This is a genomic window from Mycobacterium sp. ENV421 (assembly GCF_002887815.1).
In the GTDB taxonomy this organism is placed as follows: domain Bacteria; phylum Actinomycetota; class Actinomycetes; order Mycobacteriales; family Mycobacteriaceae; genus Mycobacterium.
This window is the reverse complement of the sequence record NZ_PDHO01000001.1, coordinates 57,672-115,342: the sequence shown is the minus strand read 5'-3', so window position 1 is coordinate 115,342 and position 57,671 is coordinate 57,672. Positions and strand designations below refer to the sequence as shown.

48 protein-coding genes and 1 pseudogene (2 of these 49 cut by a window edge) are annotated in these 57,671 nt (G+C 67.2%); 18 read left to right on the top strand and 31 right to left on the bottom strand.

The window, feature by feature from the left end:
* Positions 1-1,680 carry the 3' portion of a ubiquinone-dependent pyruvate dehydrogenase gene (gene poxB, locus CRM90_RS00460; protein ID WP_102805063.1) on the top strand. Its footprint begins 57 nt before the window's first position, so only the last 1,680 of its 1,737 coding nucleotides appear in the window; its start codon lies beyond the left edge, outside the window; it ends in the stop codon at positions 1,678-1,680.
* A gap of 119 nt (positions 1,681-1,799) precedes the next feature.
* The gene (locus CRM90_RS00455; protein ID WP_102805062.1) at positions 1,800-2,813 is read left to right on the top strand and encodes an alcohol dehydrogenase catalytic domain-containing protein; all 1,014 of its coding nucleotides are present in this window, start codon (positions 1,800-1,802) and stop codon (positions 2,811-2,813) included.
* On the opposite strand, the gene CRM90_RS00450 is transcribed toward CRM90_RS00455, so the two are convergent.
* The 4 genes from CRM90_RS00450 to CRM90_RS00440 form a co-directional block, all read right to left on the bottom strand.
* Positions 2,814-3,215, bottom strand: coding sequence for an Rv0313 family protein (locus tag CRM90_RS00450; protein ID WP_102805061.1), 402 nt, complete (start codon positions 3,213-3,215; stop codon positions 2,814-2,816).
* Positions 3,216-3,282: 67 nt separating this feature from the next.
* Positions 3,283-4,119 carry a dihydrodipicolinate reductase gene (locus CRM90_RS00445; RefSeq protein WP_353616966.1) on the bottom strand — a complete coding sequence of 279 codons (837 nt, stop codon included), beginning with the start codon at positions 4,117-4,119 and terminating at the stop codon, positions 3,283-3,285.
* Positions 4,053-4,325 carry a hypothetical protein gene (locus tag CRM90_RS31405; RefSeq protein WP_353616965.1) on the bottom strand — a complete coding sequence of 91 codons (273 nt, stop codon included), beginning with the start codon at positions 4,323-4,325 and terminating at the stop codon, positions 4,053-4,055. The genes CRM90_RS00445 and CRM90_RS31405 overlap by 67 nt, the downstream gene beginning before the upstream one ends.
* Before the next feature lie 3 nt (positions 4,326-4,328).
* Complete coding sequence (locus CRM90_RS00440) at positions 4,329-5,564, bottom strand: hypothetical protein (RefSeq protein WP_102805060.1); 1,236 nt, start codon at positions 5,562-5,564, stop codon at positions 4,329-4,331.
* A gap of 41 nt (positions 5,565-5,605) precedes the next feature.
* On the opposite strand from CRM90_RS00440, the gene CRM90_RS00435 reads away from it, so the two are divergent.
* Both CRM90_RS00435 and CRM90_RS30640 read left to right on the top strand, forming a co-directional pair.
* The gene (locus tag CRM90_RS00435) at positions 5,606-6,199 is read left to right on the top strand and encodes a TetR/AcrR family transcriptional regulator (protein WP_102805059.1); all 594 of its coding nucleotides are present in this window, start codon (positions 5,606-5,608) and stop codon (positions 6,197-6,199) included.
* 244 nt (positions 6,200-6,443) lie between these two features.
* Positions 6,444-6,590 (top strand): hypothetical protein, encoded by a 147-nt coding sequence (locus CRM90_RS30640; RefSeq protein WP_192827518.1) that lies wholly within the window; start codon positions 6,444-6,446, stop codon positions 6,588-6,590.
* Positions 6,591-6,803: 213 nt separating this feature from the next.
* Here CRM90_RS30640 and wrbA read toward each other — a convergent pair whose 3' ends face one another.
* Both wrbA and CRM90_RS00425 read right to left on the bottom strand, forming a co-directional pair.
* A complete protein-coding gene (gene wrbA / locus CRM90_RS00430) occupies positions 6,804-7,415 on the bottom strand; it encodes an NAD(P)H:quinone oxidoreductase (protein ID WP_102805058.1) in 612 nt (203 codons plus the stop codon).
* Entirely contained in the window at positions 7,412-8,245 is an 834-nt protein-coding gene (locus CRM90_RS00425) for a hypothetical protein (protein WP_102805057.1), read from the bottom strand. Before CRM90_RS00425 ends, wrbA begins: the two co-directional genes overlap by 4 nt.
* Before the next feature lie 54 nt (positions 8,246-8,299).
* Between CRM90_RS00425 and CRM90_RS00420 the strand changes: the two genes are divergently transcribed.
* Positions 8,300-8,782: a nuclear transport factor 2 family protein gene (locus CRM90_RS00420; RefSeq protein ID WP_102805056.1), complete on the top strand. Its 483-nt coding sequence runs from the start codon at positions 8,300-8,302 to the stop codon at positions 8,780-8,782.
* 77 nt (positions 8,783-8,859) lie between these two features.
* Here CRM90_RS00420 and CRM90_RS00415 read toward each other — a convergent pair whose 3' ends face one another.
* Positions 8,860-9,522 carry a L,D-transpeptidase family protein gene (locus tag CRM90_RS00415; protein ID WP_102805055.1) on the bottom strand — a complete coding sequence of 221 codons (663 nt, stop codon included), beginning with the start codon at positions 9,520-9,522 and terminating at the stop codon, positions 8,860-8,862.
* A 287-nt stretch (positions 9,523-9,809) separates the two neighbouring features.
* On the opposite strand from CRM90_RS00415, the gene CRM90_RS00410 reads away from it, so the two are divergent.
* From CRM90_RS00410 to CRM90_RS00395, 4 genes are all read left to right on the top strand, one after another.
* Positions 9,810-10,268, top strand: coding sequence for a hypothetical protein (locus CRM90_RS00410; protein WP_102805054.1), 459 nt, complete (start codon positions 9,810-9,812; stop codon positions 10,266-10,268).
* A 1,058-nt stretch (positions 10,269-11,326) separates the two neighbouring features.
* On the top strand, positions 11,327-12,607 hold the full coding sequence (locus CRM90_RS00405; protein ID WP_142391298.1) for a DUF5631 domain-containing protein: 1,281 nt from the start codon (positions 11,327-11,329) through the stop codon (positions 12,605-12,607).
* Positions 12,604-13,563 carry a hypothetical protein gene (locus tag CRM90_RS00400; RefSeq protein ID WP_102805052.1) on the top strand — a complete coding sequence of 320 codons (960 nt, stop codon included), beginning with the start codon at positions 12,604-12,606 and terminating at the stop codon, positions 13,561-13,563. The genes CRM90_RS00405 and CRM90_RS00400 overlap by 4 nt, the downstream gene beginning before the upstream one ends.
* Before the next feature lie 18 nt (positions 13,564-13,581).
* The gene (locus CRM90_RS00395; protein WP_102805051.1) at positions 13,582-15,072 is read left to right on the top strand and encodes a bifunctional phosphatase PAP2/diacylglycerol kinase family protein; all 1,491 of its coding nucleotides are present in this window, start codon (positions 13,582-13,584) and stop codon (positions 15,070-15,072) included.
* Here CRM90_RS00395 and CRM90_RS00390 read toward each other — a convergent pair.
* Together CRM90_RS00390 and CRM90_RS00385 are read right to left on the bottom strand one after the other, a co-directional pair.
* Entirely contained in the window at positions 15,026-15,694 is a 669-nt protein-coding gene (locus CRM90_RS00390) for a phosphatase PAP2 family protein (RefSeq protein WP_102805050.1), read from the bottom strand. The two genes, CRM90_RS00395 and CRM90_RS00390, sit on opposite strands and share 47 nt — an antisense overlap.
* A 169-nt stretch (positions 15,695-15,863) precedes the next feature.
* Positions 15,864-16,640, bottom strand: a pseudogene (locus tag CRM90_RS00385) (trans-aconitate 2-methyltransferase).
* 99 nt (positions 16,641-16,739) lie between these two features.
* Between CRM90_RS00385 and CRM90_RS00380 the strand changes: the two are divergent.
* Both CRM90_RS00380 and CRM90_RS00375 read left to right on the top strand, forming a co-directional pair.
* Positions 16,740-18,572 carry an ArnT family glycosyltransferase gene (locus CRM90_RS00380; RefSeq protein WP_233209095.1) on the top strand — a complete coding sequence of 611 codons (1,833 nt, stop codon included), beginning with the start codon at positions 16,740-16,742 and terminating at the stop codon, positions 18,570-18,572.
* A gap of 55 nt (positions 18,573-18,627) precedes the next feature.
* The gene (locus tag CRM90_RS00375; RefSeq protein ID WP_102805049.1) at positions 18,628-19,821 is read left to right on the top strand and encodes an alpha/beta hydrolase family protein; all 1,194 of its coding nucleotides are present in this window, start codon (positions 18,628-18,630) and stop codon (positions 19,819-19,821) included.
* Positions 19,822-19,824: 3 nt separating this feature from the next.
* Here the strand turns inward: CRM90_RS00375 and CRM90_RS00370 are convergent, their stop codons facing one another.
* The 3 genes from CRM90_RS00370 to CRM90_RS00360 all read right to left on the bottom strand — a co-directional run bounded on the left by CRM90_RS00370 (position 19,825) and on the right by CRM90_RS00360 (position 22,082).
* The gene (locus tag CRM90_RS00370) at positions 19,825-20,724 is read right to left on the bottom strand and encodes a class I SAM-dependent methyltransferase (protein WP_102805048.1); all 900 of its coding nucleotides are present in this window, start codon (positions 20,722-20,724) and stop codon (positions 19,825-19,827) included.
* A 47-nt stretch (positions 20,725-20,771) separates the two neighbouring features.
* Entirely contained in the window at positions 20,772-21,092 is a 321-nt protein-coding gene (locus CRM90_RS00365) for an EthD family reductase (RefSeq protein ID WP_102805047.1), read from the bottom strand.
* A gap of 90 nt (positions 21,093-21,182) precedes the next feature.
* Positions 21,183-22,082, bottom strand: coding sequence for an oxygenase MpaB family protein (locus tag CRM90_RS00360; RefSeq protein WP_199189721.1), 900 nt, complete (start codon positions 22,080-22,082; stop codon positions 21,183-21,185).
* 84 nt (positions 22,083-22,166) lie between these two features.
* On the opposite strand from CRM90_RS00360, the gene CRM90_RS00355 reads away from it, so the two are divergent.
* Positions 22,167-22,787 (top strand): TetR/AcrR family transcriptional regulator, encoded by a 621-nt coding sequence (locus CRM90_RS00355; protein ID WP_083117347.1) that lies wholly within the window; start codon positions 22,167-22,169, stop codon positions 22,785-22,787.
* Here CRM90_RS00355 and CRM90_RS00350 read toward each other — a convergent pair.
* Complete coding sequence (locus CRM90_RS00350; protein WP_036342863.1) at positions 22,784-23,362, bottom strand: VOC family protein; 579 nt, start codon at positions 23,360-23,362, stop codon at positions 22,784-22,786. The two genes, CRM90_RS00355 and CRM90_RS00350, sit on opposite strands and share 4 nt — an antisense overlap.
* A 122-nt stretch (positions 23,363-23,484) precedes the next feature.
* Between CRM90_RS00350 and CRM90_RS00345 the strand changes: the two genes are divergently transcribed.
* From CRM90_RS00345 to CRM90_RS00330, 4 genes are all read left to right on the top strand, one after another.
* On the top strand, positions 23,485-24,606 hold the full coding sequence (locus CRM90_RS00345; protein ID WP_102805356.1) for an alpha/beta hydrolase: 1,122 nt from the start codon (positions 23,485-23,487) through the stop codon (positions 24,604-24,606).
* Entirely contained in the window at positions 24,582-25,568 is a 987-nt protein-coding gene (locus CRM90_RS00340) for a 2-hydroxyacid dehydrogenase (protein WP_233209094.1), read from the top strand. The genes CRM90_RS00345 and CRM90_RS00340 overlap by 25 nt, the downstream gene beginning before the upstream one ends.
* Entirely contained in the window at positions 25,546-26,871 is a 1,326-nt protein-coding gene (locus CRM90_RS00335; RefSeq protein ID WP_102805045.1) for an MFS transporter, read from the top strand. Before CRM90_RS00340 ends, CRM90_RS00335 begins: the two co-directional genes overlap by 23 nt.
* A gap of 63 nt (positions 26,872-26,934) precedes the next feature.
* Positions 26,935-29,133, top strand: a complete 2,199-nt coding sequence (locus CRM90_RS00330; RefSeq protein WP_102805044.1) for an acyl-CoA dehydrogenase family protein — start codon at positions 26,935-26,937, stop codon at positions 29,131-29,133.
* Positions 29,134-29,143: 10 nt separating this feature from the next.
* Here the strand turns inward: CRM90_RS00330 and CRM90_RS00325 are convergent, their stop codons facing one another.
* The gene (locus CRM90_RS00325; RefSeq protein ID WP_353616964.1) at positions 29,144-30,985 is read right to left on the bottom strand and encodes a DUF1214 domain-containing protein; all 1,842 of its coding nucleotides are present in this window, start codon (positions 30,983-30,985) and stop codon (positions 29,144-29,146) included.
* Between the two features lie 124 nt (positions 30,986-31,109).
* Positions 31,110-32,789: a long-chain-fatty-acid--CoA ligase FadD2 gene (fadD2, locus tag CRM90_RS00320; protein ID WP_102805043.1), complete on the bottom strand. Its 1,680-nt coding sequence runs from the start codon at positions 32,787-32,789 to the stop codon at positions 31,110-31,112.
* Positions 32,790-32,855: 66 nt separating this feature from the next.
* Between fadD2 and CRM90_RS00315 the strand changes: the two genes are divergently transcribed.
* Both CRM90_RS00315 and CRM90_RS00310 read left to right on the top strand, forming a co-directional pair.
* On the top strand, positions 32,856-34,064 hold the full coding sequence (locus CRM90_RS00315; protein WP_102805042.1) for a DNA polymerase domain-containing protein: 1,209 nt from the start codon (positions 32,856-32,858) through the stop codon (positions 34,062-34,064).
* A gap of 95 nt (positions 34,065-34,159) precedes the next feature.
* The gene (locus CRM90_RS00310) at positions 34,160-35,179 is read left to right on the top strand and encodes a CopD family protein (protein WP_158248966.1); all 1,020 of its coding nucleotides are present in this window, start codon (positions 34,160-34,162) and stop codon (positions 35,177-35,179) included.
* Here the strand turns inward: CRM90_RS00310 and CRM90_RS00305 are convergent.
* From CRM90_RS00305 to CRM90_RS00230, 16 genes are all read right to left on the bottom strand, one after another.
* Positions 35,145-35,867: a siderophore-interacting protein gene (locus CRM90_RS00305; protein WP_102805040.1), complete on the bottom strand. Its 723-nt coding sequence runs from the start codon at positions 35,865-35,867 to the stop codon at positions 35,145-35,147. The two genes, CRM90_RS00310 and CRM90_RS00305, sit on opposite strands and share 35 nt — an antisense overlap.
* Before the next feature lie 14 nt (positions 35,868-35,881).
* Positions 35,882-36,760, bottom strand: coding sequence for a type VII secretion protein EccE (gene eccE, locus CRM90_RS00300; protein WP_102805039.1), 879 nt, complete (start codon positions 36,758-36,760; stop codon positions 35,882-35,884).
* Complete coding sequence (gene mycP, locus CRM90_RS00295; RefSeq protein WP_102805038.1) at positions 36,757-38,124, bottom strand: type VII secretion-associated serine protease mycosin; 1,368 nt, start codon at positions 38,122-38,124, stop codon at positions 36,757-36,759. Before mycP ends, eccE begins: the two co-directional genes overlap by 4 nt.
* Entirely contained in the window at positions 38,121-39,512 is a 1,392-nt protein-coding gene (gene eccD / locus CRM90_RS00290) for a type VII secretion integral membrane protein EccD (RefSeq protein WP_102805037.1), read from the bottom strand. Before eccD ends, mycP begins: the two co-directional genes overlap by 4 nt.
* A gap of 17 nt (positions 39,513-39,529) precedes the next feature.
* Positions 39,530-40,369, bottom strand: coding sequence for an ESX secretion-associated protein EspG (locus CRM90_RS00285; protein ID WP_102805036.1), 840 nt, complete (start codon positions 40,367-40,369; stop codon positions 39,530-39,532).
* 3 nt (positions 40,370-40,372) lie between these two features.
* Positions 40,373-40,660: a WXG100 family type VII secretion target gene (locus CRM90_RS00280; RefSeq protein WP_036342845.1), complete on the bottom strand. Its 288-nt coding sequence runs from the start codon at positions 40,658-40,660 to the stop codon at positions 40,373-40,375.
* On the bottom strand, positions 40,660-40,953 hold the full coding sequence (locus tag CRM90_RS00275; RefSeq protein WP_102805035.1) for a type VII secretion protein EsxS: 294 nt from the start codon (positions 40,951-40,953) through the stop codon (positions 40,660-40,662). The genes CRM90_RS00280 and CRM90_RS00275 overlap by 1 nt, the downstream gene beginning before the upstream one ends.
* Before the next feature lie 13 nt (positions 40,954-40,966).
* Complete coding sequence (locus CRM90_RS00270) at positions 40,967-42,502, bottom strand: PPE family protein (RefSeq protein WP_102805034.1); 1,536 nt, start codon at positions 42,500-42,502, stop codon at positions 40,967-40,969.
* The gene (locus CRM90_RS00265; protein WP_102805033.1) at positions 42,502-42,813 is read right to left on the bottom strand and encodes a PE family protein; all 312 of its coding nucleotides are present in this window, start codon (positions 42,811-42,813) and stop codon (positions 42,502-42,504) included. The genes CRM90_RS00270 and CRM90_RS00265 overlap by 1 nt, the downstream gene beginning before the upstream one ends.
* On the bottom strand, positions 42,810-46,805 hold the full coding sequence (eccCa, locus tag CRM90_RS00260) for a type VII secretion protein EccCa (RefSeq protein ID WP_102805032.1): 3,996 nt from the start codon (positions 46,803-46,805) through the stop codon (positions 42,810-42,812). The genes CRM90_RS00265 and eccCa overlap by 4 nt, the downstream gene beginning before the upstream one ends.
* Positions 46,802-48,328, bottom strand: a complete 1,527-nt coding sequence (gene eccB / locus CRM90_RS00255; RefSeq protein ID WP_102805031.1) for a type VII secretion protein EccB — start codon at positions 48,326-48,328, stop codon at positions 46,802-46,804. Before eccB ends, eccCa begins: the two co-directional genes overlap by 4 nt.
* Positions 48,325-50,154, bottom strand: a complete 1,830-nt coding sequence (gene eccA, locus CRM90_RS00250) for a type VII secretion AAA-ATPase EccA (protein ID WP_286145605.1) — start codon at positions 50,152-50,154, stop codon at positions 48,325-48,327. Before eccA ends, eccB begins: the two co-directional genes overlap by 4 nt.
* Before the next feature lie 88 nt (positions 50,155-50,242).
* Complete coding sequence (locus CRM90_RS00245; RefSeq protein ID WP_102805029.1) at positions 50,243-50,455, bottom strand: MbtH family protein; 213 nt, start codon at positions 50,453-50,455, stop codon at positions 50,243-50,245.
* Positions 50,436-51,725, bottom strand: coding sequence for an NADPH-dependent L-lysine N(6)-monooxygenase MbtG (gene mbtG, locus CRM90_RS00240; RefSeq protein WP_199189720.1), 1,290 nt, complete (start codon positions 51,723-51,725; stop codon positions 50,436-50,438). Before mbtG ends, CRM90_RS00245 begins: the two co-directional genes overlap by 20 nt.
* Positions 51,722-55,984 (bottom strand): non-ribosomal peptide synthetase, encoded by a 4,263-nt coding sequence (locus CRM90_RS00235; RefSeq protein WP_102805354.1) that lies wholly within the window; start codon positions 55,982-55,984, stop codon positions 51,722-51,724. The genes mbtG and CRM90_RS00235 overlap by 4 nt, the downstream gene beginning before the upstream one ends.
* A gap of 14 nt (positions 55,985-55,998) precedes the next feature.
* A protein-coding gene (locus tag CRM90_RS00230; protein ID WP_102805027.1) for a non-ribosomal peptide synthetase crosses the window boundary here: on the bottom strand, positions 55,999-57,671 show its 3' end. It continues 4,768 nt past the right edge of the window; only the last 1,673 of its 6,441 coding nucleotides appear in the window; its start codon lies beyond the right edge, outside the window; the stop codon is at positions 55,999-56,001.

The following is a 57,671-nucleotide window of genomic DNA, read 5'->3' as shown; positions in this document are numbered from 1 at the left end:
GTCTACGGACTGCCGGGTGACAGTCTCAACGGATTCACCGATGCGATCCGACGTTCCGAGGACATGGCGTGGGAGCACGTACGCCACGAGGAGACGGCCGCGTTCGCCGCGACTGCCGATGCAGCGCTGACCGGTCAACTGGCGGTATGTGCCGGTAGCTGCGGTCCCGGCAACACCCACCTCATCAACGGCCTCTATGACGCCCAGCGCACTCGGGTGCCGGTGCTGGCGATCGCTGCGCACATTCCGCTCAGCGAGGTCGGCACCGGCTACTTCCAGGAAACGCATCCCCAAGAATTGTTCCGGGAGTGCAGCGTCTACTGCGAGCTGGTCAGCACTCCGGAGATGGCCCCACGCCTGGTCGAGATCGCGATGCGCACCGCGATCGAGGAAAACGGTGTTGCAGTCCTGGTGATCCCGGGTGAGGTGTTCCTGGCCAAGCTCCCCGACCGTGACTGGAACACCAAACCGGTGCTGCCGACCCGATCGGTGTTGCGCCCCGACGACGAGTCGCTGCGGCGCGCGGCGGACATCCTCAACGCGGGGTCGCGCGTGACGATCCTCGGTGGCGCCGGTACCGCGGGTGCGCACAGCGAGCTGCTCCGGCTTGCCGAAACCCTGAATTCGCCTATCGTGCATGCCTTCCGCGGCAAAGAGCACATCGAGTACGACAACCCGTTCGACGTCGGGATGACCGGCCTGCTCGGTTTCGCATCTGGCTACAAGGCCATCAAGGAAGCCGACGTGCTGCTGATGCTGGGCACCGACTTCCCGTACTCGCAGTTCTATCCGGACAACGCTCAGGTCATCCAGGTCGACATCCGCGGCAGCCACCTCGGCCGGCGTACGCCGGTGGATCTCGGTTTGGTCGGTTCGGTTAAGGACACCATCGACGCGCTGCTGCCGCTGCTGACCCGCAAGGCCGACCGGACGCACCTGCACCGGTCGCTGAACCACTATCAGCGCACCCGCAAGTCGCTGGACTCGCTGGCCGTCAACGACCGCGAACGCACCCCGATCCGTCCGGAATACGTTGCGGGCGTGGTCAATCAGCTATCCCACAACGACACCGTGTTCACCTTCGACGTCGGCTCACCCACCATCTGGGCGGCGCGGTACCTGACCATGAATGGCAGGCGACGGCTCACCGGATCGTTCACCCACGGCACCATGGCGTGCGCGCTGCCGCATGCGATCGGCGCGCAGACCGCGTACCCGGGACGTCAGGTGGTCGCCCTTGCCGGTGACGGCGGGCTGGCCATGGGGTTCGGCGAGCTACTCACCTTGGTGCAGAACAACCTGCCGGTGAAGGTGATCGTCTTCAACAACTCCTCGCTGAATTTCGTCGAGCTGGAGATGAAGGCCGCCGGGGTGGTGAACTTCGGCACCGAGCTGAAGAACCCCGATTTCGGTGCCGTCGCCCAGGCGATCGGTATGTTCGGCCGCCGAGTCGAGCAGCCCGCCGATCTGGAACAGGCCATCGCCGATGCGCTGGCGCACGACGGGCCGGCCTTGGTCGATGTGGTGGTGTCCCGGCAGGAATTGTCCATTCCCCCAGCGATTTCCGCGGAGCAAGCCAAGGGTTTCACCCTCTACGCGATCCGTACGATCCTGGCCGGCCGGGCAGATGAGTTGCTCGACCTGGTGAGCACCAACGTCGCGCGGCGCATCCTCGACTAGCTCGTCTGTCGGTCCGCAACCGTTCTCAAACAGGACCCGGCGAGGCAGAATCAGGATTACCACCGCTATGCTGAGTAAAGTTCAGTGAACTCAGCAATGCCACGACTCGAGGGAGTGCCATGGCGACGCACCGCGCCGTACACGTGAAATCAGCCAATGCTCCGCTGGAGCTGACGGAGGTCGAAACCACGTCACCTCCGCCAGACCATGTGCGCATCGCCGTCAACGCCTGCGGGGTCTGCGGCACCGACCATGCGTTCGTCACCGGGTCGTTCCCGAATCTCACCTGGCCGATCACCCCGGGCCACGAGATCGCCGGCACCATCGCCGAATTGGGCTCTGGCGTCGACGGTTTCGCGGTCGGTGACCGGGTGGCGGTGGGCTGGTTCGGCGGCAACTGCAACACCTGCCTGCCCTGTCGCAAAGGCCAGTTCATGCAGTGCGTGAACCTAGAAATTCCGAGCTGGAACTATCCGGGCGGCTATGCCGAATCCGTCATCGTGGCCCGCACCGCGCTGGCGCGCATTCCCGACGGACTGTCGTTCGCCGAAGCCGCCCCGATGGGATGTGCCGGGGTGACGACCTACAACGCCCTGCGCACCACGCGCGCCGTGGCCGGCGACCGGGTCGCCGTCCTGGGCATCGGCGGGCTCGGGCACCTCGGTGTGCAGTGGGCCCGCGCCATGGGGTTCGAGACCATCGCGATCGCGCGCGGGGCGGGCAAGGCCGACGACGCCAAGGAGCTCGGCGCCCACCACTACGTCGACTCCACGGCCAGTGACGTCGGCGAGGCGCTGCAGAAACTCGGCGGTGTACAGGTGGTGCTGGCCACCGCGGCCAACTCGGCGGCCATGGCGGCCACGGTCCCCGGACTGGCGCCGCAAGGCGAGCTGGTGATCGTCGGGGCCACGTTCGATCCGCTGCCCATCGCTCCGGGCGATCTGATCTTCGGCAACTTCAGCGTGGTCGGGCATCCGTCGGGCACCTCCGCCGACGTCGAAGACACGCTGCACTTCGCGCTGCAATCCGGGGTGCGGGCCCGCATCGAGGAGCGACCGCTGGCCGAGGCCGCCGAAGCGTACGCAGCCATGGACGAGGGCCGTGCGCGCTACCGCATGGTCCTGACGATGTAGCTACTCGGGCTGGTCCTCGGTCGGGGCGGCGTTCTCCGACGCGTCGAGGACGCTGACGTCGATGCCATAGGGCAGGAACCGGACGTTCCGGGTGGGATCGGTGTTGTGTTTGTTCGCGCGCAGTGCGTCGAGCTCGCTTCGGTACACCTGTTCGACGTGGGCTTTACCGTCGGCGTCGGTGGTGTAGACCGTCCACACCCCGTCGCCGGCCTCCCCCGCGGTCTCTGGTTCTGAGCGTGGCCGAGTCCGGCGGTTGAACTCGTCGAACAGCACGCCGAACCCGGCTCCCTGCCCTGAGCTGGTGAGGAACTGCCCGAAGGCGTCGCGAAGGCCCTCACTGGCCTGGCGCACCACGCGATCGATGTCGTCGGGATCGAACCCGAACGGTCCGTTGTTATCCATAACTGCCAGTGTGCGCGCAGTTGGCAGCCCCGTCGACAAGTTGACCTTCGCGCACGGCGAAACCGGTTCAGCGACCGCCTCGGTACAGACTCAGCGGCAGATCCGCCATCGTGACGAAACCAGCGGCGGCGTCGCACACAGCACCGACAGCGTTCACCGCCTGCATCGCGGTGGCCACACTGGCTGACCGCACATGTTCGTCTAGTGGAACGTCGCGACGAAAACTGGCCAGCGTCATCAGGTGCGCCTGCATCGACGGGGTTCCTTCGATGGTGACGGTCCACCCGTGCCGGGGCGACGGCCAGTGCTTCGGCTGCGGTTCACCTACGGTCCAGAGCGTTTCCACCTCGACGGCCGGAACCCCTTGGCGCAGGCCGGTCCACCGCCAGTGCTGACCGGCGACTGTGCCGGCACGCAGGGTCCGCCCGCACACGTCGCGGTCGGCGCTGGCGCCAATCACCTCCAGTTCGGTGGTGACCTCGTCGACATCCAGATTCAGCGCATCACCCAGCAGCCAAACTTGTTCCTGGAAAAGCTGACTGGTGAAGCTCAACCCGTCGGTGTGGGCGTCCACCTCGTCGATCGGACTGCCGAACTTCATCTGGTCGAACGTGATCTCGGTGCTGTCGTACACCGACCAGTCGGCGCGTTCCTGCACCATGACGTGCTCGACGCTCCGCGACATACCGGTCAGCGCCAACGGCACAACCACTCCGAGGTTGCCGGGGTTCAGGCCGGTGCCGTGCAGCGAGCTGCCGCCGTCTACGCAGGCCTGCCGGAGCCGGTCGCGATCGGCCGGTTCCATCCGCGCGGGGTGGAACGCGAACGCGGTGGTGATCAGGTTGGCCCCGGACGCCAGGATCGCAACCGCGTCGTCAACCGAGGGGTGCCGAGGCGCGTACACAACCGCGTCGGCCGCTGAAGTGTCGCGTCGATCGCCGTGGTGACGCCGACCGGGTCCCGCCCGGCCAGCACGCCGGCGTCAGCGCCCGCCTTGGCCTCCGAATAGACCTTGACGCCAACCAATTCCAGATCGGGATGGTCCAGGATGCCGCGGATGGCTTCGACCCCCACCGCCCCGGTGCCCCATTGCACGACGCGGTAGGCCATCGACTACACCACCGTCAGCGGCAGGGAGAGGCGTTCTTCGAACTCGAAAGTGACGCCCTGACTGAACTTGGTGACCTCCACCTCGGGGGAATCCTTGGTTGCGGTCTCGGTCTTCTCGAACTCGGCGGTCCAGTCGTCAGCGGTGCCGGTGATGCGCACCGCGATGTACGGATCGACGGCTGTGGCGATGGCCTGCAACGGTCCCGGGGACGCCGGGGAACACAGCGGCACCCACGAGCCGTCGTCGTGCGCCGGCGAGGGGTGCACATGCAACCGGCCGCCTTCGACCTCGGCGACGACGTAACCGGCCGGGTTGAACAGCGGGTGCAGTTCGATGACCTTCGCCAGACCATCAAAGTCGTTGGGCAGCTTGAGGGCTCGCTTGATCCGCTCGGCGGCCACACCGGCGATGCCGACGAGTTGTTTGGTGCAGATGTCGGTCGCCAGCTGTTCGTTGTCACCGGCACGGGCGCGTACCGCGATACCGAACGACAGATTCAGCAGATGCATCTGCAGCACCACCTCGTCGGCGATGCGCACCAGCGCGGAGTGCGAGAACGCCCCGAAGTCGACGTCGGACACCAGCACACCCGAATAGTCTGCTTGGCCTTCGTCATTCGGATCGATCGTGCCGAGCTCCCAATTGGCAGCCTTGGTTTTGGCCACGACGTCCAGTGCGGGGATGCCGGTCACCTCGGGGTAGGACTCGTCGATGATGACGGTCCATGCGCAGTGCGGCTGACGGTCAGCGGGCGTGCGCGGTGGGCGGTGAATCGGACGCACCTGCGCCTTGGCATTGGTGGCGACGGCGGTCGCGTCGAACGTCGGATCCTCGATGTCGTGGCACATGCCCTTGACGTAGTCGGGGCCCATCGGTTCGACGTCGAGCAGGGCTCCGCAGTGGTCGAGGTGGAATTCGCCGTGCCAGCGGTCGTGGACGGTGTAGCGGAAGTCCATGAATTGCGGCGGTGCGCCGATGTCGAGTTGCAGGCCTTTGAAGATTGTGAAGATGTCGACGCCCTCATATTTGAGGGCCTTCTGCATGCGCTTGGTGTAGATCGGGCTGGCGCCCGCCCATTCCTCGATGGCGATCTGCAGCATCTCGGGCCGGCCGAACGACTGAATGCACCACGCCATACCGGAGCGGTCGATCATCTGGCCGATCAACAGCAGTTCGGGGACCAGGGTGGCGAGTTCGGCCCGGGACAACTGGGCATAACGGCTGAGGGGCTGGCTCATACCGCGAAACATAGTCGGCTCAATGTTATAAAGTCAACGATGTGAAAGCGCTGGGCACTCCCCCGACGCGGCAGACTCAGGCGCCGCGCAAGCGGGGCGACGACACCCGGGCGTTGATCATCGACGAGACCGTGCGCTGTGTGGTCGAAGAAGGTTTCCAGGCGGCCACCGCCAAGCACGTCGCCGAGCGGGCCGGGGTCACCTGGGGCGTCATCCAGTACCACTTCGGCGACCGCAACGGGTTGCTGATGGCCGTCGTCGACGAGGGCGTGGCCGGCTTGCTCAAAAGCCTCGGCGAAGCCGATGTCGCCGATCTGGAATTGCGGGAGCGCATCGAGGTCGTCGTCGACACCGCGTTCCGCTGCTACAGCAGTCCGACGTCGTTGGCGGCATTCGAGATTCTGCGAGCCACTCGCGGCACCCACGGCGACAGCGCCACACGCCACCTGTTGGAGATCAATACCGCGATCAACCAACTGGGCCGGCTGATCTCCGACGATCCCGGCGTGGCCGAAGTGATCTGGTCGTCGCTGCGCGGCATGGTGCTGGTCGAGATGATCGTGAACTCACACCTGGAATGGCAGCGCGAGCGTCAGCTGTTGGTGGACATGGTCACCCGGTATCTACAGGACTGAGCCCGTAATACAGCGAACGCCGTCACCCGTCGTCGTTCATCGTGTGCACCGTCACATGACGTAGGCCACAAACATCGACATTCGTGTGGGCATGTCGCGAATCTCACAGGGCCAAAGTTGATTTACCTGAAATTAACAAGGAGCATCGAGGAGTTCCTTCAGACAGGCGATCCCTGATTGATGGACGTCTACAGCAAAAAAACAAATCCCCTGCTGAACCGGGGGACATCAAGGAGTTGAGAAAATGTCGTCGATTGCGCAGTTCCGCAAAGACATGAAGCGGGCCATGACGCGTCGCCGTCTGTACGCACGCATCAGCGCGATGCCACCGTCAACGGTCCGCGAGGAGCTCGTGGCCATCGCGCAGCGCTACGAAAACGAGCTTGGCTGAGGCTTTCACCACCCTCAGACCTGTGACACCGGGAGCGCGATCGTAAAGCCCAGATCCTTGAGCACGCCGATCTCGTAGGCGCTGAGGATTCTGACTCCCTTACCGTCGTCAGTTGCCGAATTCATCAGCTGCAGAGCATTTTTGGCGGTTGGGTCGGTGCTCACGCTGCGCTGGCGTGGGGGCTCAGCGAAGTCCGCCGACCCATACGAAGCCTCATCCGGGATCGGCCTGACCGAGCCGCGCGGCGATGGTGACTACACGTCGCGCCAAGTGCTCGAGTGCGGCGGCCGTCTCGTCGGCAATCGGATTTTGGTTGTTCGGGCCGGTGATGTGGCTGGCCCCGTACGGGTTGCCGTCGGCGAACTTGACCGGATCGGTGTAGCCGGGCGGGACGAGGATGCCGCCGAAATGCATGAGCGTGATGTAGAGAGCAAGCAGCGTGGTTTCCTGTCCGCCGTGGGCGGTCTGGGAGGACGTGAACGCGGCATACACCTTGTCGGCGAGTTTGCCCTGGGCCCACAAGCCGCCCAGCGAGTCGATGAAGGTTCGGAATTGTGCTGCAGGAGAGCCGAATCGGGTGGGTGTGCCGAAGATGACCGCGTCGGCCCAGACGATGTCCTCACCTGTCGCGGCGGGCAGGTCTTTGGTGGCCTCGTAGTTGGCGGTCCACGCCGGGTTCTGCGCGAATGATTCGGGGTCGCGGGTCTCGGCGATGTGCCGCACGCGCACCTGGGCTCCCGCTTCTTCGGCTGCTGCGGCAACCATTTTGGCCATAGCGGTGCCGTGCCCAGTTGCCGAGTAGTAGATGACCGCAAGCTTTGTCATGTCGTTTCCTCTTTCTCGTCGTGTTCCGGGAACATCTTTCGCATGACCACCCCCGCGACGATCCCGACCACGATCAACGCGATACCCACTCCGGCGGCAAGCGCGCCGCTGACCCAGCCGGCGATGCCGATACCGATCACGAATCCGGGCAACCAGTCCAGGAGCTTCCCGAATGATGGTGGGGGTTCGGTGGATTCGCCGTTGGCAGCCAGGGATTTCGCCCGCGCGTAGTCGGGGTAGAACTCGGTGATGGCGACGGCGATCAGCGTGATGGCAAGCTGGACGATCCAGCCGGTCCAGAAGTTGTCGCCGTTGTGCAGCACCGCGTCGCCGAACGTGCCGACCGCCGTGTTGATGACGAACGCGCCGGCCCACACTGCGCTCAGTGTGTAGTTAACCCGGATGAACAGGGGGCTGTCCCAGTGTTCGGGGTCGACGGTGTCGCGGGCGTAGGCGATCGTGAATGGGCGGCGGATCGCCAGTGTCGCCAGCGCGTAGGCGGCCAGTAGGCCGTTGGTGATCTCGCCGGCCCACAACTCGAGCCAGTTGATGAGCGCCGCCGAGCCGAAGATGCCCAAAGCGACGAACGCGGCGAAGACCACGGCGCCGAACACTTCAAGGGAATGCACCTTGATGCCGCGGCGGCTGCCCGCCCACATGACGATGAGGGTGAGGGCCAGCGCGGCGGCCGCGGCCTGACCGAAGCGGCCCGGCCCCGACATGATGGCCATGACGATCCACGGTGCGATGCCGGAGAACGGCGACCGCAGGAAGCCGTCGATGAAGGTGGTGCGGGGGACCGCGGCATCAGCCTTGTCCGGGTCAGCCATGGGCACAATTGTCACCGGGACAACCGCCCCCGTCGACACATTCGGTGTGCTGCAATGACCGGCATGGCTGATGCGGAAGCAATCGAAGCGATCAAACAGGTCAAGTACCGCTACCTGCGGGCGCTGGACACCAAGCATTGGGACGATTTCGCCGACACTCTGACCGAGGACATCGTCGGTGACTATGGCTCGTCACTCGGTGAGGAGCACAGCTTCACCAACCGCAAGGATCTGGTGGAGTTCATGCGCAAGTCGATGCCCGCCGGCGTGCTGACCGAGCACCGCGTCACCCATCCGGAGATCAGCGTCGACGGCGACGAGGCCGAGGCCATCTGGTACCTGCAGGACCGGGTGATCGTGCCGGAATTCAACTTCGTGCTGGAGGGCGCGGCGTTCTACCGGGACCGCTACCGCAAGACGCCCGACGGCTGGAAGATCAGCAAGACCGGCTACGACCGGACCTACGAGTTCACGATGTCCACCGAGGCGCTGAACTTCAAAGCGACGCCGGGCGCCGCGATCAACCCGAACCCCTAACTCGAGCTCGTCGAGCGTGGGGCTTCTCGGCGACGATCGTCGCTAGTTTCAACGACAACCGGCACGCTCGATGCGCGCTATTTGGCGACGGCGATCAGCGCGCCGGGCTGAAGCCAGCGCATGATCTTGACGAGGGTGTCGTCGTCGAGGGAGACGCATCCCGCGGTGGGGCCGCCGTCGGTGGTGTGGACGAAGAAGGCGCCACCGTTCCCGGGGATACGAGCCTTGTTGACGCCCATCACGATCGCGTGGGCGTATTGCGGGATGTAGAGGTTCTCGGTGCCGCTGGCCGGGTTGGTGTCGAACGGGCAGTCGGCTTTCTTGCAGACCTGCATGGTGTTGTAGGTCGGGCTCTTCATGTCGCCGTCCCACCAGTGGTCTTTCGTGACTTGAACGTATTGCAGACCACCGCCCGGGTTGGGCTGGGTGCCGAAGGCGAAGTCGAGGGTGAAGATGCCCATCGGCGTCTTCATTTCGCCGTCGTGAGACTGCGGGACCATGCCGTTGGCGCCGACGTGGGTGGGGACCCCGACGAGGACGGGCTGCCAACCGTTGGCGCCGCGCTGCCAGACATCCATGTTCGCGGTGGCTCCGCCGGTGCTGACGACGGAAAGGACCTGGGTGGCGTTGCCGACGTTGGACTGGAACCAGGGGGTTTCGGCGTGGCTGGGCGGTGCCGAGGACAGCGCGAGCAGCGCCGCACTGAAGGCAGCACAGATCGAAACGACGGCTCGGCGCATCGGTTCATGGTCCCTGTGGGGTTCCTGGCGGGTCAAGTCAAGGTTCGGTGACGGTTCCGTCTGGGCCAGCTAACGATCAGTGGTCAGCGTGGGCGAATTGGCATTGGCTGTAGAAGCGGTTGGACTGCGTGTACACGCTGGTCGGAGCGGGTATTGCACCTTTTGGTGAATAGCGGACCGGCAAACGCAAGGGATACCATTTCGACATGTCGCAAGTGCCGTACGGACCCGGGCCTGCAGGACCAGCGCCGTGGCAGGGACCTCCCCCATCGGGAGGCCCGTCGCGGTTGCCGACGATCATCGCCATCGTCATCGCGGTGATAGCCGTTGCCGTCGCTATCGGTGCATGGTTTCGGCCGGCGCCGAAGCCGGAAACTCCCGCCGCGAAGACGTATAGCGAGCAGGAAGTTGCTGACGCGAAGAAAGCGGTCTGCGATGCCTACGACCTGGTTCACCAATCGATAGTCGTCACCAACAATAAGAGCGGCGGTTCAGATCCGACCGCCATTTTGGCAGTTGCCGCTAATGCACGTCTTTCTGCCCATGCGGGTGGCCAGTACTTGAATGATGTCCTGGGTCAATATCCCGCCACATCGAAGGACCTAGCACAAGGCATCCGCGATTTGGCGACGAATCTGGAGAAGCTCACTCTCGAATACCTCGCGGAAACGCCAAATGCCGACCAGGACCCCTTGTTGCGTAACGCCGACGACGCGACCGCAAAAATAAAGCAAACCTGCACATGAGCGACTTACCCCCAGGCGAATGGTCTGAATTGCTTGTCGGTCATCAATGGCCCAGTGTCACGTCGCTTGCGGCTCTCACATCGGCTGCAGCCAACCGCGGACTGATAAGCAAGGAATTCGACGCCTATGCTGACTTGCTGCAGTCGGTGCGAAATGGACCGCTCGGCCAGCAAGAGGGGATCACTGCAGACGACACTCGCGATGCCTTCAGCACGGGAGAGATTCAGGCCAGGGCGGTCTCCGAAAGAAACGCGGTCGATCAGCAGTCATACGACGCAGCACATCGGTCGACTCAGTATCTCCGCACTCATCTAAGTGAAATTGCTCAGCACGGGAATTCAGCAATCCAAGCGATTCAGCAATCGAAGGATCCGGTTGCGATCAAGCTGGGCAAAATCGTTGACGTAGTGATAGATGCGCAGTCACAAGCGAACAGCAGCGCCGCTAGCAGCTGCGACAATGTATCCGGCGCCACGCAGCGTGTGCTCGACAAGTCCGACGGGGGGATCTCTGCGCGGGCGTTTGCACGCGCAAACGGAGTCGACCTGGAGGGCGCATTCGCCTCTCCCAACCGAGAACAAGTCCAGAACCTAGTTAGTCAACGACTAAATTCCCCCGATGCAGCGGGCACACAGAACGTCCACCCCGGCACGCTTACAGGCGCCGGTACCGAATCAGGGCTTACCGGCGCAGGAACCACCGGCAGTTCAGGTCTCAGCTCGCCAGACGCTGCAGCGTCTCACTTCACGAGTCAGCCACCCCTCTCGAATGCCGCCGCGACGCCTACAGGAGCTACGAACGCTGCTGCGCCGGGCTCTTCTACCGGCTTGCAGAGTGGGGCGACGAGTTCTGGTTCTGGATCTGCAGCAAGTCAGCAAGTCGATGCCGCCCCCTCTGGGCCGGGTGGCGGACTAGGTTTCACGGACAGCAGCCGAACCCCGGCGATCAATCCGGCTCCTCATTACACCGGAGTGGCGGGGGGAGCGGAGATGGCTCCCACGCCTGGTGTGCAGGCACCCGCACCTGTAACGCCGACTCAAGGCTTAACGTCGCCAGCGATGTCTGGGGGCCAGACGGCAACCCCTGCGTTGAGCCATGCCCCCACAAACGCACTCTCCCCCGAAGGCTTCGCCCAGAACTTCAACCACGGCGCACAAGCCGGCGGCCCCGTGTCGTCGGGCGCTGAAGGCCTCTCGAACACCGCAGCCCACGCCATGCAGCCGCAGGCGCCCCTTCATTCCGAGAGCATGGCCGCACCGCCGATGGCGCCGACAGCGCCGACCGCAGGAGCGCAGCTCTTCGAAACAGCGCACACCGCACCGACTTACGATGCCACCCAAGCACCCGTCGCTCCCCCGGCAGACACCACCCAGACCTACGTCGCCGCCCCAGCAGCCCAAGCGCCCATCATGCCGTCGACCGCCGCCCCCGCCGCGCCCCAAGGCCCGCTACCCGCCTACGGCGCCGACCTGCGACCGCCGGCGGCCACCGCACCCGCTGCCCAGCCGGCCATGCCGGCCGCCGCCTCCCCCGGATCGGCACCGGTCCATCCGTCCGCCGGAGCCCAGCTCAATCAGCCGGCGGTCGTCCGTCAAGCTCCGACAGCCGCATCAACGGCAGCCCCCGCACCGGCCGGGCTCACCGAAAATGCCGTCGCCGCAACCACTACCGGCGCCATGGCCGGCGCCAGCGCCGTCGTGACCCAAGCCCAGCAGCGCCTCAACAGACTGCTCGACGCCGTCGCTCGCCAGGAACCCAAGTTGCGCTGGGCCATCGGCGACCGCGACGACGTCACCACCGTCCTGGCCACCGACCTGGCCAGCGGCTGGATCCCGCCGCACGTCGAAATCCCGACCGGCATAAAGCTTCTCAGGCCAGGAAGCCGCAACAGGCCACTCGACGCGCTGCTCGGCGAGACCACCCTGACCGCCGCCTACGCTCCCGGCCAGTACCTTCCGCCCGCGGAAGATGCACAACCCACGCAGATGTCCGTCCGCGCGCGCGACACCGCGGAAGTCGACGACCTCGGCTGGGAGCTCGCGCAAGCCACCAAGTGGCGTGACGGCCTGCCCCGCCTGGCCCACACCTTGGCCAAAGCCGCATCGACCGGTACCGGTTACCTGGACTCCGAAGTCGAGCTGCTCCGCGAGCATCTCGCCAACGTCGCAGCCAAGGTCCTGGGTGACTACCCCGATCATGTCGACACCGCTAGTGTCGGCAACTGGCAGCTCTTGGCGACCATCGACGCCCTGATCAAGGGCGAGAAGACCGCTGCCAACTACCACTTCGCGTGGTTTCAGGTCCTGAACCTGGCGCTGAAGGGAGAGGTGCACCGATGAGTGGCGGACAGCTCAACGTCACCGATGGCGGCTACCAGTCGGCCAACGCTGGGAACATGCCCCCACCGCCCATCACCTCCGATCCGCTCGTCGCCGGTGCAACCCCCATCGAACAACTGCTGCGTGTGCTCGGACTGGCCGCCAATCTCGGTGACCCCAAGGACAACACCGAAAGCATCGAGGAACACGCCAAGCGCGACTCCAAGACCGCGGAGGCCGCCGCGAAGTTCCCCGCCCAGGACGAGCAGGCCAGCGCCGAGATGAAAGGCGTTGCCGGCCAAGGCCAGGCCGATCAGATGGCCCAACAACTCCCGCAGATGGCCTCCCAGCTCGCCGGCGCCATGGCCGGTGCGATGGGCGGCGCACTGCAGCCGCTGGCCCAGATCCCGCAGCAGGTCGCCCAAGGCGCCCAACAGATGATGCAGGCCGGCATGGGCATGATGCAGCAGGCCGGTGGCGCCTCCGCAGAACTCGACAAAGCCAGCCTGACCGACCCGCTTGGTGAGTTCGGCGAGACACCCGGCGAAATGGGCTCTGGCGGAGGCGGATCCGGTGGTGGCGGCGGAATCGGCGGTACCTCTCCGACCGCCATGCTCGGGCCGCCGCCGGTGCCCGCCGCAGGCACCTCGCCGTCAGCGGCGAACACCCAAGTGCCGGCACCGCGAATGGCTGCGCCGACATCGGCGCCCGCCGGTGGCATGGGCGGCATGCCGATGATCCCGCCGGGGGCGATGCATGGTGCGGGCAAATCGGAGAACGACGCCAAGGCCGACACCAAGCGGGTGTCCGTGCCGACCGTGAAGAACGGCGCCCCGGTCCAGGGCCGCATCACGACCCCGCCGCCCGCCAACCCTCAGGTCATCAAGAAAGTCGACGGCAAGCCCGTCGCGACGAGGCGCATCATCCTGCCCGACACCAAGCCCGCAGACGAGGGATCCGGCGAGCCGAAGTCCTGACCCCGATACCGTGGAGCGATGACATCGCGAAGCTTGCTCGAAGGCCAAGGCATCCGTCAGATCACGGGCGGGCTCGGCACGCTGGACCGCGAGGTCTTCGAGGCCGTTGCCGAATCACCGAGCCTGCTTCTCGACAAGGCCATGCCGGTGCTCACCCGCGCCGCCGACCACTCGAAGCTGTGGTTCGCGATCGCCGCGGTCCTGGCTGCGACGGGCTCACCGTCGGCCCGTCGGGGCGCCGGTCGCGGGGTGATCACGCTGGCCGTCACCAGCCTGGCGACCAACCAGGGCGCCAAGCGGGTCTGGAAACGCGATCGCCCGAACCGCACCCTGGTTCCGCTGGTGCGACGGTCCCGCAGAGTCCCGACGTCGAACTCCCTTCCCTCCGGCCACTCGGCCAGCGCCGCCGCCTTCGCCGTCGGCGTCGGTCTGGAGAATCCGCCGCTAGGCCTGGGCCTGGCGCTGCTCGCAGGCTTGGTGGGCCTGTCCCGGGTGGCGACCGGCGCGCACTACCCCGGCGACGTCTTCGCGGGATTCGGCATCGGCGCCGCGATCGCCGTCCTGGGTGGTCGGTTGGTCCCGCCGATCGTGCCGGCCAAGCTGCCCTCGACTGAGCCACTGGTGATCGACACCCCGGAGCGTCCCGAGGGCGAGGGCGTCGTCCTGGTCATCAACCCGGCCTCGGGCAGCGGCACCGGAACTCGGGTCATCGACGAGGTCCGCGAAAAGCTGCCGAAGGCCGAGATCGTCGAACTCGGTCCGGATGACAACCCGGAGACCGTCCTGCAGGAGGCCGCCCAGCGCGCCGAGGTGCTCGGAGTGGGCGGCGGCGACGGCACCGTGTCGGCCGCGGCGTCGGTGGCGATCGCCACGGGGCTGCCGCTGGCGGTGTTTCCCGCCGGAACGTTCAACCACTTCGCCAAGGACGTCGGCTGCGACACCGTCGAGCGCACCGTCTCGGCCATCCGCCAAGGCAACGTCTCGTGCGTAGACCTGGTGTGCCTCAACGAGGACCAGATGGTGATCAACACCGCCAGCATCGGTGCGTACCCGTTGTTCGTCCGAACCCGGGAGAAGCTCGAGCACAAGGTCGGCAAGCCACTGGCGGGGATGTACGCGATGCTGCACACGCTGCGCCGCGGGACGCCGGTCCGAATCCGGTTCGACAACAAGACAATTCAGACCTCGTTGTTCTTCCTCGGTAACTCCGTCTATCTACCGTCGGGTTTCGCCCCGGCCCGGCGGACCCGCATGGATGACGGGCTCATTGACGTCCGCATTCTGGAAACCGGCAAGCGTTTCAGCCGGCTGCGCATTCTCACCGCGGTCGCGCTCGGCCGCCTCGAACGCAGTCCGCTCTACCACGAGATTCAGGCGCCGGAGTTTTCCTTCGAGGCCGTCGACGGCCCGACGCCGCTGGCCCGCGACGGCGAGGTCGGCGACAACTATGACAAAGCCAGCTTCAGCGCGAAGTACCGAGCGCTGCCGGTGTTTCGACCGCTGGTGTGAGCGGTATCGGCGGTACCAGCCGCAGGCACAGCAGGTAGTAGACATAGCCCAGTGCCCACCCCGCCAGCACGTCAGACGGGTGGTGGACATTGAGCACCACCCGCGCCACCCCGACCGTCACGATCAACAGGCCACCGATGACGGCCAAAGCTCGCCTGGGGCGGGGACCGAGGTGCGGCCACAGCACCGTGAGCAAGGCCAGCACGCCGACCATCACCCCCAGTGCGTGGCCGGACGGAAACGACGATCCCTGGCCGTAGACAAACGCCGAAGCCGGGCGGGGCCGGCCCGCGAGGAACTTCGCGCCCTCGGTCACAAGTCCCATCAGTCCGATGCTGATCACCAGGAACAACGCGGTCGGCACCCGGCGGCGCACCAACGCGATGATCAGCAGTATCAACGCCACCACCCGGAACCCGTTCGGTCCGAACACGACGCAGAACACCACCCAGAAGGAAACCCAGCCCGGGCGCGAAGCACCGATGTCGTGGAATGCCTGGAGCGAGTCGGTGTCGACCGAATCCAGCCAACCCCAGTTGAGCGCATATCCGACCCACATCGTCGCGTAGACAGCCACGGCGACGACGATCGAGGCGGTCAGCCAGGTTTTCTTCGATGCCATCTGTTCTTCAGTACCACGAAAGCCTGGCACGATCGTCGAAGTGGCGGCCCCGCGACGACGATGTTCGGAATCGGTAATTCTCCGCGCGATCAGGATCGCTGATCGGCCTGGACCGGCCCGACGTTGCCTGACAGGCGGTTTCGTTCCCGCGGCGATTCATAGCCCGGTTTCACCGCGACGGACTGCCCACCTGAGCGACGACGAAGATCCGGCGGAACGGGAAGTACGTGCGCCCGTCGGGCCGGGTGGGGTAGGCCTCGTCGAGCATCGGGATCAGTTCAGTCCGAAACTGCTCCCACTGGTCGTCGTCGAGTCGGTCACGCACCGGGGTGAGCGCGGTGCCGGTGATCCAGTTGAGCACGGCGTTCTATCCCTCGAGCTCATGGATGTAGGTGGTCTCCCAGACGTCGACGCGGCAGCCCGCCTCGGTGAGGATCTCGGCATACCGAATCGGTGTCTCGACGACCTTGGCCGTGCGGAAAGCGAAGTCACCCAGGATGTTTGACCAATGCTCCTGATCTGCCAGTCGGCGCACCGCCACATGGGACGGCGTGTCGAAGTTGCCGGGTACCTGGACTGCGAGCCAGGCACCTGGATCGAGCTGGCCGGCCCAGCGCACCATCAGCTCGGGATGCCCCGGAATCCATTGCAGCGCAGCGTTACTGAATACGACGTCGGTGTCTGGGCGCGGTGTCCACGTGGCGATGTCGGCCAACTCGGCGTCGATTCCGCGTTCCTGCGCGGCGGCGACCATCTCCGCGGAGCTGTCCACGGCCTCCAGCACGGCGTCCGGCCAGCGCTGAGCCAGCTGTTCGGTGAGATTGCCCGGGCCGCACCCCAGGTCGGCTACCCGCCGCGGGGACTCGGCGCCCACCCGCGCCAGCAGGTCGAAGAACGGCCTGCCGCGCTGGTCGGCGAACGCCAGGTAGGTCTGTGGGTTCCACACTCCGTCCACTTCACCACACGTACGCGAATCATGAAACACACAGCGACTTCCCAGCTCTGCCAACACGCACTCGCCAGCACTTTCAGGCACGGTGGTGCGGTGACCGCCACCGCCGACCACACCGAAGTACTCGGTGCGGCCATCGCTGACGGCCCGGTGCGCGCCGCGCCCCGGTGGCCGGCCTTCGCTGTGACCGCGCTGTTGGTCGCCACCGCGGCGCTGTATCTCTGGAATCTGCCGATCAACGGCTACGGCAACTCCTTCTATGCGGCCGCCGCCCAGTCCGGCTCCAAGAACTGGGGGGCGTGGTTCTTCGGTTCACTGGATCCCAACAACTTCATCACCGTCGACAAACCGCCTGCCGCGTTATGGGTGACGGGGTTGTCGGTGCGGTTGTTCGGGATGAACAGCTGGGCGGTCCTGGTGCCGCAAGCGTTGATGGGGGTCGGCGCTGTCGCGCTGCTCTACGCCGCGGTACGTCGTGTCGTGACCGACCCCGCGCGCGGTGCGGTGGCGGGCCTGATCGCGGGCGCCGTCTTGGCGGTCACCCCGGCTGCCACGTTGATGTTTCGGTACAACAACCCTGACGCACTCATGGTGCTGTTGATGGTCGCTGGCGCCTACTTCCTGATTCGCGCCATACCCGGCGCGTCCTGGCGATGGCTGATGCTCGTGGGCATCGCGCTGGGGCTGGCATTCCTCGCCAAGATGCTGGCCGGGCTGATGGTGCTGCCCGCCTTCGGTCTCGCCTACCTACTGTTCGCACCCACGAAATGGTGGCGACGACTGCTGCATCTGCTGAGCGCCACTGCCGCGCTGGTGATTTCGTGTGGTTGGTGGGTCGCGGTGGTCCAGCTGTGGCCGGCCGCGGCGCGTCCTTACATAGGCAGCTCGACAGACAACACGGTGCTCAATCTCGCACTGGGGTACAACGGCGTCGACCGCATCGTCGGAGGCGGCAACGCGGTGTCCCACGGGCACCCCAGCGGGTGGAGCACCCACGCCGGGGTGCTTCGACTTCTCTCCGCAGAGATGGGTTACGAGGCGTCCTGGCTGCTGCCCGCCGTCGTCGTCGCCGTGGTGGCAGGCGCGTATCTTGCGTTGCGCCGCAAGCTAAGTCGTATCGAGGCAGCCAGCTTCACCATGTGGACCGGGTGGCTGGCCGTGTGCACAGTCGTGTTCAGCTACATGACCGGCATGGTGCATCCGTACTACACCATCGCCTTGGCGCCGGCGGCCGGAGCGCTGATCGGCCTGGCCGCGGTGTGGAGCAGATCAGCGGCGATCGTGATGGTGGTAGCCGCCGCATGGTGGGCAGTCATTCTGCTGAACCGAGCCCAATTGGGCCCGACCTGGACCCGCACACTCATCGAGTCCGCGGCCGTTGCGGCCATAGTTCTACTGGCCGCGGCACTGACCCGATGGCCGCGGCTCACGCCCGTCGCGCTGGCGGTCTCGCTCGTCGCGGGTCTCACCGGCACCGCGATGTTCTCGGTGGCCACCGCCGCCACCCCGCACAACGGATCGATACCCAACGCCGCCCACACGGCCGACGTGTGGCCGACCGTCGGTAACCGTTTCGGCAAGACGATGATGATGGGCGCCAGTTCGGACAGAGTCGACCCGCATCTGGCTGAGATGCTGGCCGCCACCCGCACCCAGTGGTCGGCGGCCACCTCCGGCTCACAGGCGGCGGCCTCGCTGGAAATCGCCTCCGGTACTGCGGTCATGGCGATCGGCGGCTGGAGCGACGACCCGGTGCCCACGCTGGCGCAGTTCATCGACGACGTCCACGCCCAGAAGATCAGCTACTACGTCGACAGCGGCCGGATGCGCAGCCGCGACCGCGTCGGTGGGCAGATCGCCAGTTGGGTACAACAGCATTACCGACCGGTGAAGGTCGGCGGCGCGTTGGTGTATCACCTGTTGTGAGTCGCCCGCCCAGTTAGCATCCGATGACAGATGCCGACCTCGAAAGGCCGCGACAATGACGTCGAACGTCGACCTACCCATTCCGGTGCCGGTGCCCGATGTGCCGGGTGCCGACGCCGGATACGAGGGACTGCCCGACCGCGCTGATCTGACCGCACTTCAGCGGCTCACCGTCGACGCCTCGGCGGTCGCCGATATCGGCCTGCGCACCGCGATCGCGTCACTGGTCGGGGCGTCCATGCTGCCGACCGTCGCCAAGAGCATCGTGCGCCGGTCGGACCTGCACCGCGAGCGCAGCAATCTGGAGTTCTACGCCGAACTCGCCGCGCGCCGTGACCCGGCAGCATCCTTTCCCGCACCTACCGACGTGCCCGGCGTGACGACCCGCCCAGCGAACCCTGTTGCGCAGTACATCGCGCACGGCAACGTGGAGAATCTGCGGTTCCAGAGCAGCTTCGTACCCGTCAATCCTGATATGCGTAAGAAGTGGACGCGACTGGAGCGCAACAACGTTGTGTGGGCACAGCATTGGCGCCACGACGACGGGCCGCGGCCGACGTTGTGCGTCATCCACGGCTTCATGGGTTCGCCCTATCTGTTCAACGGACTGTTCTTCTCGCTGCCGTGGTTCTACAAGACCGGGTACGACGTGCTGCTCTACACGCTGCCGTTTCACGGCCGTCGCGCCGAAAAAGGCTCGCCCTTCAGCGGATACGGCTTCTTCTCCCAAGGCATGGCCGGATTCGCCGAAACCATGGGCCAGGCGGTCCACGACTTCCGGTCGGTCTTGAACTGGTTACGCGACACTGGAGTCGACCGCATCGCGCTCACCGGAATGTCGTTGGGCGGCTATACCTCAGCCCTGGTCGCCTCCGCCGATGACCGGCTGGAGGCGGTGATTCCCAACGTTCCGGTGGTCACTCCGGAGTCGACGTTCGACGAGTGGTGGCCTGCCAACAAACTGATCGAGGTGGGTCGCAAGTTCGGCACCATCGGCCGTGACGAGTCGGCGGCCGCCTCGGCCTATCACTGCGCGCTGAACTACGAGCCGTTGGTGCCGCGGGATCGGCGACTGATCATCACCGGCCTCGGCGATCGGTTGGCGCCACCCGAGCAGGCCGAGGCGCTCTGGGAGCACTGGGATCGTTGTGCGCTGCACTGGTTTCCGGGTAACCACATCCTGCACGTCAGCCAGCCCGAGTATCTACGCCGCATCAACCGGTTCCTCCGGCCGGTGATGTGGGACTAGCGCCTAGCGTTTGACCGCGCTCACCAGCGTGATGCTGGACAGCATGTTGGCCGCCTCGGCGTCCGCCGACTCGACCGAGCGCCCGACGGTCTTCAGGTAGTCGATCAACGTCGTGTCCTGTGCGGTCCATCCACGCTCGGCGAACCACTGCGCAGCCGGTGCATGCTGCTCGTTGTACACCAGCTGCCACCACTGGCCCCGTTCGTCGTCGCTTGCCTTCGCCTCGTCGACCTTCTCGCGGAACGCATCGCGATCCATCGGTCGCCCCTCCTCGACCGCGGCGTGGCTGCCCGAAGCGGCCAGCGCGTCGATCCCGGTGAACAGCTGCTCCTGGGCACTGGCGGGCAGATAGATGAGCAGTCCTTCGGCGATCCATGCCGACGGCTCGTCGGGCCGGAAACCGCTGTCGCGCAGTGCCTGCGCCCAGTCGTCCCGCAGATCGATGGCGATCTCCTTGCGCTCGGCTTTCGCGGTGGCGCCGTGCGCGGCCATGGTCTCGCGCTTGAACTCCAGCACCTGCGGCTGGTCGAGTTCGTAGACGGTCGTGCCTGCCGGCCAGTCCAGCCGATAGGCACGAGAATCGAGGCCCGCGGCGAGCAGGACGACCTGACGCACGCCCGCCTGCGCCGCCGCGCCGAAGTACGCGTCGAAGTACCGGGTCCGCGCCGCCTGAAAGGTGACGAAGTGTTGCCCGAACTCCGGGGTCTTCAGCGGATGGTCGGGCGCCTCGCCGTCGAGGACTGCAGCCCATGGCCCACCAACGGCGCGACAGAACACCTCGGCGAACGGGTCGACCGCCAGCGGGTCGGGTTTCTGCGCCTCGAGTGCGCGGGCGGCGGCGACGAACAAAGCCGTCGAACCGACGCTGGTGGTGATATCCCAGGTGTCGTTGTCACTTCGCACTGCCGCGAGGGTACTCGCGGAATCTGGCAGCGCGTGGGCGACAGGTATCAGTGCGAGGGAATCTGGATGTCCGAGAAGAGGACTCGAACACCTCCGGTCGACAGCCGCGCCATCGCCTCGAAGAACGCGCCGGCCTCCGCGGTGGCGACCGCTGCGCTGGCCGCGTCGTAGTCCGGGTAGTACAGGTCGATCATCCGGTAGGCCGGAGTCGGTGAGCCGTCCTCCTTGGGCCACACCTTCGAGGTCTCGAACCGGATGTGGCCCGGAATCTTGCGGGCGGCGTCGAGTTGTTCGGCCTCGTACGCGGCCTCGAAGGCATCCGGATCGATGGGGTTGTCGTAGATGACCGTGATCTTGGTTTCCGCCACCTGATCTCCTCTGACGTTACTGACGCTGACGACGCAAGCCAGTATTGCCGGTCAGACCCCGAAGCGATACCCGAACCGATTCCGCTCGGGTCAGACCAGCGGTCGACCGGTGCGGATCCGCCAATCCACATCGCGCAGAAGCAGATTGAACGGGAACTCCCGGATGACCCGTGGAGTCAGGTTGTTGACGAACCGAATGCGCGCCATCAACCGGTCGAATTTGCGCTGTTTGTCCGGATTCCAGTCGAGGCGCATCTCGTCGCGGAAGCGCTGCGGCAGGAATCCCGTGGTGATCAGCAGGTTGAACTGTTCGAGCGGTTCCTGCACGCGCTTGGGCAGTCGCACGCCCCGGATCCGCGACACGGCGAACGGGTACAGATATTCGCGGATGGTGTCGTCGATGTGCAGCTTGTCCAGTGATGCCCGCCAGTACTCGTCGAACGCGGCGCGATCGGCCGGCCACATCTCGGCGGGCACCTGCAACGTGGTGGCCAATGCCGCACTGTCCCGGTAGTGCCGGTCGGCGGTCTCGTCGTCCATCTCGCCGATGAACACCCGGGCCACGTCGACTCCGCCCTTGTAGAGGCACGCGGCCACCCAGAGCTGCAGGTTCTTGTCGAAGGCGTTGTACTCCACCGGGCTGTCCGGCGTCGAATACACCTGGGCGTGCGACTTGTTGACCGCACGTCGATACGCCTTCTTCTGCTCGTCGGTGCCGCGGGTGGCCACCGCCAAATACGTGAAGGTCGTCCTGGCCCGTTTGATCGGGTGCCGGTCGGCTCGTCCGCTCTCGACCCGGCTTTCCATCACGCCGTAGCCGACACCGGGCAGTGCCAGCTCCATGATCACGTTCGCCGGGCCGGCGAGCAGCGCAACACCCATCAGCCCGTCGTCGAAACCCGGTCCCCACGTGCGGCGGCGAGCCGACGGCATCGGCGGCGCACTGACCGCCCGGTCGACGTGGCTGATGACGGGTTCGCGGATCGCCACGCTGGGCCACCTATCGAATGAGAATCTGACAACGAATGTTTCCCAATATTGCCGCCCTGGCCTGAGCAATGTCAAGATGGGCTAATGACGCAGGCACGGCCCTACGGCGGCGTGGATGCCGCCGATCGGCTGGCCCGGAGACGGGCCCGTCTACTGGAGGCCGGGCTGGAACTGCTGGGCAGCAATGTCGACCCCGCTGAGCTCACGGTTCGGGGCATCTGCCGAGAGGCCGGCGTCGCCACCCGCTATTTCTACGAGAGCTTCGCCGACAAGGACGAGTTCGTCGCGGCGGTCTTCGACTGGGTGGTCGCCGACCTGGCCGCCACCACACAGGCCGCGGTGGCAACGGCCCCGGTCGATGCGCAGAACCGCGCGGCCATGGCCAACATCGTGCGGACCATCGAACTCGATCCGCGGGTCGGTCGGCTGATGTTCAGCTCGCAGCTGTCCAACACCACGGTGGTCCGCAAAAGACAGGAGTCCGGCGCGCTGTTCGCGATGCTGTCGGGCCAGCACGTCGAAGCGCTGCTGCACCGGCCCGCCAACGACCGGATCAAGGCGTTCGCACACTTCGTCGTGGGCGGCGTCGGCCAGACCATCAGCGCGTGGCTGGGCGGCGCGATCACTCTGACACCCGCCGAACTCGCCGATCAGCTCACCGCGATCATCGACGAGCTCGGCGATCCTCGGCTGTTCCGCGACTAGCCTGCAGCGATCGGCTGCTTGCGGTCGGCCGCCGTCTTCGGCGGAGTTGCGGCTTCATGATCGGTGAATTCCCGGGTCCAGCAAGCGAACTCCAGGACGATGCCGTCCGGATCGCTGAAGTAGAAGGACCGTACGTATACCCCGGGGTGCAGTTCACGAGTGGCTCCCTGGGGACTGTCGTCGTGGTTGAGCACGGGCCCGACCCGCACACCCTTGTCCTTGAGCCGCTGGCGGTACTCGTCGAACTTCTCCTCCGGCACATGAAACGCCAGGTGATTCATCGAGCCCACCGCGCTGACGATCGAACCCAGACCGGGCAGCGCTGCCGGGGTGGTGCTGCCCATCGTGCCGTCCGGCGCCTCGGCGAACCAGAAGAACGCCACGCAATCGCCGTTGCCCGCGTCGAAAAAGAAGTGCTGCCCCAGTCCGTCAGGCAGATTCAGCGACTTGACCAGCGGCATACCCAGCACATTCGAGTAGAAATCGACAGTGCGCTCCATGTCCGAGCACACCAGCGCGACGTGGTTGATTCCCCCGAGCTCGAATTCTGGGTTGGTGTTGTGCGGCTTGATCACGGCGTGCCCCCACAGATCCTGGTCGACTCTCCCAACCGAACCTAACACCGGATTCAGGCATGCACATCGACGCTGACGAATATCGTCTCCTCAGCGATCCACACCCGAAGGAGGCCACCGACATGCCCACCCCCGGAGTCGTGCGCGAATTCATCGGGATGTCCTCGCCGACCGCGCGCCGAGCCGGCGCGGGCGGCCACCCTTGCCAGGGGCTTTACCACCGGGGAGTGGGCCGCAAGCCGAAGGTCGCGGTCATCGCCAGCCACTACCAGATCGACTTCTCCGAGCACTACCTCGCCGATTATCTGGCCACCCGTGGCGTGGGCTTCCTTGGCTGGAACACCCGCTTCCGCGGATTCGAGAGCAGCTTCATGCTCGACCACGCGCTGGTCGACATCGGCGTCGGGGTGCGCTGGCTGCGTGATATCCAGGGGGTGGAAACGGTAGTACTCCTAGGTAATTCGGGCGGCGGCTCGTTGATGGCGGCCTATCAGTCCCAGGCCGTCGATCCCAACGTCACCCCAGTGGAGGGCATGCGCCCTGCCGCGGGGCTGACCGAACTACCTGCTGCCGACGGTTACATCGCCAGCGCCGCCCATCCCGGGCGTCCCGATGTCCTAACCGCCTGGATGGACGGCGCGGTCACCGACGAAAACGATGCGGTGGCAACCGATCCCGCCCTTGACCTGTTCGACGAGGGCAACGGGCCACCGTACTCCGACGATTTCCTGGCTCGCTACCGGGCGGCTCAGATAGCCCGTAACCACGCCATCACCGACTGGGCGGAGACCGAACTCAAACGCGTGCAGGCTGCCGGGTTCTCCGATCGGCCGTTCACCGTGATGCGCACCTGGGCCGATCCGCGCATGGTGGACCCGGCCATCGAACCCACCAAACGGCAGCCCAACCTCTGCTACGCCGGTATTCCGGTGAAGGCCAACCGCTCCGCACACGGCATAGCGGCAGCCTGCACGCTACGCAGCTGGCTGGGCATGTGGAGCCTCAAGACCGCTCAGACCCGCGCCGAGCCACATCTGGGCCGGGTCACCGTCCCGGCATTGGTGATCAACGCCGAGCAGGACACCGGGGTGTTCCCATCGGACGCTCAGCGCATCTTCGACGCGCTGGCCAGTACCGACAAGACTCTGTGCGCCATCGACACCGACCACTACTTCACCACGCCGGGCGCACGCGGCGAGCAAGCGGACACGATCGCGAAGTGGATCGCCAAGCGGTGGCGCTGAGAGTTCTGGCGCACTTTCTCCCCGGCGAGAAGGTGCTGGATATTGTTGCGCCAGAGGCGGATTGGCTTGATATTCACTGGTGCCACGAAGACGACGACGAAGCGCTGCACCGCGAGCTGCCCGACGCCGAGGTGATCTGGCACGTGCTGCGTCCGCTGTCGGGCGAGGATCTGCGCCGCGCACCGCTGCTGCGACTGGTGCACAAGCTCGGCGCGGGGGTGAACACCATCGACGTCGAGACAGCCGACGAGCTGGGAATCGCAGTGGCGAACATGCCCGGCGCCAACGCGCCCTCGGTCGCCGAGGGTGCGGTGCTGCTCATGCTGGCCGCGCTGCGCCGACTTCCCGCGCTGGACCGCCTCACCCGGCAAGGCCTGGGCTGGCCCACGGATCCCAGCCTGGTCGAGACGGTGCGCGACATCGGCAGTTGCACCGTCGGCCTGGTCGGCTACGGCAATATCGCCAAACGCGTCGAGCGGATCGTGCTCGCGATGGGCGGCACCGTGTTGCACACCAGCACCGCCGACGACGGCGCCACCACCTGGCGTCCGCTGCCCGATCTGCTCGCCGCCAGCGACGTGGTCAGTTTGCACCTGCCGCTGACCGCCGCGACCGACAAGCTGATCAACCGGGCCGCGCTGGATGCGATGAAACCACATGCGGTACTGGTCAACACATCTCGCGGCGGCATCGTCGACGAACCCGCGCTGATCGATGCCCTAGGCGATGGCCGGCTGGCCGCCGCCGGACTCGATGTGTTCACCGACGAACCCGTCGACCCGGGCAGCCTGCTACTCCGACTCGACAACGTCGTCGTGACACCCCACGTCACCTGGTGCACCGTCGACACCATGCGGCGCTACCTGATCCACGCCGTCGACAATTGCCGCCGTCTGTACGACGGCCGCGACCTGGTCAACGTCGTCAACGGAAGGCCGGATGTCCGTCGCATACACCAGTGATCGGTCACTGGAATCCCGCACCGTGCGCAAGGTGGCCATGCGCGCCCTGCCCTTCCTGATGGCGCTGTACTTCGTCAACTACCTCGACCGCACCAACCTCGGCATCGCGAAGGCCGACATCAGCGAGCACCTGCAGCTCACGGCGAGCATGTTCGGCCTGGCGTCGGGCATCTTCTTCATCGGATACGTCCTGGTCGAGGTGCCATCGAATTTGGCGCTCGAACGCTTCGGCGCCCGCCGTTGGCTGGCTCGCATCGCGGTGTCATGGGGAATCGTCGCCGTCGCAATCGGATTCGCGCCCAACGCGCCCACCCTGCTGGCGCTGCGATTCCTGCTCGGCGTCGCCGAGGCCGGGCTGTTCCCCGGGGTCATCTTCTATCTGACCCGTTGGTTCCCGGCCGCCTACCGGGCGCGGATCGTGGCGATGTTCATGATGGCCAGCCCGGTCGCCGCAGCCGTCGGAACTCCGTTGGCGGCGTGGATGATCCAGGCCGGTGAAGGCACGTTCGGCCTGGCCGGCTGGCAATTCATGATGATCGGCGTCGGACTGCCGGCGATCATCCTCGGCGTGATCTGCTGGTTCTATCTGACCGACCGGCCGGCCGAGGCGCACTGGTTGCAGCCCGACGAACGACAATGGCTGATCGACGTGCTGGCCGACGAGGAACGCGATGTCGCAGGCAGCTTCGACTTCCCGTTGCGCCGGGCGCTGACCAGCCCTCGGATCTGGTTGCTGGCCGTGGTGTACTTCGGCGTCGCCTATGGGCTGTACGCGCTGGCGTTCTTCCTGCCGTCGATCATCTCCGACTTCAAGAAGATGTTCGATGTGCACCTGTCGATCGTGCAGGTCGGCTTGATCACCGCGGTGCCCTACACCCTGGCCGCGATCGCGATGTACCTGTGGTCGCGCCACGCCGACCGCCAGAATGAGCACGTCTGGCACGTCGCGATCCCAATGGGGCTGGGCGGCTTGGCCATTCCGGTCGCGCTGTATCTGCACTCCCCGCTGCTGGTGATGATCCCGGTGTGCATCGCCGCGATGGGAGTGTTCAGCGCGATCCCCAGCTTTTGGGCGCTTCCGGCGCAGTTCCTCACCGGTGCCGCCGCAGCGGGCGGGATCGGCCTGATCAACTCGATCGGCAACCTCGGCGGATTCGCGGCGCCGTACGCCACCGGTGCGCTGAACCAGTTCACCGGCAACGACAAGGCCGGCATGTGGGCGGTGGGCATCTTCATGCTGATCTCCGCGGTAGTGGTGGTGGTGCTGCGCGCGACCCCGGACCGGGATACCCGCCGTCACTGAGGCGGCCTGGAGCGGCAGGTACCCTGGCTCCCAACCCACCGGTTAATAGGGAAGGCACCCGACATGCCCATCGCCATCACCCAGGAGCACAACGACCTCGCCGATTCGGTGAAGTCCCTTGTCGCACGCGTCGCGCCGTCCGAAGTCCTCCACGAGGCCCTGGAGACGCCGATCCCCAACCCGCCGCCGTACTGGAAAGCCGCGGCAGAGCAGGGCTTGCACGGCCTGCACCTGGCGGAGTCGGTCGACGGCCAGGGTTTCGGCCTGTTGGAGCTCGCGATCGTGATCGCCGAGTTCGGTTACGGCGCCGTACCCGGGCCGTTCGTCACCTCTGCGATAGCCAGTGCGCTCATCTCTGCCCATGATCCCGAGACCGAGCTGCTGAGCAAGCTGGCGTCCGGCGAGCTGATCGCCACCTGCGCGCTGGAGTCGGGTCTGACCGCGACCCGCCAGGACGGCTCGCTGGTGATCCGCGGCGAGGCCCGCTCGGTGCCCGCCGCCGCGCAAGCCGCCGTTCTGGTGCTGCCGGTCGCCATCGAAAGCGGCGTGGAATGGGTGATCCTCGACGCCGACCAACTCGAGATCGAGCCGGTCAACTCGGTGGACTTGTTGCGTCCGGTGGCGCACGTGCGGGCCAATGCCGCCGAAGTCAGTGCCGACCGGGTGCTGTCCACTCTGTCGCAGGCGGCCGGCCGCGCGATCCTCACCACACTGTTGTCGGCCGAGGCGGTCGGCATCGCCCGCTGGGCCACCGACACGGCAGCGGCGTACGCGAAGATCCGCGAGCAGTTCGGCCGCCCGATCGGCCAGTTCCAGGCCATCAAGCACAAGTGCGCCGAGATGATCGCCACCACCGAGCGCGCTACCGCGGCGGTGTGGGATGCCGCGCGTGCACTGGACGAGGCTGCCGAAAAGGACTGGGACAACGAGCAAACGGCGTACGAGTTCGCCACCGCGGTGGCAGCCAGTCTGGCGCCTGCCGCCGCTCAGCACTGCACCCAGGACTGCATCCAGGTGCACGGAGGCATCGGCTTCACCTGGGAGCACGACACCAACGTCTACTACCGTCGCACTCTGGGCTTGGTCGCCGCGTTCGGCCGCGCGAGTGAATATCAGCAGAAGGTCTTCGACACCGCGACCAGCACCGGCATGCGGGCCATCAACATCGACCTCGACCCCGAGACCGAGAAGCTGCGCGACGAGATCCGTGCGGAAGTGGCTGCCCTGAAAGCGATTCCGCGGGAGGAACGCAAGACCGCGATCGCCGAGGCCGGTTGGGTGCAGCCGCACCTACCGAAGCCGTGGGGCCGGGCCGCCAAGCCGATCGAGCAGATCATCATCGCGCAGGAATTCACCGCCGGACAGGTCAAGCGACCGCAGATGGGGATCGCGGCCTGGCTGATCCCGTCCATCGTGGCGTTCGGTAACGAGGAGCAGAAGCAGCGCTTCCTGCCGCCGACGTTCCGCGGCGAGATGATCTGGTGCCAGCTGTTTTCCGAGCCCGGCGCCGGCTCCGATCTGGCCGGCCTGACCACCAAGGCCACCAAGGTCGACGGCGGCTGGCGGATCACCGGACAGAAGATCTGGACCACCGGCGCCCAGTACGCCCAGTGGGGTGCATTGTTGGCGCGGACCAACCCGAGCGCGCCGAAACATGCCGGCATCACCTACTTCCTGCTGGACATGAAGGCCGAGGGTGTCGAGGTCAAGCCGCTGCGTGAGCTCACCGGTCACGCCATGTTCAACACGGTGTTCATCGACGATGTGTTCGTCCCCGACGAGCTGGTGCTGGGCGAGGTGGACCGCGGGTGGGAGGTCAGCCGCAATACCCTGACCGCTGAACGGGTTTCGATCGGGAGCAGTGAGCCGGGATTTCTGGCCAACCTCGACGGATTCGTGCAGTTTGTCCGCGACGGACACTTCGACCAGATCGGCCATCACCGGGCCGGCGAACTGATCGCCGAGGGGCACGCGGCCAAGCTGCTGAACCTGCGCTCGACGCTGCTGACCTTGGCCGGCGGCGATGCGATGCCGTCGGCCGCCATCTCGAAGCTGCTGTCGATGCGCACCGGGCAGGGGTACGCCGAGTTCGCGGTGTCCTCGTTCGGCGTCGACGGCGCCATCGGCGATTCTGCGGAGGTGCAAGGTAAGTGGGCGGAGTACCTGCTGGGCAGCCGGTCGACGACCATCTACGGTGGCACCTCTGAGGTGCAGCTCAACATCATCGCCGAGCGCCTGCTGGGGCTGCCCCGCGACCCGTAGAGCTCGGCGGTCAGGCCTGCGGGTAGGGCGCCCAACGCTTGTCGTAACCGGCCTTGCGCAAAACAAGCTGTTCATCACGCTCGGCCTGCGTGATCACGGCGGTGCCGTTGGTGTTGTGGGTGAGCTCGTCGAGCTTGACCACCTGCGACTGGACGCTGGGCTGGGCCGGATCCTCGGTGTCCAGATTCTGGAATCGCATCGAAATGATGCCCTGATTCAGGCCGCCGGTCGAGATCCAGTTGGCCACAAGCGGATCGGTGGGAGAGATCACCACCGTGTAGGTTCCGTCGTCGTTTTTCACCGCCTGGTCGGAGTTGAGGCTTGTCGGCTCGTTCCAGTAGTCGTCGGTGATCGTCCAGTCGTTGTAGACCGGAATGCTGACGAACTTGGCGTTGCCGGGATCGATCGTCAGGACCAGCGCCTCGTCGTCGGCAAGCTGGAAGTAGCCGTTGCTCTGCAACTGATTGGCCAGGAACTCGGCGTTACTTGCCGGCTCTGTCATGGTGTTGGGCTGGCGTGGCATCCCGGTCGCGGGATCGGTGGTGGCCAGCGCCATGTACTTGGCTTCCTGGTTCGCGCCGCGAATGACCATCAGTAACGCGGTCAGAGTTCCGTGCACGATGGGTGTGTCAGCGATCGGCAACGGCGGCACCAAGGAAACCAACTTCGCCAACGTCGGATTGTTGTTGACCACCGACCCGAAGAACAGGAATCCTCCGAGCTGAGCGAACAGGCTGTTCGGCGGCCCACTGACCTTGTGCACCGCCAGATCCATCGGCTCCTCGGTGTTCCAGTCGCCCAGCGTGTTTCGCACCGCGACCAGTGTGGAGCTTGACGTCAGTTGGAGATGATTCTTCTCCCCCGGTGCCGCCGGCTCACCGCTGACCGTGATCACGAACGAACCGTCATCGCTGACATTGATGTCTTTGAGGCTCAGGATCGTCGAGGTCTTGCCCGAGCTGCCTTCCAACACACTGAATGTGGTGTCGGCGGGAATCGCGTCGTAGAAGCGCCCGGTGATCACGTACTCCGATGTCTTGTTGACCGGGATGAACCGGTAGATCGTGTCGGGGTTGTCATAGAGCAACCGCGATCCACCGACATTCACCCCGTACCAGCTGTGCGGAGGCGCCACCTGGGTGACCACCGCAGGGTTCATCGGGTTGAGAATCTGTTCGGAGAATGCCGAGGCCAGGGCGTACTCGTCGACCGCATTGTTCAGCGCGTCCAGATTCGCTGCGTCGGGCCCGCCGACCAGAGCGAACTGCTTGTTGGCTGCGGCGAGGAAACCCTGGCGCAGAACGAATTTCATCAGCGCCACCGGCAATGTGCGGACCGCCTGCATGGCGAGCTGCTCGCGGGAGACCTGCTGCTGGGTGCCCAGCGGACTGACCTGGTTGGTCAACTCGACCGTGCTTGTTCCCGCGGCGCCCTGCTGCAGTGACGCGGAGCGGCGACGGGTGTAGGCCACCGCGGCAAGATCGGTGGGCGATGCGGCCGGAGCGGCCGGATCAGTGGCCCGGACGCGATGTGACGAGGCGACTGCACGGGGCAGGCCGGTCACCGTGGCCGGGGCAGATGTGCTCGCGACACGCGCCGACCCCGCCCGGGCACGCTGACTCGCGGCAGCGCCGCCGGATTTCTTCGCACTCGCAGCGTGCGACGACGAGCCCGCGCCCGACGAGTGCGCCGAACCGCCCGTGTCGGCCTCCGCGGTCGGCATGGCGATGGCCGCGCCGACACCGAGGAATAGGGCCAGTGCACCTACCCGGCCGACGTACTTGGCATGACTCGTTCGCAGCGGCGAGCCGCCGTCGACACCTCGGACGGGCCGGGCCGCGTGGTGCATCATGCCTCCGCTGTGTGGTGTGTCACTCAGAATCTCTGGTGTAGCACAGATCACAGCAATGCTGCAACAGCATGGTGACTCTGTCTTACAGATGAAACACCAATCGGATTTTGTCTCGGCGGAGCCGCTACTTCACCTCGATGTCGCGCAATTCCCGCTTGAGGATCTTGCCGGTGGGGTTGCGCGGCAGCTCGGAGAGGAACACCACCTCGCGCGGAACCTTGTAGCGCGCAAGGTGTTCGCGCACGTAGTTCTTGATCGCGTCCTCGGTGAGTTCGGCTTCTTCGCGCAGCACGACGAATGCGCGAAGCCGGGCTCCCCAGTCGGGATCGTCGACGCCGAGCGCAGTCGCCTCGACGATGTCGGGGTGACCACTGATGAGGTCTTCGACCTCGGCCGGGAAGACGTTCTCGCCGCCGGAGACGATCATCTCGTCGTCGCGGCCGCTGACGAATAGCAGGCCGTTGTGGTCGAAATAGCCGACGTCACCGGACGACATCAACCCGTCGATGATCTGCTTGTGACCGCCACCGGTGTAGCCCTCGAACGGGAAGCTGTTGCCGACGAAGATCCGCCCGACCTCGCCCTGCGGTAGCTCGTTGCCGTTGTCGTCGAGGATCTTGATCGTCACGCCCCGGACGACCGGGCCGACGGTGGACGGATTCATCTGCAGGTCCTTCGGACCGGCGATGGTGGCCAGCGCGACTTCCGTTGAGCCGTAAAGGTTGTAGATCACCGGGCCGAGATCCTTCAACGCCCGCGTCGCCAGCTCAGCACCAAGTTGGGAGCCCGAGACGAACACGATCCGCAGCGACGAGAGATCCGGCTTGGTGTCCATGGCTTCAAGCGCGTCGAGCATGCGCGACAGCATGACGGGCACGACGACCATCGCGGTGACCTTCTGGGCAGGGATGTCCTCCAGTACGGTGGCGGGCTTGAACTTTCGATGCAGCACCAGCGTCGAGCCAAGCGTCAGCGCGATGGTGGCGTGCAGATAGCCCAGCGCATGAAACATCGGCGACGGCAGCGAGGTGACCTCGCCGGCGCGGAACGGTACAGACGACAGCACACCACCGATCGGCGCCAGGGTCGGCGGCGTATTGCGCGTCGCACCCTTGGGCGTTCCGGTGGTTCCGCTGGTGAGGATGACGATCGATGACCGCTTGGTTACCTTCGGCGCGGGTGCGGTGCTGCTGCGCTTGATGACCTCGGCCAGGGTTTCGTCGGTGCTGCCCGACGGGCCGTCGGCATCAGGGTTGGTCCCCAGCGCCCGCAGCTTGCCCAGCGACGGCTCGGCGAGCTTGACGGCCTCGGAGTACTCATCGTCGTAGATGATCAGCTTGGCGCCCTCACGCTCGGACACGTCCCTGATCTGCGGCCCGGAGAACTCGGTGTTGAGCATGATCGTCCTGGCGCCGACCCGCGCGGCGCCGTAGTTCGCGATCACGAACCAGCGGTGGTTCCTGGCCAGGATGCCCACCCCGTCGCCACCTCTGACCCCCTTGGCCAGCAACGCGTTGGCGACAGCATTGACGGCGTCGTCGAGTTCTTTGAAGGTCATCGAACCTTCGTCGTCGACGATCGCCGCCTTGTTGGGTGTGCGGCGGGCGTTGAGCGCCGGAACCATCCCGATCTCACCCCAACGGCGGATGTCGGCCGCCATGCCGATGAGATTCTGGGGCGGCTCGAGGCGGAACGCGCCCGACTCGATCATCTTGGCAAGGTAGTGCAGCTCAGCCGAGCCGCGGTCGGCCAATCGCTGAGCCTTGGCCAGTGCCTGCGCGGGGAGATCGAAAAGACTGGGCATGTCTGCAACCCTAGGTGACGCACGTCGCAGCCAAGACCGAACGAGCGGCCTAATTACCATGGCGTCATGGCCGACTCCATGGAGATCGACGGTCGCCAGGTGACCATCAGTCATCCCGACAAAGTGGTCTTCCCCGCGGTCGGTGAACGGGCCGCGGTCACCAAGGCCGACCTCGTCAGCTACTACCTCGCCGTGGCCGACGGGGCACTGCGCGGTGTCGCCGACCGGCCGATGATCCTCAAGCGATTCGTCAAGGGCATCACCGAGGAAGCGATCTTCCAGAAGCGTGCCCCGGAGAAGCGCCCGGACTGGATCGAGGTGGCCGAGCTGCGCTACGCCCGGGGCACATCGGCGAAGGAGGCGGTGCTCCACGAACCCGCGGGACTGGCGTGGGCGATCAACCTCGGCTGCGTCGATCTCAATCCGCACCCGGTCCGCTCGGGCGACCTCGATCATCCCGACGAGCTGCGTATCGACCTCGATCCGATGCCGGGGGTCGACTGGTCACAGATCCTGGATGTGGCCCAGGTGGCGCGCGAGGTGCTCGAGGACCACGGGCTGACGGCCTGGCCCAAGACGTCGGGCTCGCGCGGATTCCACATCTACACCCGAATCGCACCGCACTGGCCGTTCAAGCAGGTGCGGCTGGCCGCGGAGAGCGTCGCCCGGGAGGTGCAGCGCCGCGCGCCGGACCTGGCCAGCAGCCTGTGGTGGAAGGAAGAACGCGGACAACGCGTTTTCGTCGATTTCAATCAGAACGCCAAGGACCGCACCGTCGCCTCGGCCTACTCGGTGCGGGCCACCCCGGACGCGCGGGTGTCGACGCCGTTGACGTGGGACGAGGTTCCCGGTTGCCGCGCCGAGGACTTCACGATCCTGACCGTCCCCGCCCGCTTCGCCGAACGCGGGGATCCCTGGGAGTCGATGGACGACGCCGTCGGCTCGCTGGACCCGCTGCTGGCGCTGGCCGAGGAACTCGGCCCCGCCGAGAAACCGCCGAAAGGCAGCAAGCCGCTGATCGAGGTGGCTCGCACCAAAACCCGCGACGAGGCGATGGCGGCGTTGGATGTCTGGCGGGCCCGCCACCCGGAGGCCGCCACGGTGCTGCAGCCCACCGACATCCTGGTGGACGGAATGCGGGGGCCGAGCTCCATCTGGTACCGCATCCGGATCAACCTCGAACATGTTCCCGAGGCTCAGCGGCCGGCGCAGGAGGAGCTGGTCGCGGATTACAGTCCCTGGGAAGGATATTCGGGACGCCAAGGCCGGCCCTGAGCGCCAGATGTGACACACAGTACGCGCACAGGATGAACAAAGCCGCGAACTCTATCGTCTATGTCGGTAGCAGCTCTGAAGATAGGACGTCTCACGTGCCTGGCCCCACCCCACCGCCTCCGGCCGCCGTCGACGTTGTCACCCAGGTGGTCTACTACCTGAGCTTGTCGATTCCGCTCGGAATCGGGCTGACCATAGGCGCTTTGGCCATACCCGAGTCGCAGGGTGGTCTCGTCGCGCGTCAGGTGCGCGGCCTGGCCGTTCCGGCCGCGATTGTCGTGCTGGTCGGTGTGGTGTTGCAATTCCGTGCCGCCGCGACCCTCAGCGTGATGACGCTCACCCAGCTGGTCGCGATGGTGCTGGCCGGATGCGGGTTGGTGGCGCTGCGCTGGAGTCGGTCGCGGACGCTGCCGCTCGGTATCGCCGCGGTCGCGGCGGTCGCGGCGGTGATCCCCGAAATCCCGGTCAAATTCGTCAATCTGACTCGCTTGGTGTCAAACGTATTGACGGCGGTGCACGTTCTCGGTGCGATCACCTGGGTGGGTGGACTGGTGGTCCTGGCCGCGACAGGAATCGCGGGACGCCGCAACGTGACCGGCGGCGGCGTGGCGGCGGACTGGGTGCAGATCTGGGAACGGTTCAGTCTCGTCGCAATGATGGCCGTCGGGGCGCTGGTGGTCAGTGGCTCCTGGCTGGCGTGGAGTCACGTCGGAACACTGGACCAATTGCTCACCACCGCCTACGGCCGCGCGCTCGCGGTCAAGCTCGTCCTGGTGGTGGTGCTGCTGTGCGCCGGTGCCTACAACGTACGAGTGCTGTTGCCGCGCATCCGTGCCCTGCAGTCCGCCGGCGACACTCGCGGTCTGTTTCACCTTGCCGCCCAACACTTCCCCGCAGTGGTCCTCGCCGAAGCCCTGCTGGCGATCTGTGTTCTGACCGTGGTTCCGTTCCTGCGCGGCTCCGCGCGGGCCCAAGCGGGTAGCCCTGCGGCGGTGTCGTTCGACCTGGGCACCTTCGGCGTCGGGGTTGTGCTGATCGCGGCGGTCGCGGCCGCCATGTGGGCGGGCAGCCGCCGCTCGGTCACGCCCCTTGCGCCCAGTACGCCTGTGCCTTGATCGAGGTGCGCGGGATGCGGTATTGCTCGCGGAGGACCTTGGCGACGGCCCGGGTTGTCCGGTTGTCGCACGCGACCCAGCCGAAGTGATCCTCCGCATCGTAGGCGGCCTCGCTCACGGCGTCGACGAGCCCCGCGCCGGATTCGGTGCGGTCGACCCAGTCGACCCCCGCGTCGCGAGCCACCGGCAAGTCTTTGTCGTCGTCGTGGGCGGCTGCGAGGAACACCCGCGCCGGAGCATCGCCGATGGATTCCAGCAGCGAGTTGATCGCGGGCAATGACGCTGTGTCACCGACGATCACGTAGCCGGCCGGGGCCGGCTCGGGCAACGTGAAGCTGCTGCCGAGCACGGTGGCGCCGATGGTGTCGCCGGGTTGAGCCGCACACGCCCACCGCGAGGCGATGCCGTCGTGCAACGCGAACTCGATGTCGAAGCGGTCGGCGGCCATGTCGGGGTTGGCCAGGGTGTATCCCCGCTGGTGCAGTTTCGCGCCGTCCGGGAACCACATCCGGATCCACATCGTCGGATGCACGTCCCGTTCGGTCAGCAGTCCGCCCGCATCGAAGTTCAGTCGTAGGTAGTGCTCGCTGAGCTGTTCCCGGCCTGTCACCGTCAGTTCGTAATCGGCGGCGCCGAACAATTTCAGAATCGTTCCCTGCCAGCCGCGTGAGGCCACCTCGTTCGCCATCGCCGCTCCTATCCTCAGACGAGTCGCATACCGGACAGCGGGTGCAGCGCGGCAAGAGCTCGGGCCTGGCGCCCGTGGATAGCCGCCAGCCCCGGCACGGGGGCCGGTGTTTTCGGCGCCTCCTCGGTGCGAATCGCCACACCGGCCCTGAGATCGGTGAGCGGCGAGGGGCCCGCGATCTCCACCACCGTCCAAACCTCCTGCGCCCCGGCAGCACTCACCCCGCGCAGCACCGTCTGCGGATCTGCGACCGCGTAGGTGGTCAGGTGGCCGCGCGCGTCGGTAACCGACCGCCACCGTTCGCGGGCATCCCCCGCGGCGAGGGCGGGTATCTCAGCGGCGTCGACGAGCGTTGCGGTCCAGCCGGTTTCATGCAGATGACCGGCCAGGCGACGAGCCGCGTTCTCCGCGGTCTGGCGCAACGGTATCCGCGCCGATCGGCCTTGCAGCGCAGCCAGATTCCGTGCACCGCTGAATGTCAGACCGATCCACGTCGTCGTCGAATCCGGACCCGTGCGGGTGGTGACGCGAACGGCGTCGCACACCAGTCCGTACCGGTCGAGGTAGCCGGTCAGCACGCCGACGGGTAGCTCGCCATGTCGGCTGTCCACCCGGAGCAGAGCCGTCGTGACCGCATCGGTGCGCCGCCCCTGGATGTCGGCCGATGCGCCCTCAATCGGTCTGCGGTTCAGCAGAACTCGCAGGCGACGCCACAGGATGGTGGTCAGAAATTGACCGCGCCACCACATCATCGACACCAGCACCACGGCGACCGCGATACCCAACGCCCACCGATCTGCGGTCGACCGCCAGGGGTACGCCAGCACCGCGGTGGCGATCGCCATGCCGACAACCGTGAGCCGACCGGCACCCGGTCCGTTGATTTCAGTCATTCGCGTTCTTCCTTGCGTCTGCGGGTGACGACCGCGACCACGATGACCGCAGCCGCGAGCACCGCCGTTCCGATGAACGACACCGTGCGCGGGGTGTGATCGACCGGCGTTGGCGGTGTGGGCGCCGCAACGCGTTTGGTGGCCGGCGCCCTGTCATCGGCCTGGCTGACGGCCCAGGTGAGGGCACCGACCGGATCCAGCGCTCCGGCACCGACCAGGTTGGAGGGTGCCTGCGCCGCGTTGTGCGCGGTGGCCGTCAACCGCCGGACCACCTCGTCGGAGCGCATGCCCGGGTTGCGGCTACGGACCAGGGCGGCGGCTCCGGCGACGTAGGCGGCGGCGAAACTTGTTCCGCTCAGCGGCGACATCCCGCCGCGCCCATCGGGTATGCCGTTGGCCAGCCCGCCCGCAGCATCGTTGCTCAGCGATACGACGTTCTCGCCGGGCGCGGCGATACCCACCCACGGGCCCGCCATCGTGAAGTCGGTCGGTTGTCCGTCAGCGGTCAACGCCGCAACCGACAGGACGTAGGGCTGCCACCACGACGGGACCGATACCGAACTGACGCCCGCCCAGTTCCGCGGGTCCCCGGCGCTGGTCGCGTCGCCCGGCGGATTCGACGCGCACTGAGTACCCGGCGTGCCATCCATGGAGGCGCCGGCATTGCCCGCGGAAGCGACGATGACGACGTCTTTGTCGATCGCGGCATAGCGCAGCGCAGCGCCCAAAGTCTGTTGATCGCCGAGCTTGTCGGGTGTCAGGCAGGTGGTGGTGGAAATGTTGATGACGGTGGCGCCGAGGTCGGCGGCATGAACGACCGCGCGGGCCAGTGTTTCGATCTCCACGTTCGCCTGGACCGACGCCGGGTCCTTCCCCCCGGCGTTGGGCGAGAACCGCGGCGAGGCCTGCCGGATCGACAGCAGCCGCGCGCCCGGTGCGACTCCGCTGAATCCGTCAGGTCCGGGCTGTCCGCCGATGATCCCGGCCACCAGCGTGCCGTGGCCGTCGCAATCCGTCAGCCCGTCGCCCGAGGCGAGGTAATCGCCACCGCCGACCACATTCGGTAGCCGGGGTCCCGGCCGGACACCGGTGTCGATGACAGCGACGGTCTGGCCTTCACCCCGCGAAAACTGGTGTGCTCCTCTGAGATCGAGCATTGCCTGATTGGGGCTCACGGCAGCTGGGTCGCTGCCGGGACGCACCCCGGTGGTCACGCATTCGGACCGCTGGGACATCCCGGCGGTTGGCCCGGCAGTCCCAGCCGGCGGTTGCGCCGCGGGGTCGGCGACCGGCGGGTTCACGGCGCCGGCCGCCGGTGCTGCGACCAGCAGTACCACCGCGGCAACCGCGGCGGCCCGCATCATCGATCGAGGACCCATGTGAAGACGCCCACGAGATAGGCCATCACCGGGATCAGAGATGCGTCGACGCCGGCGGCAAGGAAACCCACCAGGCGGCGCACCGGTAGTGAATAGCGTTCCGCGGAGGCTGTATCCGGATTGACGGCCACGATCACCCACACCGCGGTGAGCGCTCCGAGCACCACGAGTGCCCACAGCGCGGCGATGAAGCGGTGCTGCGCGGAGAAGGCGACCAGCAGCCCTGCGGTCACCAGGAATGGTTGAGCGAGCAGCCAGCCCTTACATGCCGTGGTGTCCCACACCCGGGCGCGCAGCACAGCCGCGGCCGCGGCGGCCGCAACCAGATACCAGCCCCAGACGCCGGGACCGTCGGTGCGGCCGGCCACGATCAGCGATCCGGCGCTCGACAGCAACACGCTGCCCGCGATCACACCGGTCTGGTGTGCTTCGGCGACCCGGACCCGGCGCGGCAGATCGGCCAGCAACCGGGTCGCCGGACTCGACGGCGTCGGATCACCGGGGGCCGGGATCACCGGCAGCGGGAACCGGGCCCACATCGCCGCCAGCGCGGGGGCCGACACGGTGAGCAGCAGGGCTACCAGGATCAGAGCACAGCCGACGGTCCGGGCGGGTAGTTGCCACAGCGCCGCCGCGCCGGCGACCAGCAATGCTCCGACGCCGACAATCGCTGTGGCGGTGAACAACCCGACGCCGTCCCCGGTCTGGGTCAACACGATCAACGACCATGCGGCCACGCCGGCCGCGGCCAGCATCACGTGCGGGGATCCCCACAGTCCCGGTACGGCCAGCCAGAAGGCCGACGCGATGGGCAGCAAAGCCGCCGCCGACACCTGGGTGGCGAGCCGAGCGGACCGGGCCCGCAACACCAGTCCGGTGACCGCGGTGAGCACCGCCAGCGCGGCGACCGCGTACAGACCGATCACCGAGGCGGTCGCGGCGCGGTGGGTGATCACGACCGCGCACAGCGCCACCACGAACACCGCGGCGGCCAGTCGCGCACCCACCTGCAGACGGTGCGGTCCCCACGGACTGGTGCGGGCGGCCGAGAAGATGACGGCGGCATCGGCGACGTCCTCCACCACGCCGGTCGCGGGCGGTCCGGCCGGAACTGGTTGCAGTGCAAGCAGATCACCGTCGACCACACCGACGGTGTCCAGGCTCGCGTCGACGCTGAATGGCGGACCGCCGATCGGGGCGAGGGTCATCGGGGTGGGGCTCGCGGTCTCGTCGTCGGAGTCCGGTGGCACCAACCGCTTCACGGCGGGCAGGATCTCGCGCAGCGGCAACTCCGCGGGCAGCGCCACGTCGTTGATCCGGCCATACGCCAAAACGGCGACCCGCACGATCGGCAGCACCGGGGTTTCGGTCATTGTTGTTCTCTCTCTTGTCAATTCTTCGTGAAGTCGCGGGCCAGCGTGGCGGACGGGAACCAGCGGCCATCCGCCAGCGTGTCGGTGAGCCGGTCGAGCGCCAGCGCGATCGCGAACGGGGTGCCCGGCGAGAAGGTCGACAGCCATTCCCCGTCGGCTGCGCGTTCCGGGTTCACCAGCACGCGGCCGGCGTCGCTGTCGACGATGCCCACGCCGACCTCGCTGAGACAGTGCACACCGTCGTGGGCGGAGCCGGCGCGGATCTCGACGTAACTGCGCGGTCCGGTGAACACCGATCGCACCACCGGGACCGCCGAGCCGGGAATGCCCAGGTGTTCGAGGACCCGGTCGAGATCGGCTCCGGCACGAAGCTTTTCGTCGGCCCGAAGCCCGGCCCTGGTCGGCAGGGTGAACTCCGCGAATCGCGCCGGTGTGCGACCGGCCAGCCCGGCAGCAACGGCCAGGGCAAGCGCAAACGGATCACTGATGTCGAGCTCGGTGAGAGTGACGAGCTCACCACTGCGCAGCGCCACCACCGTGTGGTCTCCGCGACGGGCCACCAGGCCGCGCAACATCTCCGCGCCGGTACCCCGAACGTAGCGAAGCTCGAGCCACCGGTCCGGCGCGCAGACCGCGCGTGTCCAGCGGGCTACCGCAGGTGCCACCGTCCCGTCCTCGGACATCACGCGTGCGCGAGTCAGCTCGGCTCGCAACCGGGCCAGGATCGCCGGGGCATCCCGCTGGTCGGTCACCGCAGGCGTGATCGCCAGCACCCACGGAAATGAGCCGGCACCAATACTTTCGGCGACACACCACGCGGCGTCAGCGGTCAGCTCGACCGCGTTAGGTGCGGCCACGTCTCAGCCCCACTTGGCGCCTTCGGCTTGATCGCGCGCATGCATCGACAGAGTGTTGGTCTCGTGGGTGCCCGCCATCGCCCGGTACGCGCGCACCAGTTCCTCCATGGCGAGGTTCCACTGTGCCTGCCATGCCTGGTAGGTCATCCCGCTCTCGCCTTGCCAGGCCCCTTGCAGGGCGGACTGTTCAGTGGCGATATCGGCGCCGACGGCCTGCAGCGTGCCCGCATAGCCGGCCATGTCACCGGCATGCCCGAGCATGGCCGGGTAGTTGTACATGATCTGGGACATCAGAAGCCTCCGTAAGTCGTTGCCGCTGCGGCATCCTGAGCCACATAGGTCGCGCCGGCCTCGCCGAGGTTCACCTGCGCGATGTCGAGCAGCGAGTTGACCTTCGCGGCGACCTCGACGAACCGCGCATGCGCGGCTTGGAAGGCGGCCGAGGACTCGCCCATATGGAATGCCTGCGACGACATCGCGGCTTGTTCGGCCTGTGCGATGGTGCTGCGCATCAGCGCCGTCTTGGCACCGAAGGCAGCCTCGGCGGCCACGAGTTGCGGTATGTGCGCATCCAGCATGCTCACGGTATTTCTCCCATCATTCTCGGTGGTGATCTCTGTCGGACGGATCGCTGTCCCAGGTGGCCGGAAGCATCGGCGTGATGGGGCGTTCGGTTGTGTCGCCGGCGAACTCGGTCAGACCAGCGGCGGTGACATCGCGAGCTTTGGTCGCGGTGCCGGTGAATCCGAGCGTTCCCGCACCCCGGTCGGAGGACGACGTGCTGGGCGGTGCAGCCGGTTCGGTGGGTAGGCCGATGTCACTGTTGAGGTCCATGTACTCGTCCCGGTGCCCGCGGTCCTTGAGTCGCTGGGCACGTCGCCGCTGCGCGCGTTCCTTGGCTTGCACCGAGGACAGCGCTGCCGCGGCGGGTGCCGCCTCGGACACCGGGGCCTTGGCGCCGCTGCCTTCGGTCAATGACGGGCCCGGGCCGTCGTCGGGGTCCGCCCCGCCGACCGCATAGAACATCGCCTGCGCTGCCGGGGCGGGTGTCGCCGGTGCCGGGGCGGGCGCCGGCGCACCGGCGGCGGTCGGTGCCGCGGGCGCGGTGGCGGGCACGGTCGGCGCCGCCGACGACACCGGCCACACGTTGGGTTGCCGCGCTTGGATCGGCGCCGGGGCCGGCTCGGGTGCGACGTCAGGGGCGGCCGGATTCGGCACCAGCGTCAACAACCCCAGCAGGGGCAGGCCGGCGACGAGGAGCATCGGGGCCCACAGCGGTGAGCTCAACACCAGCCCCCACGTGGTCCATCCGACCGGCTGGAAGATCGCCTGGTAGAGCAGTGCGGACAGCAGCGGCCCCCAGGTCTGCCAGGCCTGGACCGGGTTGGTCAGGAAGTCGACGATGATCTGCTGAAGGCTCTGGACCGGATGGGTGAGAAAATCCCAGATCAGATCGCCGTCCGGGAGTGACTTGATGTAGGCCTCCAGCAGATCCAGGATGCTGTTGGAATTGGTCAGCGCGGAACCGGATTCACCGGCCTGCGGCTGCGCTGCGGTCGCGAGCGCCATCGTCGACGATGCGGCTTCTCCGCCGGGCAGCACAATCGTCGGAGCGGGCACGCTGCGCGGCGCCGCGGCCAGCGCGGTGCCGGCGACGGTTTGGTAGACACTCATCGTCGTGGCCGCCTGGATCCACATCCTGACGTAGTCGGCCTCGTTCAGAGCGATGGGGATGGTGTTGATGCCGAAGAAGTTCGTGGCCATCAACACCCCGTGGACGGTGTGGTTGGCGGCCAGTTCAGGCAGCGTCGGCATGGCGGCCAGCGCCGCGGTGTAGGCGGCGGCGGCCGTCTGCTGCTGGGCGGCTGCCCCGGCGCTGTGCGCGCTGGCCTGCTCGAGCCAGGCCAGATAGGGCGCGTGGCTCGCGACGTACTGTTCTGCGCTCGGCCCCTGCCATGAGCCGGCCTGAACGGCCGCGAGGATTTGGGTGAGTTCAGCTGCGGCGTCGGCGTATTCGACGCTCAGCGCCGCCCACGCGGCGGCTGCGGCGAGCATCTGACCGGCACCGGGGCCGGCACTCAACAGCGCCGAATGCACCTCCGGCGGCGACGCGAACCAGATTGGCGCGGTCATCAGCCTCCCCGTGCGATCACGTAGGTCCCTGCCGCGGCGGCATCGGTGGCTGCGTAACCGGCACCGGACTCCCCCACCGCGGCGCCCGATCGGCCGAGTTCGGTCGCACCCTGGGTGGCCGTCGCGGTGTGCTCGAGTCCCTGGGCGCTGAAGCCTGCGGCCGTCTGCAGCGAGACGGGATCGGAGCCGGGCGGCAGCACCGCCGTGATCAACGGTGCGGCAGCGGCGTTCGCCGCCGCCAATCGTGCTGTGAGAGCCGTTACCTGGGCACTGGCCGCGGCCAGCCCCTCTGGGACAACGCGCAGGGTCATGACGGGTTCTCCTCTGGGTAGCGCGCATGAGATGCGCTGTGCGCGAGGGCAAACGGGTTGACCAGTTGGACATGCTCGACACCATCGCTGTCACCGAGCAGCATCGCCCGTCCAGCGGGGAGCCTGGTGAACCGATGTCCGCGGATCTTCGCGCCGTCGGCGGGATTGCCCGACAACATCAGCACGACTGCCTGCAGATCGCTCATGCGGCGCAGCAGCGGGTTGGTCATCAGTGCGTGCGCCGAACCGCTTGCCCGGCCGGTGACGATCACCCGCAGACCGAGATCACTTGCGGCGGAGAGCAGTCCGATCAGTGGTGTCCATGGCCGGTGCCCGGCGTAGGGCCCGCTCATCGCCGGGCCGTCCGGGATCTGGTCGACGTCGTCGATGATCAGGAAGTGGGTGTGCGCCGAGGCCGTGCGGGTCCGGTAGTTCCAGGCCGAGAGTTCGCCGGCGGTCAGGCCCGCCGGCGGCCGGCGCTGTTCGATCAATGCCGACAGACCCATCACGGCCGGAGTCACCCGGTCGATGTTCGCGCTGTACTCGTTGTCGGCGAACAGCGGTTCATCGACGAGGTGCAGGCGCCGGTCGAACACGGTGAACGCGACGTCCTCGGCGCGGGAATTGTCGCGGATGGTGCGGATGAGGTGCCGCAGCAGAGTGGTCTTACCCGACTTGCTGTCGCCGAGCACCATCAGCAGCGGATGCTCGGCGAAATCGTGGACCACCGCGTCGAGGTCGAACTCACGCTGTCCCAGCACCACTCGCTCACCGCCGCGATGCAGGGGGGCCACCACCCGGGGCTCCAGGTCGGCGGGCAGCAGCCGCACCAACGGAGCGTGCAGTCCCGGGTACGCGGCGTTGATCGCCGCTATCCGGGTCAGATCCGGTTCAGCGAACAAGAAGTGCTCCCCCGCCATCGTCAGTCCACGGCCGGGCTGGTCGTGCGGCACCGATTCGGCAGGCCTGCGCAGGCTGTCGGTGACCCGGACGTTGCTGTCTCGTGGGTCCGGCAGGCGCAGTTCCAGACGCAACCCGAGCCCGTCGCGCATCGCCAGCGGCACCTCGAGCCAGTTCGGCGTGGTGATGACGACGTGAATACCGTGCGCCAAACCGGTATTCGCCAGTTCGGTGACGTCAGCCAGCAGCGGATTGCGGGTGTTGAACTGGTCGGTGTTGTCGCGGCCGAAGGCGTACAGGTTGTCGATCAGCAGGAACACTTCACCGTAAGAGTCGGAGTAGCCGCCCTGGTGTCCGGCAGTCCGTTGCCGCGACCGCAGCAGCTGCTCCAGCTCGCCGAACGTGCGCCGGATCCGCTCCGGTTCCAGCGGTGAGGCCACGCTGCCCACGTGGGCCAGATCTTCCAGGCCGCGCAATCGTCCGCCGCCGTAGTCCAGGACGTAGAACGTGACGTCGCGCGGCGAGTGCAGCTGCGCCGCCGACAACACAAAGGTCTGCAACGCCGTCGACTTCCCGGACTTGGCGCCACCGTGGATCACCACATTGCCCGCCGACGAGGTCGCATCGAAAACCAGCGGCTCGCGCCGCATTTCGAACGGCAGGTCGATTTCTCCCAGCGGCCAGCGCCACTGCCGCTCCGGCACAGCAGCACCCGCGAGTACCTCGTCGAGCGCGATGTTCTCGTCCAGCGGGGGCAGCCACAGTGCCGGTGCTTTCGGACCGTACAGCGCCAGTTGCTCACCGATGGTGGTGATCAGCTTGCGGGGCACGGCGGCCGGTTCGATCTCGCGGTCGGACAGCACCACGATGTCCTCGTCCAGCGCGGCCGGCCCGGCGGTGAACGGCACCGGATCAGGCGCGGACGGCACCGCGTACGACGTCACCGGGCGCGGCGGGTCGTAGATGCCGTCGACATAGGTGCTGCGGAACTTGATCGGTGCGGCTCCTGGCGAGGGCACCAGGAAGCCGACTCCCTTGTGTTCCCTGCCGGATTCGATGTGATAAGCGTCCTCGACACCGATGACCTGCCGCGAGACGGCGGGGCTGGCCACTTTGAGACCGATCCGGTATGAGGTGTTCTTGTCGATGTCGCGGATGCGTCCGATGTCGAGGGTCTGCGAAGCGAACAGGATATGGATCCGGAACGAGCGCCCCTTGCGGGCGACGTAGTCGAACAGCTCGGCGTATTCGGGGTGTTCGGCCAGCATCAGCGTGAACTCGTCAGCGACGACGAACAACGTAGGCAGTGAGGGTAGTTCGATGCCCGCTGCCTCGGCGGCAGGCCGTGCGGCCTCGTACTCGGCGACCGAGCCGAATGCGCTGCCCTGCACGCGACGCCCGGCGTCCCGCAGCAGAGCCTCCCGACGGGCGACCTCACCGCGCAGCGTGTCGGCGAACCGGTCGGCCAGGGACTTCTTCTCCGCCATATTGGAGATGACGGCAACCACCTGCGGAAAGTTGCGGAAGATGTCGGCGCCGGCCTCACCCTTGAAGTCCACGTAGATCACAATCAGCCGGTCGGCTGAGTGAGTTGTCAACAACGACAACAGGATCGACATCAGCATCTGTGACTTGCCGGAGCCCGTCATGCCGATCATCAGACCGTGGGGGCCCATCCCGCCTTCGGCCTCGTCTTTGAGATCGAAGTACAGCGGCACGCCGGTCGCGGTGACGCCGATCGGTACCCGTAGCTCCTCATCGCGAAGCCGTGGTGCCCACACGTCCGCGATGTCGAGTGCGGATGCGTCCGGGATGCCCATCAAGGTGGTGAAGCTCGCGCCCCTGGTGGCCGGTGAGCGAAGTCCGGCGTGGGTGGGGTTGGAGTCCCATCGCGCCAGGCCGCGTGCCAGATGCACAGCGTCGGCGTGTGCCAGCCGGTCGGCGTGGGCGACGTAGGTCTGCCAGCCGTCGCTCTCCCAACGCTCGATCGTGCCTCCGGCAACCCGCAGTATCGGCCGTTCCGGATCGGCGTACTGGCCGGGTCGTGGTCCGGATTGGGCTGCGGCGGTGTAGATCACCGTGACTCCGGTCAAGCCGGTGGCGAGCACCGAGTCCTCCGGCGCGTGGCCCGGATCGTCGACGACCACCAGCAGATGACGCAGCGGATCGTCGGCGTCGACACCGAACAGCGGGCGGTCGGCAAGTGCGGGCCCGATCGCCGCGATCAGGTCGTCGGTGTTGGCCGCCAGGTATCGAGCCGGACCGCAGCCGTCGAGCTGACCGGGAATATCGCTGTGCGGCAGCCATTTCAGCCAGTTCCAGTCGGGTGATTCCAGGTCGGGGCTGGCCAGCGCGACGCCCAGGGTCGCCGCGTCATGCCAGGTGACGGCCTGAGCCAGCCAGGCGCGTAGCACGGCCCTGACCTCGTCGGTGTCACCGTGGACGGTGATCCGAGACACCGCCGTCACGTCGATTCCCCGGGGGGCGTCGCGGACGGTGCGCTGCGTGTCGAGCAGGGCGCGTAACGCGCTGTGTGACACCGGCTCCAGGTCGACCTCGTCGGCGGTGTCCTTGACCCGCAGCGTGGTGGCCAGCGGCACGTCGTGCAGCCCGACACGCAGCACCAGAAAGTCGGAGTCGTGCGGGTCACGCTCCCACTGCCGGCGCGAGCCGGGGATGACGGTCAGCGCCGAGGGGTCGGGGTGCGACCACAGCAGCGCATCGCGCTGCGCGGCGGCCTCGGCGCGCACGTTGTCCCGGGTGACCGACAGGTAGCGCAGGTAGTCGGCGCGTTCGGCGTCGACCTCCTCGGTACGCATCTTGTTGTCGCTTCCGCGGTACAGCGCGGTGGCGGCCAGCAGCAAGACGAACGGGAAGAACAGCGTCTGCGGCGAGATGAGTTTCATACCGGTGGCCACCATCGCGACGATCATGCCGACGATCAGGATCACGATCAGGAACGGCAGCGCACGGCGCAGCAGCGACGCGGGCACCACCCGCGGCAGCTCGGGGGGCGGCTCGATGACGATCGCCCCCTTGTTGGTGGGGGGAGCCGGCAACCGCCGGCCGGCCTCGAAGATCAGGCGGCTCATCGGTTCTCCTGCTGGACTACGGGCCGGACGGCGTCGTACGCGACGAGGGCGTCGGCTTGGGACAAGGCCGGGCCGGGGGCGAACAGTGTCAGCACCGACCACGGGATCGGCAGCGGCGGTTCGGACAAACCCAATGCAGCGATGGTCTTTTCACCTGTCTTGGGGTCGCCGCCGATTCCGTACCGGACGCCGGTGTCGGACACCCAGAACAGTGATCCCGCCGGGGGCGACGCCGGCTGTTGTCCGACGGTGTGGACGAAGTAGCCGCGCCCGGGCGGCAGTGCGACTCGGGTCGCGGTGCCGGGATTGGTGCCGCCGACGAGGTCGACCGATTGCGTCCCGCCGGCGACCGGCAGTACCGAGCCGGACAACAACGTCAGCGCGCTCGTTGCGGCACCGTCGATCTTGCTCCACTGCGCGCAGGTCACCGGCGCGGTCGCCGCGTCGACCAGCTTGATCGGCACGGACGGGAATGCCGACACATCGAGCATCGACGAGACCGGCAGGCGGGCGATGTCGTCGGCTCCGAGTTGCGGCGGCTGAGCCAGCCCGTAGGAGTTGGCGTTGCGCAACGCCGCCGCCAAGACCGGGCTGATCGGCTGAAGCCCGTCTGGCAGCACCGCGTAGTTCACCGGAGTGCCGTCGTTGCGGTAAGCGATCACCACCGCGCCGATCGGGGCCGTCACGGGAAGCGGATAGCCGGCGGGCGAACCTGCCTCGGGGATCTGCGGGATCCGTAGTGCCGGGGCCTCCGGGATCGCGTTGAACAGACCTGCCGCAATGGACCGGGGGGTGGGGGTTGTGGCGGGCAGTCCGAGCGCGTCGGTGACGGCGCGGTCGGCGAGGTCGATCGCGCTGCGCCGGCCGTCCCAGAGCAGCCAGGTCCCGTCGATGCCGCCGACCAATACGCCACGACCGTCGCCCAGTTGGTCCGCGCGGGCACCGCCGCGTTCCAGCTGTCCGGCGATCACGGTCACGCCGGCCTGGTCCGATCCGGCGGTGCCGTCACACACCGCCCAGTGCGCGTCGCGAGAGGTGTTCTGCACCATGCGTTCCGGAGCCCCGGGGATACCGATCAGGCTGCCTCGGGCGAACGTGTCCAGCTGCTCACCGCTGACCGTGGTGGGATCCACCGCACGTCCCACAGCGAGCCGCGCGGACGTCAGGTTGAGGACCGGATGCAGTCGGTCACCGAGGCGCACGTAGAGCGCGGCGGTGGAGCGGTCGGCCAGCACCGGGTCGCTGCCCGGCACACCACCGGGGCGCAGCACCGAGAACACGAAGCAGCCGAGCACAGCGGTCACGACCAGCAGGACGCCCATCAGCACCGCGCGCGACTGGCTACGCAACGGGTCGACCAACATCCGGGTGTCGTGCAGCGCAAGTCCGGATGCGATGCGGCGCATGACGAAGCGCCAGCCCGTCACCTGGTGGCGGGTGATGAAGCCGCGCCGGTACGTGACTTTCTCGCCGTTGTCGTTGGCCGGTGTACGCGACGAGAAGGACCGTCGATCATCGCTCATTGGGGCACCGTCAGGCCCAGGCCACCCAGCAGCGGCACGACGGATGCGCGCACATCGGCGGCGGTAATCGTCATCAGCTGCTCGTCGGTGAAGTCAGCGCCGGCCAGGTCCGTGTGGTCCAACCTGAATTCGCGTTCCTCCTCGGACCGTTCGACCACATTGCGGACGAAGCGACCGTTGCCGGCGATGTCGAGGCTGCGGCGCGCTACGCCGGTCGAGTCGGGGGTCGACGAATCGGCCAGCCGGCCGAACAACTCCTCGAGATGCTGCAGGGCGGCGGGTTCGAAGACGCTGTCCCGGTTGGCCGCCATCGCGACGGCGATCTCCACGAGTTCGGCTGCCGAGTAGGACGGGAAGACGATGCTGCGGGTGAACCGGGACCGCAGACCTTCGTTGGTGTCCAGGAACCGATCGAGGTCGGCGCGATAGCCCGCGATGATGACCACGAGGCGATCGCGGTCGTTCTCCATCCGGGCCAGCAGGGTGTCGATGGCGACCAGCCCGAAGTCGTTCTTCGCGCCGGTGGCAACCAGGGCGTAAGCCTCATCGAGAAAGAGCACGCCGTCCAGCGCACTGTCGATGAGGGCGTTGGTCTTTGCCTCGGTCTCACCGATGTGCTGACCGATCATGTCCGCGCGGTGCACCTCGCGGACATTCTCCCGCTTGAGCAGTCCGAGGCCGCAGTAGATCTTGGCGACGACGCGCGCGATGGTCGTCTTGCCGGTACCGGGCGGGCCGGCGAACACCAGGTGGTGGGTGCGTTGAGCCACGGCCAACCCGCGCTCCTCGCGCCGCAACGCCATCGCCACCGAGCTCTTCAGCCGCGCCACCTGATTCTTCACTTCGTCGAGGCCGATGAATTCGCCGAGCTCGCGTTCGGCCTCGTCGAGCAGTGCGGCCTTACGCTCGCGGGCCTCCGGGTCGATGAAATCGTCTGCGGTGGGCTCGGTTTCGATGTCCCACGGATCGGTGCGGGCCTCGATGCGCGCCGCGGTGGTGGTGACAACGCCGAACGTCGGGTCGGACAGCGCGTGCTCGACCTGCTCGTTGTCCGGGTTGGCGGCATACAGGTCCTGCAAGACGTCGGCCGCGGCGTCCTCGTCGCCGTAGGCGCGCAGAGCCAGTGCCTTGACGAGGGCGCCATCCACCGCGGCGACGGCGACCGGGCCGTCGGGTTCCTCGAGATAGGACAACGCCGGGGCGAACATCCCGAGCCGGGCGAGTGCAACACCCAGCGCCACCTTGGCGGCGTGCGCGAAGTAGGGGTCGAGCCCGCTGTCGTTGACCACCGGGGTCAGCAGCTTCACCACATCCGACCAGCGGTGCGCGCGGGACCGCAGCGCCACGTCGACCCAGCGCGCCTCATGCCACTGCGGGCGGCGGGAGCGGATCTCGCCGATGATCTCGTCGGCGGCATGGAACGCCCCGTCGGTCGCCAGCGCGGCAGCATAGGCCAGCCGGAAGTCGTCGGTGGTGGTGGCGCGGAATCGGAGGTAGAGCCCGGTGTCGTAGTCGAACCCCAGCGCACCGGCGGGTAGCTCGATGCGCCGCTGCAGCACGCCGGCGGTGTCGGCGGTGCGGACGACGGCGGCCAGCACCTCGAGCGAGTCCGCCCCACCGGCGGCCGCCAGTCCCGTCCATGCGTCGCACTGATCGTGTGCGACCCGGGTGAGTTCGGTGAACGCCCGGTGCGCAGCCGGCATGTCGGCGGGACGGCGCCGGTCGTAAACCGGCAGGCCGAGCGCTTTGCAGCAGGTGGCGAATCGGCTCACCACATCCGCATCCACGCGCGCTGCACGCGCCTGCGTCACTACACCGTTGTTCATGCGCATCGTCTCGGGGTGACGGTCGAACCCGCCCCCGCCTCCTTAGGTTTGCCTAACCAATCCACGGAGAAGTTAGCATTGCATAACTTCACTGTCGAGTCGCTGCGCGCAGGCTCTTCGGCCGGATATCCGACCAGTTCTGCTCGACGAACTCCGCACAGTCCGCCCGGCTCGCCACCCCGAACGCGACCAGCCAGCCGCTGGGGATCTCGGCGAACGCCGGCCACAGGCTGTGCTGTTCCTCGTCGTTGACCAGGACATAGAAGCGGCCGTCCTCGTCGTCAAATGGATTGGTACTCAACGTTCCTCCCGTTCGTGTGGGTCAACTGGGCGCCGGGCCGGCCGCCGAGGATGCGATCGGACAGCAGCCCCAGGCAGCTCAGGTTGGGAAATCCGGGACCCTGGTTGAGCCCGGAAAGGTTGGGCAGGAACAGCTTCGGCGCCACCCCGCTCAACGCGAGGTCATCGCCGATCGCCCGCTGCAGCCGGTCGCTGGTCAGCGGCCCGTTCAGCCTGACCTCGAGCAGGTCCAGGGCATCCTGAGCCAACAGCGGCAGAAACCACAGCGAGTCGGCGCCCGAACCGTCGATGACGAGGTCGAATCCGTGCACCGTCTCGAGCCGCTCGCCGTGCCGGTCGGTGTGCAGCGTGATACGGATCCGGCCGTCGGCGGCGACACCGTGCGCCACCCGGCCGCGCAGATGCCTGATCCGATCGTCGGCGAGCAGCGAATCCTGAACCCGCGCAGAGAAGACCCCGCGATCGGTGCGGGCCATCACGTCGCGCCGCTCGGCCGGAGTCAGTCCGACCCAATCCGTCGGGTCACTGAACATCCGGTTCTCGAAGAAGCTCTCACCGCGGGTGAACAACGTCGCCTGCGGCGAGATCACCGTGATGGTGGACACCCGGTGCCCGAAGAGCTCGTTGAGCATCGACGCCGCGGTCTCACCACCGCCGATCACCGCGACCCGCTCGGCGTCGATCCGTTCTTTCGACGCCGACAACTCCCAGAACTGGGCGATCGAGAGGACCTGCGGATGGCCGGGCAGCACCGATCGGCCGGGCTGGCCGGGGCCGGTGATCATCACCGCATCGGCCTCGACCGTGCCGCCGCCGGTGTGCAACACCCACGACTGTCCGTCGAGAGACATCCGGATCACTTCGCCGTCAACGACATTCAGTGCCACGGCGTCGGCCACCCAGCGCAGGTAGTTCGCCCACGTCTCGTGGGTCGGTGCTGGCTTGCCGCGGTCGACCCACTCCGCGAAGCGCCCGGTGCTCACCAGGTAGGACTGCCAGCTCAGCCGCATCATCCGCTGGTCGAGTTCGCCGTTGCGGCCGGGCAGGATCATCGACCGGTACGGGAAGCCGACGTCCTTCTCCGGGCTGGTTCCCAGCCGGTGCTGGCCGTCGGACCAGCCACCGCCCGCGCGCCAGTTCGCCGCGACCGCCGTGCGCTCGACAGCCACGATCTCCGGTGTGACGACGCCCATGTCGCGCAGCATCGCCGCTTTCGCGGCCACCGCCACCGCCTTGGCTCCGGCGCCCAGAACAGCCAACCGCCGCATCACGACGTCACCTCCGCCAACTCCTGCAAGATTTCTGCCCACATCTGCTGCAGCGCAACCACATCCGTCGCGCTGAAGATGTCGGGCAGCGTTCGCCACTGGGTGACCAACTTTCGACCGGCGACGGCGGCGACCAGGGTCAGTTCGTGCCGCACCGCGACGTTCGGCTCGGTCATGATCGACAAGTGGGCGAGCAGACCGCGGTCCAGCAGTGCCCCGGCATCGAGGTCGAGCCTGCCGAGGTAATTCAGGAGCACCTGCGGGCCGTGGAAACCCCGCAGCAGCTCGGCGGTGTCCGGCCTCAGGTAACGCAGCGCAGCGTAATCAGTTGATTCGCCGGGTATCTCGGGAATCGGGTGTCCCGGACGGATCCGTAACGGATAGATGGCGCTGAGCAGGCCGACGGTGTCGTCCGCGGCGGTGCGGCCGTGGGTTTCCAGCGCCAGCAGCGGAACCGGGCTGACAGCGCCGCGCTGCTCGCGCCAGCGGGTGATCAGACGGGCACATGCATCGGCCAGCAGGTCTTGGATCGGTGTCTGTCCGCGTAGCAGTGCGCCGGTGATGTCGGCCTCGGTGACCGTCACGGTGATCGCGAGGTCGGCGAACCGATCCGCCTCGGGGCGCACGCGCCGGTCCCCCAATGCCGGGTCTTCACCGTCGATCTGCGTGAGCCAGAAATCGACGGTGTCGAGAGCGCGAGCACGATCGGTGAGGCGGTGAGCCCACCGGCGATAACTGACCTGTTCACCGCTGACGGGGCCGAATTCGGCAGAGCCGGCGGCCGACCAGTTGGCCATTAACTCACCGAGCACGATGCGCCAGGACGCCGGATCCATCGCCAGCACGTGGACGACCAGTACGAGAACACCCGGCTCGCCCGGACCATGCAGCCACAGCGCTTCGGTCGGATGGCCGACCTCGGGATCCAGCCGTTCGATCGCGGCGGCTGCGTATTCGGCGACGGCGTCGCCGAGTTCGCCGGCGACCACCACCTCGGCCAGCGGGATGGTGTCTCGACCGGCCGGGACGAACGTCATCGTCGCGCGGTCGAGGCGGCTGCGGAACATCTCGTGCCCGGCGGCGATCCCGTCCAGCAGCAGGCGCAGCCGCTCGGCGGTCGCATCGGCCGGCAATCGGATCGCCTCCACCTGCGACAAGCGTCGCGGATCGCCGTGCTCATAGAGCCAGTGCACGGCAGGCAGCGCCGGAATCGGGCCCTGCGGCTCCGGCCCGGCAGCGAGGTCGTCGGCGGTGTCGCGATCGACTGCCGCCGCGAGTTCGCGCAGCGTGCCGCACTCGAGGACCAGCCGGGCGCGCAGTGACAGTCCACTGCTGCGCGCGAGCTGAACCAACGACAGCGCGGCGATGCTGTCCAGCCCCAGTTCCAGCAAGTCGGCGTCGAGGTCGACGGCGGCAAGGCCCAGCAGTTCCGCGACGGCATGGCCAAGGGCGATCTCGGTCGGCGTGCTCGGCGGCTCCGGAGCCTCGTCGGGTGACACGGTGGCCGCCAGCGCCGCCTCGTCGACCTTGCCGTTGGCGGTCAGCGGAATCGTGTCGACCACGATCAGCCGGTGCGGAAGCATATACCGCGGCAACCTGTTCCGCAGCAGCGGGCGCAGTTCGGACACCGTCACGTCACCGTCGACGTACGCGACCAGTCGGGGACCCGCGGTCTGCCCCTGCACCGTGACGTGTACGTGCCGCACCCCGGGCATCTCTTCGAGTACCGCCTCGATCTCGCCCAGCTCGACGCGATGCCCGCGAACCTGGATCTGGGCGTCGGCCCGGCCGACGAAGACCAGCGCGCCGTCGTGATCCCGCCGCACCAGATCGCCCGTGCGGTACATCCGGGCACCGCCCGGGGCGGCGACGAACCGCGTCGCGGTCTCGGCGCGGCGACCGAGGTAACCCCTCGTCACCTGATCGCCGGCCAGATACAGTTCGCCCACCACACCGTCGGGGACGGGCTGCAGCCACGAATCGAGAACCGCGGCGCGCGTCGATCGTGTCGGATAGCCGATCACCGGCGCGTCGTGCTCGGCAATCGCGGCGACGACGGCCTCGACGGTCGTCTCGGTCGGGCCGTAACAGTTGTGCGCCACCAATAGCGTTCCTGTGCAGGCTTTCCGGATATCAGTCCAGTCCCCCGCGCCGACCGCTTCACCGCCGAGTGCGAGCACCGAAAGTCGGCCGGAGTCCAGCAGCCCGGCCTGACGCAGACTGGTGAACAGCGAGGGGGTGACGTCGAGCATGTCGATCCCCTCCCGTTCGATGATGTCGACGAGCAGGTCGGCATCCCTGCGGTCACTCTCGGAGATGATGTGCACGGCGTGACCGAACAGCAGTCCTGCCAGCGGTTGCCAGGCGGCGTCGAACGCGAACGACCAGGCGTGGCCGATACGCAGCGGCCTGCCGAGGCGCTCGCTCGCACACGTGAGCATCCGCTCGGCGTGGTCGTCGATGTAGGCGAGCAATGCCCCATGAGTTCCGATGACACCCTTGGGTTCTCCCGTGGTGCCGGAGGTGAACACCGTGTAGGCGGCGTGGCCGGGATGGGCCGGCACGCAGAGGCGCGGTGCGCTGCGGGCGGCGGGCATCGTGGTCTCGTCGATGACGACGGCAGCCCCGGTCTGGGCGAGAATGGACTGCACCCGGCCTGCCGGCATCGCTGGGTCGAGTGGCACACACATGCCGCCGGCCTTGAGTACGGCGAGCATCGCCACCACGTAGTCAGCACCTCGCGGGAGCTGGATCGCAACCGGCGTCTCCGCGCCCACGCCGCGATCGGCCAGGAACCCCGCGATCCTGTCCGATTGCTCGTTGAGCTCGTCGTAGGTCAGCCGGCCACCGTTCCACCGAAGCGCGACGGAATCGCGATGCACCGCAGCGGTTGCGGCGAACCGCTCGGCCACCCCGGGCCCGGCGACGCCCGCGGGCGCCTCGATCGGCGGTGCCTCACCCTCGAGCAGGATTCCGATCCCGCCCAGCGGCCGGTCCCACTCCTCGATGAGGCGGCGCATCGTCTGCAGCACCCGGCGGCCCAGCGTCTCCGGCGACATCATGCCCAGCGCGTTGTCGGTCACCTCGACCAGCAGCGTCAGCTCGGCGGTGTTGCGGTAGGCGGCGACCGTCACCGGGAAGTGGGTGAGGCTTTCCATCGCTGCGGGCCGGAAGGTGACGTCACCTGCGGAGAACTGCTGACCGCCGACCACACCGCCGGGCGGGAAGCTCTCGTAGACCAGCAGGGTGTCGAACATCTCGCCGACGCCGGCCACTGCCCGCAGCTGCGAGTGGCTCAGGTAGCTGTGGTCGCGTAGTTCGGCCGCCTCCCGCTGCAGAGCCGAACAGTGCTGTCCGACAGTCCTGTTCGGATCGAGACGTACCCGCAGCGGAACGGTGTTGATGAACAGGCCGACCATGGTTTCCACACCCGTGAGTTCGGGCGGGCGACCGGATACGGTGACCCCGAAGACGATGTCGTCGCGGTCGGTCAGCCGGGACAGGATCAGCGCCCAGGCCATCTGCATCACCGAATTGAGGGTGACGCCCCGAGTCCGGGCCGCGGCGGCCAGTCGTTCGGTGTCGTCGGCCGGCAGCGACAGCTCGGTGCGCCTCGGCAGCCCCGTCCCGTCACCACCGAGGGCCGCCGACAACAGTGTCGGGCCTGGCAGGTCGGCGAGGTGCCTGCGCCAGAGGCGTTCGCCTGCCTGCATATCGCGCTCGGTGAGCCAGCCGATGTAGTCGCGGTACAACCGTGGCGTCGGCAGCGCTTCGGGGGTGCCGCCGACTCGGTACAGCGTTAGCATCTCCCCGATGAACACCGGCAGTGACCAGCCGTCGAGCACGATGTGGTGTGCGGTGACCACCAGCCGCCAGCGCCGATTCGGCAGCTCGATGAGCAGGAATCGGATCAGCGGACCGTCGTGCAACCCGAATTGCTTGCCGCGTTCCCGCTGTTCGATCTCGGCGGCCCGCGCGTCATCCTCGGCCGGCAGATGTTGCCACGGCAGTTCGACTGTGGCGGGGACGATCTGGACCGGTTGCGGCAGATCCTGGTGCCAGAAGCTGGCCCGCAGGTTGGGGTGGCGCACCAACATCGCCGCCGCGCAGTCGCGGAGCAGTTCGACGTCCAGCGGACCCGTCACGTCGGCCGTCATCGCGATGACGTACGGGTCGTCGCCGTCGGGTCCGATCAGCGTGGCGTGCGAGTACAGCCCGAGTTGCAGGGGCGAGAGGGCCAGGACGTCCTCGATGTCATCCATGTCCACGGCGTTGGTCACGACGGGCGGGCCTTCGACCACGACGACTTCAGGGCGGCCAGGTCGCCTGCCGACAGTCCGGACACACTCATCGCCTCGTGGCGGGTGTCGGCGCGGTCGGTAGCCGGGTCGACGTGCCCGTCGTCGATCGCGGCGGCCAGCGATGCCACGGTGGGATGGGCGAAGATCGTCCGGGGTTCGACCGTCAGGCCGGCCGCACGGATCCGTGCCGCGAGCTGAACCGACAGGATGCTGTCCCCGCCGAGTGCGAAAAAGTCGTCCTCCCTGCCGATCTCGACAACCTCGAGCAGCTGCTCCATCGCTGCGGCGACGGACCGCTCGGTGTCGGTTCTGGCCGGCTCGCTCGCGCCGGTGGTGTGCGCCTCGGGGCGTGGCAGCGCGGGGCGGTTCAGCTTCCCGGATTCGGTCGCGGGCATCGCGCCGAGCACCGAGATCGTGGCCGGTGTCATGTAGCCGGGCAGTGCCGCAGCCACCGACGCACGCACCGAGGCGGCGAAGGCCGCGGGATCGTCCACCGGCTCACGGGGGACGACGTAGCCGGCCAGGGAGGCGCCGCTGGATCCGTCCCAGGTTCGCGCGGCCGCGACGGCGACACCCTCGGCGGCTTTCAGAGCGGCTTCGACTTCGGCCAGTTCCACCCGGAAACCCCGCACCTTCACCTGATGGTCGGTGCGGCCGACGAATTCGAGATGGCCATCCTCAGTCCACCGTCCGCGATCGCCGCTGCGGTAGAAACGCGACCCCGGCTCAGCCGCATAGGGATTCGCGACGAACCTCGACGCGGTCAGCGCGGGCTGCTTCCAGTACCCGCGTGCGATCTGCTCACCGGCGTAGTAGAGCTCGCCGACGACACCGACCGGCACCGGTTGCAACGCCTCGTCGAGCACGTAAACCTGCGACCCCTCCATCGGTGTACCGATCTTGGGGATGGGCAGGTCCAGTGGGCCGCGAATCAGTGCACCAGAGGTTTCGGTGGCTCCGATGGCGTTCAGCAGCTCCATGTTTCGCGCCGGACCCACACCCACGCAGGAGACCAGACGCTGCAGCAGCGAGACGCTCACCGGCTCGCCACAGGTCACCAGCCGGCGCAGCGCGCGCACGGCGTTCGGTGCGCTGTCGACGAGCGCGGACACCAGACTGGCGACACCGGTGACCTGGGCGACGGAATGCCGCTCGATCAGCCCCGCTATTGCCTCGGCGTCGCGGTGCTCGGCGTCGTCGGCGACGATCAGGGTCGCGCCGGCCGCGAGCCCGGCCAACGTCTCGATGCACCCCTCCAGGAAAGTCATCGGCGCCTGCGCGAGCCGGATGTCCTGTCCCGGAACCGGATAGTGCTTGAGCTGCCAGGTCAGCCTGGTGCTCATCGCGCGGTGGGTGCCCACGACACCCTTCGGTGTCCCGGTGGAGCCCGACGTGAACATCAGGTACATCGGGTCGTCGGGGTGCGGCTGGGTCAAGGCGGCGACGGGATCGGTGGACGCCAGCTCGGCGCGAACCGCCGGATCGTCCATCGAGATCACCGTGACCCCGTCGGCGGGCGGCATCGACGCGCCGGCCTCTTCGGTGACCACGACGACGGCGGGTTGGACGTCGTCGAGCATGAACTTCTTGCGCGCGACAGGATAGGTGGGGTCCAGCGGGAAGAAACCGGCACCGGCTTTCATGATGC

Coding starts and splice junctions, on each gene's coding strand:
- CRM90_RS00455 (WP_102805062.1), top strand. CDS start 1,800: ATGGCGACGCACCGCGCCGTACACGTGAAATCAGCCAATGCTCCGCTG.
- CRM90_RS00450 (WP_102805061.1), bottom strand. CDS start 3,215: ATGGATAACAACGGACCGTTCGGGTTCGATCCCGACGACATCGATCGC.
- CRM90_RS31405 (WP_353616965.1), bottom strand. CDS start 4,325: ATGGCCTACCGCGTCGTGCAATGGGGCACCGGGGCGGTGGGGGTCGAA.
- CRM90_RS00440 (WP_102805060.1), bottom strand. CDS start 5,564: ATGAGCCAGCCCCTCAGCCGTTATGCCCAGTTGTCCCGGGCCGAACTC.
- CRM90_RS30640 (WP_192827518.1), top strand. CDS start 6,444: ATGTCGTCGATTGCGCAGTTCCGCAAAGACATGAAGCGGGCCATGACG.
- wrbA (WP_102805058.1), bottom strand. CDS start 7,415: ATGACAAAGCTTGCGGTCATCTACTACTCGGCAACTGGGCACGGCACC.
- CRM90_RS00425 (WP_102805057.1), bottom strand. CDS start 8,245: ATGGCTGACCCGGACAAGGCTGATGCCGCGGTCCCCCGCACCACCTTC.
- CRM90_RS00420 (WP_102805056.1), top strand. CDS start 8,300: ATGACCGGCATGGCTGATGCGGAAGCAATCGAAGCGATCAAACAGGTC.
- CRM90_RS00415 (WP_102805055.1), bottom strand. CDS start 9,522: ATGCGCCGAGCCGTCGTTTCGATCTGTGCTGCCTTCAGTGCGGCGCTG.
- CRM90_RS00405 (WP_142391298.1), top strand. CDS start 11,327: ATGTCTGGGGGCCAGACGGCAACCCCTGCGTTGAGCCATGCCCCCACA.
- CRM90_RS00400 (WP_102805052.1), top strand. CDS start 12,604: ATGAGTGGCGGACAGCTCAACGTCACCGATGGCGGCTACCAGTCGGCC.
- CRM90_RS00395 (WP_102805051.1), top strand. CDS start 13,582: ATGACATCGCGAAGCTTGCTCGAAGGCCAAGGCATCCGTCAGATCACG.
- CRM90_RS00390 (WP_102805050.1), bottom strand. CDS start 15,694: ATGGCATCGAAGAAAACCTGGCTGACCGCCTCGATCGTCGTCGCCGTG.
- CRM90_RS00375 (WP_102805049.1), top strand. CDS start 18,628: ATGACGTCGAACGTCGACCTACCCATTCCGGTGCCGGTGCCCGATGTG.
- CRM90_RS00355 (WP_083117347.1), top strand. CDS start 22,167: ATGACGCAGGCACGGCCCTACGGCGGCGTGGATGCCGCCGATCGGCTG.
- CRM90_RS00345 (WP_102805356.1), top strand. CDS start 23,485: ATGCCCACCCCCGGAGTCGTGCGCGAATTCATCGGGATGTCCTCGCCG.
- CRM90_RS00335 (WP_102805045.1), top strand. CDS start 25,546: ATGTCCGTCGCATACACCAGTGATCGGTCACTGGAATCCCGCACCGTG.
- CRM90_RS00330 (WP_102805044.1), top strand. CDS start 26,935: ATGCCCATCGCCATCACCCAGGAGCACAACGACCTCGCCGATTCGGTG.
- CRM90_RS00325 (WP_353616964.1), bottom strand. CDS start 30,985: ATGATGCACCACGCGGCCCGGCCCGTCCGAGGTGTCGACGGCGGCTCG.
- fadD2 (WP_102805043.1), bottom strand. CDS start 32,789: ATGCCCAGTCTTTTCGATCTCCCCGCGCAGGCACTGGCCAAGGCTCAG.
- CRM90_RS00315 (WP_102805042.1), top strand. CDS start 32,856: ATGGCCGACTCCATGGAGATCGACGGTCGCCAGGTGACCATCAGTCAT.
- CRM90_RS00305 (WP_102805040.1), bottom strand. CDS start 35,867: ATGGCGAACGAGGTGGCCTCACGCGGCTGGCAGGGAACGATTCTGAAA.
- eccE (WP_102805039.1), bottom strand. CDS start 36,760: ATGACTGAAATCAACGGACCGGGTGCCGGTCGGCTCACGGTTGTCGGC.
- mycP (WP_102805038.1), bottom strand. CDS start 38,124: ATGATGCGGGCCGCCGCGGTTGCCGCGGTGGTACTGCTGGTCGCAGCA.
- eccD (WP_102805037.1), bottom strand. CDS start 39,512: ATGACCGAAACCCCGGTGCTGCCGATCGTGCGGGTCGCCGTTTTGGCG.
- CRM90_RS00280 (WP_036342845.1), bottom strand. CDS start 40,660: ATGTCCCAGATCATGTACAACTACCCGGCCATGCTCGGGCATGCCGGT.
- CRM90_RS00270 (WP_102805034.1), bottom strand. CDS start 42,502: ATGACCGCGCCAATCTGGTTCGCGTCGCCGCCGGAGGTGCATTCGGCG.
- CRM90_RS00265 (WP_102805033.1), bottom strand. CDS start 42,813: ATGACCCTGCGCGTTGTCCCAGAGGGGCTGGCCGCGGCCAGTGCCCAG.
- eccCa (WP_102805032.1), bottom strand. CDS start 46,805: ATGAGCCGCCTGATCTTCGAGGCCGGCCGGCGGTTGCCGGCTCCCCCC.
- eccB (WP_102805031.1), bottom strand. CDS start 48,328: ATGAGCGATGATCGACGGTCCTTCTCGTCGCGTACACCGGCCAACGAC.
- eccA (WP_286145605.1), bottom strand. CDS start 50,154: ATGAACAACGGTGTAGTGACGCAGGCGCGTGCAGCGCGCGTGGATGCG.
- CRM90_RS00235 (WP_102805354.1), bottom strand. CDS start 55,984: ATGGATGACATCGAGGACGTCCTGGCCCTCTCGCCCCTGCAACTCGGG.